Annotated in this window: 54 protein-coding genes (1 of these 54 only partly in view); 31 read left to right on the forward strand and 23 right to left on the reverse strand. The window is 66.6% G+C overall.

Translation table 11 applies throughout. From position 1 onward, the window contains the following. Positions 1-442: 442 nt before the first annotated feature. Positions 443-1219, reverse strand: coding sequence for an enoyl-CoA hydratase (locus HWX25_RS09610; RefSeq protein ID WP_059532675.1), 777 nt, complete (start codon positions 1217-1219; stop codon positions 443-445). 129 nt (positions 1220-1348) lie between these two features. On the opposite strand from HWX25_RS09610, the gene paaN reads away from it, so the two are divergent. From paaN to paaK, 5 genes are all read left to right on the forward strand, one after another. Beyond that, the gene (gene paaN, locus HWX25_RS09615; protein ID WP_175908369.1) at positions 1349-3055 is read left to right on the forward strand and encodes a phenylacetic acid degradation protein PaaN; all 1707 of its coding nucleotides are present in this window, start codon (positions 1349-1351) and stop codon (positions 3053-3055) included. Positions 3056-3142: 87 nt separating this feature from the next. After that, positions 3143-4345 carry a 3-oxoadipyl-CoA thiolase gene (gene pcaF, locus HWX25_RS09620; protein ID WP_175908370.1) on the forward strand — a complete coding sequence of 401 codons (1203 nt, stop codon included), beginning with the start codon at positions 3143-3145 and terminating at the stop codon, positions 4343-4345. Between the two features lie 45 nt (positions 4346-4390). Next, a complete protein-coding gene (gene paaG, locus HWX25_RS09625; RefSeq protein ID WP_175908371.1) occupies positions 4391-5182 on the forward strand; it encodes a 2-(1,2-epoxy-1,2-dihydrophenyl)acetyl-CoA isomerase PaaG in 792 nt (263 codons plus the stop codon). 1 nt (position 5183) lies between these two features. Continuing rightward, positions 5184-5636 carry a hydroxyphenylacetyl-CoA thioesterase PaaI gene (gene paaI / locus HWX25_RS09630; protein ID WP_175908372.1) on the forward strand — a complete coding sequence of 151 codons (453 nt, stop codon included), beginning with the start codon at positions 5184-5186 and terminating at the stop codon, positions 5634-5636. Positions 5637-5674: 38 nt separating this feature from the next. Continuing rightward, positions 5675-6973, forward strand: a complete 1299-nt coding sequence (gene paaK, locus HWX25_RS09635) for a phenylacetate--CoA ligase PaaK (protein WP_175908373.1) — start codon at positions 5675-5677, stop codon at positions 6971-6973. Between the two features lie 138 nt (positions 6974-7111). On the opposite strand, the gene HWX25_RS09640 is transcribed toward paaK, so the two are convergent. Next, entirely contained in the window at positions 7112-8236 is a 1125-nt protein-coding gene (locus HWX25_RS09640; protein ID WP_244138757.1) for an MltA domain-containing protein, read from the reverse strand. Positions 8237-8264: 28 nt separating this feature from the next. On the opposite strand from HWX25_RS09640, the gene HWX25_RS33415 reads away from it, so the two are divergent. Continuing rightward, a complete protein-coding gene (locus tag HWX25_RS33415) occupies positions 8265-8408 on the forward strand; it encodes a hypothetical protein (protein ID WP_006758475.1) in 144 nt (47 codons plus the stop codon). Between the two features lie 14 nt (positions 8409-8422). On the opposite strand, the gene apaG is transcribed toward HWX25_RS33415, so the two are convergent. After that, positions 8423-8797 carry a Co2+/Mg2+ efflux protein ApaG gene (apaG, locus tag HWX25_RS09645; RefSeq protein WP_057924835.1) on the reverse strand — a complete coding sequence of 125 codons (375 nt, stop codon included), beginning with the start codon at positions 8795-8797 and terminating at the stop codon, positions 8423-8425. A gap of 177 nt (positions 8798-8974) precedes the next feature. Here apaG and rpe point away from each other — a divergent pair, with 177 nt between their 5' ends. The 8 genes from rpe (at position 8975) to HWX25_RS09685 (ending at position 16291) form a co-directional block, all read left to right on the forward strand. Next, positions 8975-9661, forward strand: coding sequence for a ribulose-phosphate 3-epimerase (rpe, locus tag HWX25_RS09650; RefSeq protein WP_006482066.1), 687 nt, complete (start codon positions 8975-8977; stop codon positions 9659-9661). A gap of 4 nt (positions 9662-9665) precedes the next feature. After that, the gene (locus HWX25_RS09655; RefSeq protein WP_175908375.1) at positions 9666-10421 is read left to right on the forward strand and encodes a phosphoglycolate phosphatase; all 756 of its coding nucleotides are present in this window, start codon (positions 9666-9668) and stop codon (positions 10419-10421) included. Between the two features lie 358 nt (positions 10422-10779). Continuing rightward, positions 10780-12273 carry an anthranilate synthase component I gene (gene trpE / locus HWX25_RS09660; protein WP_059532692.1) on the forward strand — a complete coding sequence of 498 codons (1494 nt, stop codon included), beginning with the start codon at positions 10780-10782 and terminating at the stop codon, positions 12271-12273. Between the two features lie 13 nt (positions 12274-12286). After that, the gene (locus HWX25_RS09665; protein ID WP_059532695.1) at positions 12287-12886 is read left to right on the forward strand and encodes an aminodeoxychorismate/anthranilate synthase component II; all 600 of its coding nucleotides are present in this window, start codon (positions 12287-12289) and stop codon (positions 12884-12886) included. 13 nt (positions 12887-12899) lie between these two features. Next, positions 12900-13931: an anthranilate phosphoribosyltransferase gene (gene trpD / locus HWX25_RS09670; protein WP_059702638.1), complete on the forward strand. Its 1032-nt coding sequence runs from the start codon at positions 12900-12902 to the stop codon at positions 13929-13931. 29 nt (positions 13932-13960) lie between these two features. Further along, on the forward strand, positions 13961-14746 hold the full coding sequence (gene trpC / locus HWX25_RS09675; protein ID WP_059532701.1) for an indole-3-glycerol phosphate synthase TrpC: 786 nt from the start codon (positions 13961-13963) through the stop codon (positions 14744-14746). Beyond that, the gene (locus tag HWX25_RS09680) at positions 14746-15372 is read left to right on the forward strand and encodes a CYTH domain-containing protein (RefSeq protein ID WP_175908376.1); all 627 of its coding nucleotides are present in this window, start codon (positions 14746-14748) and stop codon (positions 15370-15372) included. Before trpC ends, HWX25_RS09680 begins: the two co-directional genes overlap by 1 nt. 13 nt (positions 15373-15385) lie before the next feature. Then, positions 15386-16291: a uracil-DNA glycosylase gene (locus HWX25_RS09685; protein ID WP_175908377.1), complete on the forward strand. Its 906-nt coding sequence runs from the start codon at positions 15386-15388 to the stop codon at positions 16289-16291. Positions 16292-16410: 119 nt separating this feature from the next. Here the strand turns inward: HWX25_RS09685 and HWX25_RS09690 are convergent, their stop codons facing one another. From HWX25_RS09690 to HWX25_RS09705, 4 genes are all read right to left on the reverse strand, one after another. Further along, positions 16411-17007: an NAD(P)H-dependent oxidoreductase gene (locus HWX25_RS09690; protein ID WP_175908378.1), complete on the reverse strand. Its 597-nt coding sequence runs from the start codon at positions 17005-17007 to the stop codon at positions 16411-16413. A gap of 147 nt (positions 17008-17154) precedes the next feature. Further along, the gene (locus HWX25_RS09695; protein ID WP_175908379.1) at positions 17155-18954 is read right to left on the reverse strand and encodes a PDZ domain-containing protein; all 1800 of its coding nucleotides are present in this window, start codon (positions 18952-18954) and stop codon (positions 17155-17157) included. Positions 18955-19069: 115 nt separating this feature from the next. After that, positions 19070-19798, reverse strand: coding sequence for a DsbC family protein (locus tag HWX25_RS09700; RefSeq protein ID WP_059532711.1), 729 nt, complete (start codon positions 19796-19798; stop codon positions 19070-19072). A gap of 90 nt (positions 19799-19888) precedes the next feature. Then, entirely contained in the window at positions 19889-21067 is a 1179-nt protein-coding gene (locus tag HWX25_RS09705; protein WP_059702630.1) for a UbiH/UbiF family hydroxylase, read from the reverse strand. Positions 21068-21314: 247 nt separating this feature from the next. On the opposite strand from HWX25_RS09705, the gene ychF reads away from it, so the two are divergent. Continuing rightward, on the forward strand, positions 21315-22409 hold the full coding sequence (gene ychF / locus HWX25_RS09710) for a redox-regulated ATPase YchF (RefSeq protein ID WP_059820563.1): 1095 nt from the start codon (positions 21315-21317) through the stop codon (positions 22407-22409). 161 nt (positions 22410-22570) lie between these two features. On the opposite strand, the gene gabP is transcribed toward ychF, so the two are convergent. The 3 genes from gabP to HWX25_RS09725 form a co-directional block, all read right to left on the reverse strand. Beyond that, on the reverse strand, positions 22571-23962 hold the full coding sequence (gene gabP / locus HWX25_RS09715) for a GABA permease (RefSeq protein WP_059820564.1): 1392 nt from the start codon (positions 23960-23962) through the stop codon (positions 22571-22573). Positions 23963-24430: 468 nt separating this feature from the next. Next, positions 24431-24775 (reverse strand): MmcQ/YjbR family DNA-binding protein, encoded by a 345-nt coding sequence (locus tag HWX25_RS09720; protein WP_059692325.1) that lies wholly within the window; start codon positions 24773-24775, stop codon positions 24431-24433. A 104-nt stretch (positions 24776-24879) separates the two neighbouring features. Then, positions 24880-26142 (reverse strand): MFS transporter, encoded by a 1263-nt coding sequence (locus HWX25_RS09725; protein WP_175908380.1) that lies wholly within the window; start codon positions 26140-26142, stop codon positions 24880-24882. Positions 26143-26335: 193 nt separating this feature from the next. Here HWX25_RS09725 and gcvA point away from each other — a divergent pair, with 193 nt between their 5' ends. The 3 genes from gcvA (at position 26336) to ettA (ending at position 29508) form a co-directional block, all read left to right on the forward strand. Then, positions 26336-27253: a transcriptional regulator GcvA gene (gene gcvA / locus HWX25_RS09730; protein ID WP_175908381.1), complete on the forward strand. Its 918-nt coding sequence runs from the start codon at positions 26336-26338 to the stop codon at positions 27251-27253. An 89-nt stretch (positions 27254-27342) separates the two neighbouring features. Beyond that, positions 27343-27651, forward strand: a complete 309-nt coding sequence (locus HWX25_RS09735) for a DUF3761 domain-containing protein (protein WP_059532727.1) — start codon at positions 27343-27345, stop codon at positions 27649-27651. 189 nt (positions 27652-27840) lie between these two features. Beyond that, on the forward strand, positions 27841-29508 hold the full coding sequence (gene ettA / locus HWX25_RS09740) for an energy-dependent translational throttle protein EttA (RefSeq protein WP_059532730.1): 1668 nt from the start codon (positions 27841-27843) through the stop codon (positions 29506-29508). 137 nt (positions 29509-29645) lie between these two features. Here the strand turns inward: ettA and HWX25_RS09745 are convergent, their stop codons facing one another. The 4 genes from HWX25_RS09745 to HWX25_RS09760 form a co-directional block, all read right to left on the reverse strand. Continuing rightward, a complete protein-coding gene (locus HWX25_RS09745) occupies positions 29646-30269 on the reverse strand; it encodes an HAD-IA family hydrolase (protein ID WP_059532732.1) in 624 nt (207 codons plus the stop codon). Beyond that, a complete protein-coding gene (locus HWX25_RS09750; RefSeq protein WP_059820569.1) occupies positions 30266-30817 on the reverse strand; it encodes a cysteine hydrolase family protein in 552 nt (183 codons plus the stop codon). The genes HWX25_RS09745 and HWX25_RS09750 overlap by 4 nt, the downstream gene beginning before the upstream one ends. Positions 30818-30879: 62 nt before the next feature. Beyond that, positions 30880-32694, reverse strand: coding sequence for an aminopeptidase P family protein (locus HWX25_RS09755; RefSeq protein ID WP_059532737.1), 1815 nt, complete (start codon positions 32692-32694; stop codon positions 30880-30882). Positions 32695-32712: 18 nt separating this feature from the next. After that, positions 32713-32967: a hypothetical protein gene (locus tag HWX25_RS09760; RefSeq protein WP_059449757.1), complete on the reverse strand. Its 255-nt coding sequence runs from the start codon at positions 32965-32967 to the stop codon at positions 32713-32715. Positions 32968-33138: 171 nt separating this feature from the next. On the opposite strand from HWX25_RS09760, the gene HWX25_RS09765 reads away from it, so the two are divergent. The 7 genes from HWX25_RS09765 to HWX25_RS09795 all read left to right on the forward strand — a co-directional run bounded on the left by HWX25_RS09765 (position 33139) and on the right by HWX25_RS09795 (position 39240). After that, positions 33139-33900 carry a response regulator transcription factor gene (locus HWX25_RS09765; RefSeq protein WP_059820571.1) on the forward strand — a complete coding sequence of 254 codons (762 nt, stop codon included), beginning with the start codon at positions 33139-33141 and terminating at the stop codon, positions 33898-33900. 26 nt (positions 33901-33926) lie between these two features. Continuing rightward, a complete protein-coding gene (gene hemA, locus HWX25_RS09770; protein ID WP_059465273.1) occupies positions 33927-35225 on the forward strand; it encodes a glutamyl-tRNA reductase in 1299 nt (432 codons plus the stop codon). A gap of 81 nt (positions 35226-35306) precedes the next feature. Beyond that, positions 35307-36389, forward strand: a complete 1083-nt coding sequence (gene prfA / locus HWX25_RS09775; RefSeq protein WP_059532743.1) for a peptide chain release factor 1 — start codon at positions 35307-35309, stop codon at positions 36387-36389. A gap of 7 nt (positions 36390-36396) precedes the next feature. Next, the gene (gene prmC / locus HWX25_RS09780; protein ID WP_175908382.1) at positions 36397-37239 is read left to right on the forward strand and encodes a peptide chain release factor N(5)-glutamine methyltransferase; all 843 of its coding nucleotides are present in this window, start codon (positions 36397-36399) and stop codon (positions 37237-37239) included. A 67-nt stretch (positions 37240-37306) separates the two neighbouring features. Continuing rightward, positions 37307-37618 (forward strand): Grx4 family monothiol glutaredoxin, encoded by a 312-nt coding sequence (gene grxD, locus HWX25_RS09785; RefSeq protein ID WP_011883132.1) that lies wholly within the window; start codon positions 37307-37309, stop codon positions 37616-37618. 13 nt (positions 37619-37631) lie between these two features. Beyond that, positions 37632-38228: a UbiX family flavin prenyltransferase gene (locus HWX25_RS09790; protein ID WP_059692331.1), complete on the forward strand. Its 597-nt coding sequence runs from the start codon at positions 37632-37634 to the stop codon at positions 38226-38228. A gap of 220 nt (positions 38229-38448) precedes the next feature. Next, on the forward strand, positions 38449-39240 hold the full coding sequence (locus tag HWX25_RS09795) for a class III extradiol ring-cleavage dioxygenase (RefSeq protein ID WP_175908383.1): 792 nt from the start codon (positions 38449-38451) through the stop codon (positions 39238-39240). A gap of 108 nt (positions 39241-39348) precedes the next feature. Here HWX25_RS09795 and HWX25_RS09800 read toward each other — a convergent pair whose 3' ends face one another. After that, positions 39349-40947 carry an APC family permease gene (locus HWX25_RS09800; protein ID WP_175908384.1) on the reverse strand — a complete coding sequence of 533 codons (1599 nt, stop codon included), beginning with the start codon at positions 40945-40947 and terminating at the stop codon, positions 39349-39351. A gap of 420 nt (positions 40948-41367) precedes the next feature. Here HWX25_RS09800 and HWX25_RS09805 point away from each other — a divergent pair, with 420 nt between their 5' ends. Continuing rightward, the gene (locus tag HWX25_RS09805) at positions 41368-41571 is read left to right on the forward strand and encodes a cold-shock protein (RefSeq protein ID WP_006477070.1); all 204 of its coding nucleotides are present in this window, start codon (positions 41368-41370) and stop codon (positions 41569-41571) included. 102 nt (positions 41572-41673) lie between these two features. Here the strand turns inward: HWX25_RS09805 and HWX25_RS09810 are convergent, their stop codons facing one another. From HWX25_RS09810 to HWX25_RS09820, 3 genes are all read right to left on the reverse strand, one after another. Continuing rightward, on the reverse strand, positions 41674-42924 hold the full coding sequence (locus HWX25_RS09810; protein ID WP_059820576.1) for an Hsp70 family protein: 1251 nt from the start codon (positions 42922-42924) through the stop codon (positions 41674-41676). A 252-nt stretch (positions 42925-43176) separates the two neighbouring features. After that, entirely contained in the window at positions 43177-43782 is a 606-nt protein-coding gene (locus HWX25_RS09815) for a nitroreductase family protein (protein ID WP_059692334.1), read from the reverse strand. Positions 43783-43940: 158 nt separating this feature from the next. Further along, the gene (locus HWX25_RS09820) at positions 43941-45224 is read right to left on the reverse strand and encodes an MFS transporter (protein ID WP_059532761.1); all 1284 of its coding nucleotides are present in this window, start codon (positions 45222-45224) and stop codon (positions 43941-43943) included. 217 nt (positions 45225-45441) lie between these two features. Between HWX25_RS09820 and HWX25_RS09825 the strand changes: the two genes are divergently transcribed. Both HWX25_RS09825 and HWX25_RS09830 read left to right on the forward strand, forming a co-directional pair. Next, positions 45442-46065 carry a TetR/AcrR family transcriptional regulator gene (locus HWX25_RS09825; RefSeq protein WP_059820578.1) on the forward strand — a complete coding sequence of 208 codons (624 nt, stop codon included), beginning with the start codon at positions 45442-45444 and terminating at the stop codon, positions 46063-46065. An 82-nt stretch (positions 46066-46147) separates the two neighbouring features. Continuing rightward, on the forward strand, positions 46148-46720 hold the full coding sequence (locus HWX25_RS09830) for a DUF1415 domain-containing protein (RefSeq protein WP_059692336.1): 573 nt from the start codon (positions 46148-46150) through the stop codon (positions 46718-46720). Between the two features lie 55 nt (positions 46721-46775). On the opposite strand, the gene HWX25_RS09835 is transcribed toward HWX25_RS09830, so the two are convergent. The 3 genes from HWX25_RS09835 to HWX25_RS09845 all read right to left on the reverse strand — a co-directional run bounded on the left by HWX25_RS09835 (position 46776) and on the right by HWX25_RS09845 (position 49509). After that, positions 46776-47666, reverse strand: a complete 891-nt coding sequence (locus HWX25_RS09835) for an SAM-dependent methyltransferase (protein WP_175908385.1) — start codon at positions 47664-47666, stop codon at positions 46776-46778. Between the two features lie 89 nt (positions 47667-47755). Further along, positions 47756-48889: a class I SAM-dependent methyltransferase gene (locus tag HWX25_RS09840; protein ID WP_175908386.1), complete on the reverse strand. Its 1134-nt coding sequence runs from the start codon at positions 48887-48889 to the stop codon at positions 47756-47758. A gap of 125 nt (positions 48890-49014) precedes the next feature. Further along, the gene (locus tag HWX25_RS09845) at positions 49015-49509 is read right to left on the reverse strand and encodes an LEA type 2 family protein (RefSeq protein ID WP_175908387.1); all 495 of its coding nucleotides are present in this window, start codon (positions 49507-49509) and stop codon (positions 49015-49017) included. A gap of 644 nt (positions 49510-50153) precedes the next feature. Between HWX25_RS09845 and HWX25_RS09850 the strand changes: the two genes are divergently transcribed. Then, on the forward strand, positions 50154-52322 hold the full coding sequence (locus HWX25_RS09850) for a M1 family metallopeptidase (RefSeq protein ID WP_175908388.1): 2169 nt from the start codon (positions 50154-50156) through the stop codon (positions 52320-52322). A 108-nt stretch (positions 52323-52430) separates the two neighbouring features. Here the strand turns inward: HWX25_RS09850 and HWX25_RS09855 are convergent, their stop codons facing one another. Beyond that, complete coding sequence (locus tag HWX25_RS09855) at positions 52431-53459, reverse strand: transporter (RefSeq protein ID WP_175908470.1); 1029 nt, start codon at positions 53457-53459, stop codon at positions 52431-52433. A gap of 247 nt (positions 53460-53706) precedes the next feature. Continuing rightward, on the reverse strand, positions 53707-54678 hold the full coding sequence (locus tag HWX25_RS09860) for a phage tail protein (protein ID WP_175908389.1): 972 nt from the start codon (positions 54676-54678) through the stop codon (positions 53707-53709). A 121-nt stretch (positions 54679-54799) separates the two neighbouring features. Here HWX25_RS09860 and HWX25_RS09865 point away from each other — a divergent pair, with 121 nt between their 5' ends. Both HWX25_RS09865 and tssM read left to right on the forward strand, forming a co-directional pair. Continuing rightward, entirely contained in the window at positions 54800-55645 is an 846-nt protein-coding gene (locus HWX25_RS09865) for a M15 family metallopeptidase (protein ID WP_175908390.1), read from the forward strand. Positions 55646-55946: 301 nt separating this feature from the next. After that, positions 55947-56754, forward strand: partial view of a type VI secretion system membrane subunit TssM gene (tssM, locus tag HWX25_RS09870; protein WP_175908391.1) — the beginning only. It continues 3152 nt past the right edge of the window; the window shows 808 of its 3960 coding nt (coding positions 1-808); its start codon is at positions 55947-55949; the stop codon falls past the right edge of the window.

The following is a 56754-nucleotide window of genomic DNA, read 5'->3' on the forward strand; positions in this document are numbered from 1 at the left end:
GAGGATCAGCTCGCGGCCATCAAGCGCCCACACTTATCGGCTGTTAATTTTTAAAGAGCATTTCTGCGAGAAACCTGAAGTTTCCCAGCAGCGCTGCGTTTTCAGCAGCAGAGAAGCGAGATTATGAACCGTCTTTTTCAGCTCGTCAACAACTTTCTGAACTACTTCGTTGCGACGACTGGGGTTCAACTTCGTGTGCGCTGAGGTTCTACAACCTGCCCTCGTCCGCACCGCTTCCCTTCTCCTCCCGCGCCGCGTTTCCGTTAGCGCGAAAGAGGCGTGATTCTAAGCACCCGCCCCGGTCTCCGCAACCCCTTTGCGAAAATATTTTGAAAAAGCCCCCGTGCGCTACCGCGCACGGGGGCTTCGGGTTCACCGCACCGGACGATCACGCTGGCGACCGACACCCGTCGCTCACCAGCACCACCTAGCCACCGCCAAATCAGCGGTTCTTGAATACCGGCTTCCGCTTCTCGACGAATGCCGCCATCCCTTCCTTCTGATCTTCGGTCGCGAACAGCGAATGGAACAGTCGACGCTCGAAGTGGACACCTTCGGCCAGCGTCGTCTCGTACGCGCGATTCACCGACTCCTTGACCATCATGACAGCCGGCAGTGAAAACTCGGCAATCGTCGTCGCTGCGGCAATTGCTTCGTCGAGCAGTTTGTCGGCCGGCAGCACGCGCGATACGAGCCCTGCCCGTTCCGCCTCGGCCGCGTCCATGAAGCGCGCCGTCAGGCACATGTCCATCGCCTTCGCCTTGGACACCGCGCGCGGCAGACGCTGCGTGCCGCCTGCGCCCGGCATCACGCCCAGCTTGATCTCGGGCTGGCCGAACTTGGCCGTATCCGCTGCGAAGATGATGTCGCACATCATCGCGAGCTCGCAACCGCCGCCAAGCGCAAAGCCCGCCACGGCAGCAATGATCGGCTTGCGGATCTCGCGGACGGTCTCCCAGTTACGGGTGATGTAGTCGCCGCGATAAACATCCATATAGGAATAGGTCGCCATCATGCCGATGTCGGCCCCGGCCGCGAACGCCTTTTCACTCCCCGTCACGACGATCGCGCCGATCGCGTCGTCGGCGTCGAACGCTTTCAGCGCAGCGCCCAATTCATCCATCAGCGCATCGTTCAGCGCATTCAGCGCCTTCGGACGGTTCAGCGTGATCAGCCCGACTCGCCCCCGGGTCTCCACCAGGATGTTCTCGTAAGACATCTATTTCTCCTCGATCAATGAAATGAGAAACGCCTCGCACATGCGAATAGTTTGATGCTACCATTCTCAGACCAACCGGTCGGTTAATTAATCGATCCAACCCTTCCCTACGTCCATCAGGCCGCCGTCATGACCCATGCACTGTTCACGAAGCACGAAGACACGCTGAAACACGCCCTCGCCGCCATCGAGAGCCGCGGGTACTGGAGCCCGTTCGCGGAAATGCCGAGTCCCAAAGTGTACGGGGAAAGCGCCAACGCCGATGGCGAAGCGGCGTTCAAGGCACACCTCGGCAACACGTTCGTGCTCGACCAGCCGGCGTCCGCTGGAACCATCGGCGCGGAGCAGTCGCCGTACGGGATCGCGCTGGGCATCCGCTATCCGAAATCAACACCCGACGAGCTGATTGCCGCGGCCGCTAATGCCCAGCGTGCATGGCGCGAAGCCGGCCCGAGCGCCTGGATCGGCGTCAGTCTCGAAATCCTCGCACGGCTGAATCGCGCAAGCTTCGAGATTGCCTACAGCGTGATGCACACGACGGGCCAGGCGTTCATGATGGCGTTCCAGGCCGGTGGCCCGCACGCGCAGGATCGTGCGCTCGAAGCGGTCGCCTACGCTTGGGACGAGTTGCGCCGCATCCCCGCAGATGCACACTGGGAGAAGCCGCAAGGCAAGAACCCGCCGCTCGCGATGCACAAGCGCTATACGATCGTCCCGCGCGGCACCGGCCTCGTCCTCGGCTGCTGCACGTTCCCGACCTGGAACGGCTACCCCGGTCTGTTCGCCGACCTGGCGACCGGCAACACGGTGATCGTCAAACCTCATCCGGGCGCGATCCTGCCGCTCGCGATCACGGTCCGCGTCGCCCGCGACGTGCTGCGCGAAGCCGGCTTCGATCCGAACGTCGTTACGCTCCTCGCGACCGAGCCGAACGACGGCGCCCTCGTGCAAGACCTCGCATTGCGTCCTGAAATCAAGCTGATCGACTTCACGGGCAGCACGCAAAACGGCACGTGGCTCGAACGCCATGCCCATCAGGCACAGGTGTATACCGAGAAGGCCGGTGTCAACCAGATCGTGATCGACTCGACCGACGACCTGAAAGCCGCGGCCAAAAACATCGCGTTCTCGCTGGCGCTGTACTCCGGCCAGATGTGCACGGCACCGCAGAATATCTACGTGTCGCGCGACGGCATCCGGACGGCGGACGGCCATGCAAGCTTCGATGAAGTCGCCCAGGCGATCGCCGTCTCCGTGCAGAAACTGACCGGCGACCCGGCTCGCTCGGTCGAACTGATCGGCGCGATCCAGAACGACGGCGTGGCCGCGCGCATCGACGACGCCCGCAAGCTCGGCCGTGTGCTCGCCGACAGCCAGACGCTCCAGCATCCGACGTTCGCCGATGCTCGCGTGCGTACGCCGCTCGTGCTGCAGCTCGACGTGGCCGACCGCACAAAATTCACGCAGGAGTGGTTCGGCCCGATCTCGTTCGTGATCGCGACCGACTCGACCGCGCAGTCGCTCGATCTCGCCGGCGAAATCGCCGCGGAACATGGTGCGCTGACGCTCTCCGTCTACAGCACCGACGACAAGGTCCTCGACGCTGCGCACGATGCAGCGGTGCGTGGCGGTGTCGCGCTGTCGATCAACCTGACGGGCGGCGTGTTCGTCAACCAGTCGGCCGCATTCTCCGACTTCCACGGCACCGGCGCGAACCCGGCCGCCAACGCGGCGCTCGCCGATCCGGCGTTCGTCGCCAACCGGTTCCGTGTGGTGCAAAGCCGCGTCCATGTTGCGCCGAAGGCAGTACCTGCGGAAGCCGGCCAGACGGCATAACCCGAATGGCCGACGTGCAAACGCCGTCACGTTCTCTACCATGAACGAATCCGCCAACCGGCGGGTTCGTTGCACATCGACATCCCCATGACCGACGCCTACATCTGCGACGCGATTCGCACCCCCATCGGCCGCTACGGCGGCGCCCTGAAAGACGTTCGTGCCGACGATCTCGGCGCGGTGCCGCTCAAGGCGCTCATCGAACGCAACCGCAACGTCGACTGGTCGGCGATCGACGACGTCATCTACGGCTGCGCAAACCAGGCCGGCGAGGACAACCGCAACGTCGCGCGCATGTCCGCGCTGCTCGCGGGCCTGCCGACCGCCGTGCCGGGTACGACGCTGAACCGGCTGTGCGGCTCGGGCATGGACGCCGTCGGCACCGCCGCGCGCGCGATCAAGGCGGGCGAGGCGCGCTTGATGATCGCGGGCGGTGTCGAAAGCATGACGCGCGCGCCCTTCGTGATGGGCAAAGCCGCCAGCGCGTTCGCGCGCCAGGCCGACATCTACGACACGACGATCGGCTGGCGTTTCGTCAATCCGCTGATGAAACAGCAATACGGCGTCGATTCGATGCCGGAGACGGCCGAGAACGTCGCGATCGACTACGACATCAGCCGTGCCGACCAGGACCTGTTCGCGCTGCGCAGCCAGCAAAAGGCCGCACGTGCGCAGCAAGACGGCACGCTCGCCGATGAAATCGTCCCGGTGACGATTCCGCAGAAGAAAGGCGACGCGCTCGTCGTATCGCGCGACGAACATCCGCGCGAAACGTCTCTCGAAGCGCTCGCGAAGCTGAAGGGCGTCGTGCGGCCGGACGGCTCGGTGACGGCCGGCAACGCGTCGGGTGTCAACGACGGCGCATGCGCACTGCTGCTCGCCAACGCGGAAGCTGCCGATCAATATGGGCTGCGCCGCCGCGCACGCGTCGTCGGCATGGCAACCGCCGGCGTCGAACCGCGCGTGATGGGGATCGGCCCGGCGCCGGCCACGCAGAAACTGTTGCGCCAGCTCGGCATGACGATCGACCAGTTCGACGTGATCGAGCTGAACGAAGCGTTCGCCTCGCAAGGTCTCGCGGTGTTGCGCATGCTCGGCGTCGCCGACGACGATCCGCGCGTGAACCCGAACGGCGGTGCGATCGCGCTCGGCCACCCGCTCGGCGCATCGGGCGCTCGGCTCGTGACCACGGCGCTTCACCAACTCGAGCGTACGGGCGGCCGGTTTGCGCTCTGTACGATGTGCATCGGCGTCGGCCAGGGCATCGCGATCGCCATCGAGCGCGTGTAACCGGCGCGCCGCGCGCCTATAACGAAGTCATGAAGGAGACACTGCATGTCATATGAGGCAATCCAGCTCGATATCGATCAGACTGCCCGCGTGGCCACGATCACCCTCAACCGCCCGGACAAGCTGAACAGCTTCACGCGTGCGATGCACCGCGAACTGCAGTCTGCGCTCGATGAAGTCGAAACGGCCGGCGCACGAGCGCTGATCCTGACGGGTGCGGGGCGCGGCTTTTGCGCAGGCCAGGACCTGGCCGACCTCGATTTCACGCCTGGCGCGTCCACCGACCTCGGCACGCTGATCGACGAGCATTTCAATCCGCTGATTCGTCGCCTGCAACGCATGCCGGTTCCGGTGATCGCCGCCGTCAACGGCACGGCGGCCGGCGCCGGTGCGAATCTCGCGCTCGCCTGCGACATCGTCTTCGCAGCACGCTCGAGCAGCTTCATCCAGGCCTTCGTCAAGATCGGGCTCGTGCCCGATTCAGGCGGAACATGGTTCCTGCCGCAACGCGTCGGCATGGCACGCGCGCTGGGGCTCGCCTTGACCGGCGACAAGCTCGGCGCCGAACAGGCCGAACAATGGGGCTTGATCTGGCGTGCGGTCGACGACGATGCGCTCGCCGCGTCGGTCCGTCAGCTCGCCAATCAGCTCGCGCAGCAACCGGCGCTCGCGATCGCGTCGATCAAGCAATCGATGCGCGACAGCGTCACGAATACGCTCGACCAGCAGCTCGACCTCGAACGCGACCTGCAGCGCAAGCTCGGCCAGTCATACGACTACGCGGAAGGCGTGAAGGCGTTCATCGAGAAGCGTGCCCCGCGCTTCGAGGGGCGTTGACATGACCACCGCCAACGACACGCTCGCCCCCGACGCGCTCGCCCGCGCGACGGCGCGGGCCATGTACGACGCAGACGCCTGCAGCCGCGCGTTCGGCATGGAAATCGCCGAAGTGCGGGCCGGCTACGCACGCCTGCAGATGCGCGTACGGCCGGAATTCCTGAACGGACATCAGACCTGCCACGGCGGCATCATCTTCACGCTCGCCGATTCGACGTTCGCGTTCGCGTGCAACTCGTACAACCTGAATACCGTTGCGGCTGGCTGCTCGATCGAATACCTGCGTCCCGTACACGGCCACGACCTGCTGACGGCCGAAGCGATCGAGCAGACGCGCAGCGGCCGGCACGGCATCTACGACGTCCGCGTCACGAACCAGACAGGCGAAACGGTCGCGATGTTTCGGGGCAAATCGGCCCAGATCAAGGGCACGGTGCTGCCGGAAGAGCATTGACGTCCACGGCTCGCTCATAACAATCACTGGAGACAGGTATGACTACCCCGCTACCGCTCGAGCCGATCGAGACGGCCTCACGCGACGAGCTGACCGCACTGCAGCTCGAACGCCTGAAATGGTCGCTCCGGCATGCGTATGACCACTCTCCCGTCTATCGTCGCAAATTCGACGAAGCGGGCGTGCATCCCGACGACCTGAAGACGCTCGCGGATCTGTCGCGCTTCCCGTTCACGACCAAGAGCGACCTGCGCGACAGCTACCCGTTCGGCATGTTCGCGGTGCCACAGGACCAGATCTCGCGCATTCACGCGTCGTCGGGCACGACCGGCAAGCCGACCGTCGTTGGCTATACGGCGCGCGACATCGACACGTGGGCCAATCTCGTCGCGCGCTCGATCCGCGCGGCCGGTGCGCGGCGTGGCGACAAGGTTCACGTCAGTTATGGATACGGCCTGTTCACCGGCGGGCTCGGCGCACACTACGGCGCCGAACGCGCAGGGCTGACCGTGATCCCGTTCGGCGGCGGCCAGACCGAAAAGCAGGTGCAGCTGATCCATGATTTCCGGCCCGACATCATCATGGTGACGCCGAGCTACATGCTGTCGATCGCCGACGAGATCGAGCGCCAGGGCCTCGATCCCGCACAAAGCTCGCTGCGCATCGGCATCTTCGGCGCTGAGCCGTGGACCAACGACATGCGCGTGGCCATCGAGCAGCGGATGGGCATCGACGCGGTCGACATCTATGGGCTGTCCGAAGTGATGGGCCCCGGCGTCGCATCGGAATGCGTCGAGACGAAGGACGGCCCGACCATCTGGGAAGACTACTTCTATCCGGAAATCATCGACCCCGACACCGGCGAAGTGTTGCCGGACGGCGAACTCGGCGAGCTGGTCTTCACGTCGCTGACGAAGGAAGCCCTGCCGATCATCCGCTACCGGACGCGCGACCTCACGCGTCTGCTGCCCGGCACCGCACGCACGATGCGCCGGATGGAAAAGATCACCGGGCGCTCGGACGACATGATGATCGTGCGGGGCGTCAACGTCTTCCCGACGCAAATCGAAGAGCAACTGCTGAAACAGCGTGCGCTCGCGCCGCACTATCAGATCGTGCTGACGAAGGAAGGTCCGCTCGACGTGCTGACGCTCAACGTCGAGCCGTGCCCCGACACTGCCCCCGACACGGCGGCAATCCATGCGGCGAGACAAGCGCTCGCGCACGACATCAAGTCGCTGATCGGCGTGACCGCCGTGATCAACGTGCTGCCCGTGAACGGGATCGAGCGTTCGGTCGGCAAGGCACGCCGCGTGATCGACAAGCGCAAGGGCTGATACGCGCCCATCCCCCCGCTACCCGACCGCCGCCCGCAACAGCAATCGCGAAGCAAAAAAACAGCCCGACCGGCCAACGCCGATCGGGCTGTTTCACTTCGATGCCCGGCTACACGCATACGCCGGCGCCACCGCCCATCACGAATTCGGGAACAGCAGCCACATCCGGCCGATCTGCTTCATCCGTCCGGCCTGGTCGCCGGCGTCGTCGCCCAGCCCCCAGAAATAGTCGGCCCGCACGCCGCCCTTGATCGCGGAACCCGTGTCCTGTGCGAACACGAGCCGGTTCATCGGCGTATTCGTCAGCGGACGCGTGGTCTGCAGGAATACCGGCGTGCCGAGCGGGATCGACGACGGATCGACCGCGATCGAACGCTCCGCCGTGAGCGGCACGCCAAGTGCGCCGATCGGGCCGTCCGCGCCGCCGTGCGGTGCATCTTCCTTGGTCGGCATGTCGCGGAAGAACACGAATCGCGGATTCGTGTCGAGCAACGCGTCCACGCGAGTCGGGTTCGCCTTCGCCCACGCCTTGATGCCCTGCATCGTCGCCTGTGCGGGCGTCAGCTCGCCGCGATCGAGCAGCCACTTGCCGATCGAGCGATACGGCTGGTTATTGGTGCCGCCGAAGCCGACCCGCATCACCGAACCATCGTCGAGCAGCACGCGCCCTGAACCCTGCACCTGCAGGAAGAACGCCTCGATCGGATCGTCGACCCACACGAGTTCGTTGCCGTTCAGGATGCCTGCCCGCTCGAGCTGCGCGCGAGCGGGCAGCGCGGCACCGGCGCGATAGCCGGCCGGCCAGCGGTAGAGCGCGTACTGGTAAGGGCCACGACGCACGCGGGAGCCGTGCAGCAGCGGCTCGTAATAGCCGGTCACGAGCCCGTCGAGCGTGCCGTCGGTGTTCGCCAGCTGAAACGGCGTGAAATACGTTTCGAAGAATGCACGCGCGCTGCCGACGTCGAGCTCGTCGAGGCGATCGGCAGCCGCGCAGGCGCGCTGCCATGCCGGCTGGCGCGCGAGCCGCGCGCAGTTCTGCCGCAGCGCGGCCGTCGCGCCGATCAGCGAATCGTCCTGCCACCCCGGCACCTGCTGCCACTCCACCGGCGTGAGCCGCTTCGCGGCAACCTGTCCCGGCACGATCGCCGCGCCGGTCGGCGGCTTGAGCGCCGACGTCCGCGTCGGCGCGCCGCCGCATGCGGCAAGCAGCGCTGCCGTCGCGACCGCCGCAACCCAGCCGGCCGCCCGGGGCCCAAACCACATACAATGTTCGTTCTTGATGGAAACCGCCATGTCAGATTTTCTCGACCAATATCCGATGCTCATCTTCGCGCTCGAGGCTTTCGTAGCGCTTGCCCTGCTGATCTTCATCGTCGTGTGGACGTCGTCGGGCAGGAAGAAGCACGCCCGCGGCAACGACCGCCAGCCGCGCTGACCGGCCGCGCACGCTCAATGCAGCGTGCGCGGCATGTGCAGCGCGAACTCGTCGACCGGCGCGTCGAACCGCTCGCCGTCCTCCGCCACGCAGAAGTACGCGCCACGCATCGTGCCGACCGGCGTCGCGATCACGGCCCAGCTCGTGTATTCGAACTGTTCACCCGGCTGCAGCAGCGGCTGGTGCCCGACGACGCCGAGCCCCTTCACTTCCTGCACGTGGTTTTCGCTGTCCGTAATGATCCAGTGACGCGCGATCAGCTGCGCCGCGACCTGCCCGGTATTGCGGATGGTCAGCGTGTACGCGAATGCATATTGACGTCGATCGGGGTCGGATTGTTCCGGCAAGTAGCTGGTTTTCACCGAAACGGTGAACTGATACTGACTCATGGTGTTTCCGCTGTAGGTAACCGCCCGCGCCAACTCGAGCGGCGGGGCCGCGGGCGCGCCGCACTGGTTCGGCATTCTATGCGGAATCGGGCCGCAACCGCACGGCCCGTCGCCGCGCACCGGGTCGCCGGACGGTAGAATGGCGGTTTTGCGCCGCAGCGTCCCCGCTCCCCTGTCATGACTCAATTCCGCATCGCTCCCAGCATCCTGTCGGCCGACTTTGCACGGCTCGGCGAAGAAGTCCGCAACGTGGTCGCCGCCGGCGCCGACTGGATTCACTTCGACGTGATGGACAACCATTATGTGCCGAACCTCACGATCGGCCCGCTCGTCTGCGAGGCGATCCGCCCGCACGTGCAGGTGCCGATCGACGTGCATCTGATGGTGCGCCCGGTCGACCGGATCGTGCCCGATTTCGCGAAAGCCGGCGCGAACCTGATCAGTTTCCACCCGGAAGGCTCCGACCACATCGACCGCACGCTGTCGCTGATCCGCGATCACGGCTGCAAGGCCGGCCTCGTGTTCAACCCGGCGACGCCGCTGAACTATCTCGATCACGTGATGGATCGCCTCGACTTCGTGTTGCTGATGTCGGTGAACCCGGGCTTCGGCGGCCAGTCCTTCATTCCGGAAACGCTGAACAAGCTGCGCGAAGCGCGCGCCCGCATCGACGCATACACCGAGCGCACCGGCCGCGAGATCCTGCTCGAGGTGGACGGCGGCGTGAAGGCCGACAACATCGCGGAAATCGCGGCGGCCGGCGCGGACACCTTCGTCGCGGGTTCCGCGATCTTCGGCAAGCCCGACTACCGCAAGGTGATCGACGAGATGCGCGCCGCGCTCGCCACCGTCGAGCGGAGCTGACGCCGTGGCCGATTCCTCGCTGGCCGGCCAGGCACCGGCCGCAGCCGACGGCACGATCCGTTTCGCGAGGCCGCGCATCGACGCGGCGCTGATCGACCTCGACGGCACGATGGTCGACACGGCCGACGATTTCACGGCCGGGCTGAACGGGATGCTCGCGCAGCTCGGTGCGCCGGCCACGTCGCGCGACGAGGTGATCGGCTACGTCGGCAAGGGCTCCGAGCACCTGATTCAGAGCGTGCTGAAGCCGCGCTTCGCGCCCGACGAGGCGCACGCGCGCTTCGACGACGCGCTCGCGATCTACCAAACCGAATACGCGAAGATCAACGGCCGCCACACGCGCCTCTATCCGGACGTCGCAACTGGCCTCGACGCGCTGCGCGCAGCCGGCATCCGGCTCGCGTGCGTGACGAACAAGCCGCACCGCTTCGCGGTCGAGCTGCTCGAGCAATACGGGCTGATCGATCGCTTCGGCGTCGTGCTCGGCGGTGACAGCGTCGCGCGCAAGAAACCCGATCCGCTGCCGATGCTGACGGCATGCGACGCGCTCGGCGTCTCGCCGGACGCGGCCGTCGCGATCGGCGACTCGGAAAACGACGCGCTGGCGGGCCGCGCGGCGGGGATGGCGACGCTGACGGTGCCGTACGGCTACAACCACGGCAAAGCTATACAAACGATAAATTCGGATGGTATAGTCGATTCGTTGCTGGTCGCGGCCCGCGCGATTACCGCGCACAACGCCGGCCGGCCAACCATCTGATTATTTCTTCCATCCGCATGTTTCTGAATAAAAAACGGAGTCTGAGCAGCATCGACCGGGGAGCCTGGCCCTGGCGTCGCTGGTCGCGCTAACCTCTTCGATGAGGTACGCTGAGGCACGTCTTCAGCGCCGTTTTTTATCTCGCTGCGCATCCGCGCGCCGATCGTCGCACCACCTCGAGTTCTACCGCGTCCGAACGCTTGCGTTCAGGATCGGCCGCAGGCTCGCGACGTTCACGCCCGGAGTGCCGGCCGGCAACAGGCACTTCTCGATCGACCGCCCTTTCGCCGACGGCAGCCCGCGCAGCGTCAAGTGATCCCTGGCGCACTCCGCCGCTCGTCCCGAACAGGACCGGAACATGACCGAACTCGAATTCCAATCGCTGGCGAACGAAGGCTACAACCGCATCCCGCTGATCGCGGAAGCGCTCGCCGACCTCGAAACGCCGCTGTCCCTCTACCTGAAGCTGGCCCAGCCTGAACGCGCGGGCGCCAACTCGTTCCTGCTCGAGTCGGTGGTCGGCGGCGAACGCTTCGGCCGCTATTCGTTCATCGGCCTGCCCGCTCGCACGCTGGTGCGCACCCGCAACGGCGTGTCCGAAGTGGTGCGCGACGGCCAGGTCGTCGAGACGCACGACGGCGACCCGTTCGAATTCATCGAGTCGTTCCAGGCGCGCTTCAAGGTCGCGCAGCGCCCGGGCCTGCCGCGCTTCTGCGGCGGCCTCGCCGGCTATTTCGGCTACGACGCGGTGCGCTACATCGAGAAGAAGCTCGCGAACACCGCGCCGCGCGACGATCTCGGCCTGCCCGACATCCAGCTGCTGCTCACCGAGGAAGTCGCGGTGATCGACAACCTCGCCGGCAAGCTCTACCTGATCATCTACGCGGATCCGGCCCAGCCCGAGGCTTATACGAAAGCAAAGCAGCGCCTGCGCGAACTGAAGCAGCGCCTGCGCACGACCGTGCAGCCGCCGGTGACGTCGGCGAGCGTGCGCACCGAGACGTTCCGCGAGTTCAAGAAGGAAGACTATCTGGCCGCCGTGCGCCAGGCGAAGGAATACATCGCGGCCGGCGAACTGATGCAGATCCAGGTCGGCCAGCGGCTGACGAAGCCGTACCGCGACAATCCGCTGTCGCTGTATCGCGCGCTGCGTTCGCTGAATCCGTCGCCGTACATGTATTACTACAACTTCGGCGATTTCCACGTGGTCGGCGCGTCGCCGGAAATCCTGGTGCGCCAGGAGAAGCGCGGCGACGACCAGATCGTCACGATCCGTCCGCTGGCCGGCACGCGTCCGCGCGGCAACACGCCCGAGCGCGACGCGGAACTCGCGACCGAACTGCTGAACGATCCGAAGGAAATCGCCGAGCACGTGATGCTGATCGACCTCGCGCGCAACGACGTCGGCCGCATCGCGGAGATCGGCTCGGTGCAGGTGACCGACAAGATGGTGATCGAGAAGTACTCGCACGTGCAGCACATCGTCAGCTCGGTCGAAGGCAAGCTGAAGCCCGGCATGACGAACTACGACGTGCTGCGCGCGACGTTCCCGGCCGGCACGCTGTCCGGCGCGCCAAAGGTGCGCGCGATGGAACTGATCGACGAGCTCGAGCCGATCAAGCGCGGGCTGTACGGCGGCGCCGTCGGCTACCTGTCGTTCTCGGGCGAGATGGATCTCGCGATCGCGATCCGCACGGGCCTGATCCACAACGGCAACCTGTACGTGCAAGCGGCGGCCGGCGTCGTCGCGGACTCGGTGCCCGAATCCGAATGGCAAGAGACCGAAAACAAGGCGCGCGCGGTGCTGCGTGCGGCCGAACAGGTCCAGGACGGCCTCGATAGCGACTTCTGACCGGAGACTGACCATGCTGCTCATGATCGACAACTACGACTCGTTCACCTACAACCTGGTCCAGTACTTCGGCGAACTGGGCGAGGACGTGCGCACGTATCGCAACGACGAAATCACGCTCGACGAGATCGCGCGCCTGAACCCCGACACCATCTGCCTGTCGCCCGGCCCGAGCAACCCGCAGCACGCGGGCATCACGCTCGACGTGCTGCGCGAATTCGCGGGCAAGAAACCGATCCTCGGCGTCTGCCTCGGCCATCAGGCGATCGGCGAAGCCTTCGGCGGCCGCGTCGTGCGCGCGAAGACCATCATGCACGGCAAGGTGAGCCGGATCGAAACCGACTGCCGCGGCGTGTTCGCCGATCTGCCGAAGCATTTCGACGTCACCCGCTACCATTCGCTCGCGATCGAACGCGAATCGCTGCCCGACTGCCTCGAGGTGTCCGCGTGGACCGACGACGGCGAGATCATGGGCGTGCGTCACAAGACGCTGCCGATCGAAGGCGTGCAGTTCCACCCGGAATCGATCCTCTCCGAGCACGGCCACGCGCTGCTCGAGAATTTCCTGAAGCAGAATCGCGCAACGGCCCGCGCGACCGCGCCGGCAGCCTGACGGGAGACACACGATGACGATTACCCCGCAGGAAGCGCTGCAACGTACGATCGAACACCGCGAGATCTTCCACGACGAGATGTTGCACCTGATGCGGCTCATCATGCGCGGCGACATGTCGCCCGTGATGGCGGCCGCGATCATCACCGGGCTGCGCGTGAAGAAGGAGACGATCGGCGAGATCGCCGCCGCCGCGACCGTGATGCGCGAATTCGCGAACCACGTCGAAGTGCAGGACAACTCGAACTTCGTCGACATCGTCGGCACGGGCGGCGACGGCGCACACACGTTCAACATCTCGACCGCGTCGATGTTCATCACGGCCGCGGCCGGCGCGAAGGTTGCGAAGCACGGCAACCGCGGCGTGTCGAGCAAGTCCGGCAGCGCCGACGTGCTCGAGGCGCTCGGCGTGAACATCGACCTGCAGCCCGACCAGGTTGCCGCGTCGATCGCCGAAACCGGCATGGGCTTCATGTTCGCGCCGAACCATCATCCGGCGATGAAGAACATCGCGGCCGTGCGCCGCGAGCTTGGCGTGCGGACGATCTTCAACATTCTCGGCCCGCTGACCAACCCGGCCGGCGCGCCGAACCAGCTGATGGGCGTGTTCCACCCCGACCTGGTCGGCATCCAGGTGCGCGTGATGCAGCGCCTCGGTGCGCAGCACGTGCTGGTCGTGTACGGCAAGGACGGGATGGATGAAGTGTCGCTCGGCGCCGCGACGCTCGTCGGCGAATTGCGCGACGGCGAGGTGCACGAATACGAGATCCATCCGGAAGACTTCGGCCTGCAGATGGTGTCGAACCGCACGCTGAAGGTGGAAAATGCCGAGGAATCGCGCACGATGCTGCTCGGCGCACTGGACAACCAGCCGGGCGTCGCACGCGAGATCGTCACGCTGAACGCGGGCACCGCGCTCTATGCGGCCAATATCGCCGAATCGATCGCGGACGGCATCCAGCTCGCCCGCGAAGCGATCGCGAGCGGCAAGGCGCGCGCGAAAGTCGACGAACTCGTGCGTTTCACGCAGCAGTTCAAGCGCTGACTCCCTTTACGAATCAAGCAGGAACCCACATGAGCGACATTCTCGACCGAATCATCGCCGTCAAGCGCGACGAAGTCGCGGCGGCCATGCGCAGCACGCCGCTCGAGGCACTGAAACTGGACGCATCGACGCGCGACCTGCGCGACTTCGTCGGCGCACTGCGCGCGAAGCAGGCGGCCGGCAACGCGGCAGTGATCGCCGAAGTGAAGAAGGCGAGCCCGTCGAAGGGCGTGCTGCGCGAGCATTTCGTGCCGGCCGACATCGCGCGCTCGTATGCGGCTCACGGCGCCGCGTGCCTGTCGGTGCTGACCGACGAGCAATTCTTCCAGGGCAGCGTCCGCTATCTCGAGGAAGCGCGCGCGGCCTGCACGCTGCCGGTGCTGCGCAAGGACTTCATCGTCGATGCGTACCAGATCCTCGAAGCGCGCGCGATGGGCGCCGACGCGATCCTGCTGATCGCCGCCGCACTCGACACGCCGCTGATGCAGGACCTCGAGGCGTATGCGCACTCGCTCGGCCTCGCGGTGCTGGTCGAAGTTCACGACCGCGACGAGATGGAACAGGCGCTGACGCTGAAGACACCGCTGCTCGGCATCAACAACCGTAACCTGCGCACGTTCGAGACGACGATCCAGACCACGCTCGACATGCTCGACATGATTCCGGCGGACCGCATGGTCGTGACCGAGTCGGGCATCCTGTCGCGCACCGACGTCGACACGATGCGCGCGGCGAACGTGAATGCGTTCCTCGTCGGCGAGGCGTTCATGCGCGCCGATCAGCCGGGCGAGGAACTCGCGCGGATGTTCTTCTGATGGCGATCGAAAAGGAAATCAAGCTCGCGCTGCCGGCCGGCGAGGCCGATGCGGCGCGGCGCTTTTTCGAGACGCTGACCGGCGAAGCCGGCGATGTCATCGCGCTCGCGAACGTCTACTACGACACGCCCGATCTCGCGCTGGCCCGTTCGAAGAGCGCGGTGCGCGTGCGCCGCACGCCGCATGGCTGGCTGCAGACGTTCAAGACGGTCGGCAGCGCGGAAGCCGGCCTGCATCGCCGCCATGAATGGGAGTTGCCCGTCGCCGGCGATGCGCTCGAAATCGACGCGCTCGTCGCTGCGTGCGACGTGCCGAACGCTGCCACCGCGCTGCGCGACGCTGCGCCGGCGCTGCACGCGCTGTTCCGGACGGATTTTTCGCGTACGCTGTGGCGCATCGCAATCGGCGGCGCAACCGTCGAAGCCGCGGTGGACGTCGGCGAGATCGTCGTCCAGGCGGAAAGCGATACGCGCCGCGAACCGATCAGCGAAATCGAACTCGAATTGATCGACGGCCCGGAAGCGGCGCTCGCGACACTCGCCGCCGAACTGCAGCAAGCGCTGCCGGGCCTCGCCCCCGAAAACATCAGCAAGGCGCAGCGCGGCTACCGGCTGCGCGCGCAATAAACCCGCATCACGCATGGCAACCCGCAAGACTCTCCGCACGCCGCAACAGGCGTCGCTGTTCGACGATCCCGTGCCGGAAACGGCGCAGGACGATGTTTCCGCCCCGGCGCCCGCGCCGGCCGCGGCCGGGCGCAAGCCCGCAAGGAAGGTCGCGGCAACCGCCCCGGTTTCCGCGGCGCCGCAGCCCGCTGCCGCGCACGTCCCACACCTCGCCGCGCAGTTCGACGCGCTGCCGGCCGTCTGGCGCGACGTGCTGAAACCCTTCACCGACAGCGACGCGTATGCACCGCTGTGCCGCTTCGTCGACGACGAACGCGCGGCCGGCAAGACCGTCTACCCGACCGACGTGTTCCGCGCGCTGCGCCTGACGAGCCCGGACGACGTGAAGATCGTGATCCTCGGCCAGGATCCGTACCACGGCGACGACCGCGGCACGCCGCAGGCGCATGGCCTGGCGTTCTCGGTGCCGCCGGCCGTGCGCACGCCGCCGTCGCTGCGCAACATCTTCAAGGAAATCGCCGCGAATTTCGGCCACGACACACCGCGTCACGGCTGCCTCGATACCTGGGCACGCCAGGGTGTGCTGCTGCTCAACACCGTGCTGACGGTCGAGCGCGGCGCGGCCGCGAGCCACGCGAGGCGCGGCTGGGAGCAATGCACGGACACGCTGATCCGCGAACTCGCCAGCCGCCATCGCGGCCTCGTGTTCATGCTGTGGGGCGCGCATGCGCAGGCGAAGCGCGCGCTATTCGATGCGAGCGCGCATTGTGTGCTCGAGGCGCCGCATCCGTCGCCGCTGTCCGCACACCGCGGCTTCCTCGGTTGCCGCCACTTCGCGCTCGCGAACGACTATCTGGTCAAAGCGGGTCGCGAGCCGATCGACTGGCGCCTGCCGGAGGTGGCCGAAACGCTCGCGTAGCCGTTCCGCGTCGAGTTTCCCGCTTTCGCCTGCATCATGTGAAAACGCCGCGCCCCCTTTCGGGACGCGGCGTTTTTTTCATCTGGCGACGCAGCGGGTGCAACGCACCCGCATCGGCCTTACGCGGCAGCGATCGCTTCACGGGCGCCCGCAAGCGCGGCGCTTTGCGCATCCGGCCCGAGATTCAGGCCTTCCGCGTGGATGAAGCTCACGTCGGTCAAGCCGATGAAGCCGAGGAACGTGCGCAGGAACGGCGTCTGGCTGTCGTTCGGCGTACCCAGGTACTTGCCGCCGCGCGCCGTCACCACGTGAACCTTCTTGCCCTTGATCAGGCCTTCCGGGCCGTTCTCGGTGTAGCGGAACGTGACGCCTGCGCGGGCGATCCAGTCGAAATACGTCTTCAGTTGCGACGAGACACCGAAGTTGTACATCGGTGCGCCGATCACGATGATGTCGGCAGCCTGCAGTTCGGCGATCAGTGCATCGCTCTTCGCGACGATCGCATTCTGTTCCGCGCTGCGCTGGTCGGCCGGCGTGAAGAATGCGCCGAGCACCGATTCGTCGAGGTGCGGCAGCGCGTCGGCCAGCAGGTCGCGAACCACGACGGTCGCGCCGGGGTTCGATTGTTGCAGCTTTGCCGTCAGTTCGTTGGCCAGCAGCGTGGATTGCGCACCTTGCGAGCGCGCCGCGGAATTGATTTGCAGAATGGTCGTCATGTCAGGCTCCGGTTTGGTTGCGCTTCGGTAGCGCGAGTGACGCCATTGTGCGTGGCCGCATGATCGCGAAAAAGCGGGCTCAAGGCGACGGATTGTTGCAACAGCAGAACAATCACTGATCGCGCCCCGAAACCCGCTCGCGCATGCTCAGCCCTTCAGCCAGGCTTCCCGGGCCTTGTGCGCGGCAGCCGGCTTGGCGGCCGCCGTCAGCCGGTAGCGCGCGACTTCCGGGCCGTCGAGCTTCAGCTTCGCGGTCCGCAGCTCGTCGCGGCGGAATGCGTGCACCTCGACCTTGTCGCCCGGGCGGTAGCGTGCGAGCAGCGTGTCGAGGTTCGTGCCGGTGACGCGCAATCCGTCGAGCGCGATCAGCGTGTCGCCGGCCGACAGCCCCGCGCGATGCGCACCGCCGCCTTCGTAAACCGCCGCCAGCGTGCAGTCCGCGCCGCCGCGCGGGCGCGCGCCGATCGTCGGCTTCGCAGCCGCGCCAGGCGCGACCTCGGGCGCGAGCGTCACGCCGAACGGCGCGAGCAGGTCGGCGAGCGGCAGGTCGCGCGTGCCGTGCACGGCGTCGGCGAACAGCCGGCCGAGCGCGACGCCCGTCGCTTCCTCGATCAGCGTCTCGACCTCGTTTTCCTCGACGCCCGCCTGCTTGCCGCGATAGAACTCGCGTCCGTAGCGTTGCCACAGCAAGCGCATCACGTCGTCGAGCGACTTGCGGTTGCGCGTCTGCGCGCGGATCGCGAGATCGAACGCGAGCGCAACGAGCGAACCCTTCGTGTAGTAGCTGACGATCGCGTTGGTCGCGTTCTCGTCCTGGCGGTAGTACTTGATCCACGCGTCGAACGAGCTTTCCGCGATGCTCTGCTTCAGCCGCCCTGTGCCGCGCAGCACACCGCCGACGGTACGGCCGAGCGCCGCGAAATATTCGTCCTGCGACATCAGCCCGCTGCGCACGAGCATCAGATCGTCGTAATACGACGTGAAGCCCTCGAACAGCCACAACAGCGACGTGTAGTTTTCGCGCGCGAGGTCGTACGGCACGAACGCGGCCGGCTTGATGCGCTTCACGTTCCACGTATGGAAATACTCGTGGCTGCACAGGCCGAGGTACGTGCGATAGCCTTCCGTCGTTTCCGGCCTGCCCTTCACCGGCAGATCGGTGCGGTTGCAGATCAGCGCGGTCGACGCACGGTGCTCGAGGCCGCCGTAACCGTCGCTGACCGCGAGCGTCATGAACACGTAGCGGTCCATCGGCGCCTTTTTCGATTTCGGCTCGAACAGCGCGATCTGCGCCTCGCACACGCGCTTCAGGTCGGCGCGCAGCCGCTCCATGTCGAGCTGCGTCACGCGCCCGGCGACCACGATGTCGTGCGGCACGCCGTGCGCGTCGAACGTCGCCAGCGCGAATTCGCCGATCGTCACCGGATGGTCGGCGAGTTCGTCGTAGTTCGACGCGCGGTACGCGCCGAACCCGTAGCGCCGGGTGCCGCGCGCCTCGGGCAGCGACGTACCGACGCGCCACGCGCGGAACGCCGGGCCCGCCGGTTTCGCGATGTCGACCTCGCACGGCGCATCCTCGCGGCCGGCAACGCTCAGGAACACGGCCGTGGCATTGAAGAAGCCGCCCGATTCGTCGAGATACGCGGAGCGGACCGACAGGTCCCACGCGTACACGTCGTAGCGCAGCGTGAGCGCGCCGTTCACCGGCGCGGCCTGCCACGTGTTCTTGTCGGTTTTCGCGATCCGCACCTTGCGGCCCGCGTCGTTGAACGCGGCGAGCGTCACGATGTTGCGCGCGAACTCGCGCACGAGGTAGCTGCCCGGAATCCACACCGGCAGCGAGAAGCGCTGGCCTTCGGGATCGGGATCGGCGACCGTCACCGACACTTCGAACAGGTGCGCGGCAAGATCTTTCGGGGCAATCGAATAACGGATCGGCTGGGTCATCGTGGGAATCGGACGAAAATCGGACGGAATACGGCGGCGGAAACGAAGAGAGGCGCCGGCGGATGTCGCGGGCGCCCCTCGCTGGCCGGGCCATGCGGCCCGGCGTGTCGGTCGGTTACTTGCTCGACGCGAGCGCCTGGTTCAGCTGATCGGCCGACACCGCGCCCGGCAGGCGGCGGCCGTCGGGCAGGAAGATCGTCGGCGTGCCGGTGACGTTCATCCCGCGGCCGAGCGCGAGGTTCTTGTCGAGCGCGGTCGTATCGCAGGTGCCGGCGCCGGTCGGCACGCGATGGTCGAGCATCCAGCCTTCCCAGGATTTCGCGCGGTCGGTCGCGCACCAGATCGCCTTCGACTTCGCGGTCGAATCGGGCGACAGAACCGGGTACAGGAACGTGTAGACGGTCACGTTGTCGATCGACTGCAGCGTCGTCTCGAGGCGCTTGCAGTACGGGCAGTTCGGATCGGAGAACACCGCGATCTTGCGTGCGCCGTTGCCCTTGACGACCTTGATCGCGTTCGCGAACGGCAGGCTCGCGAAGTCGATCTTGTTGAGGTCGGACAGGCGCGCGTCGGTCAGGTTCTTGTGCGTCTTGGTGTCGACGAGATCGCCGAGCAGCACGTAGTCGCCGGCGGCATCGCTATAGATGATCTGCGTGCCGAGGTTCACTTCGTACAGGCCCGCGACCGGCGATTTCGACACGCTCTTGATCGGTGCGTCGTTGCCGAGTCGCGCTTGCAGCGTGGCTTTCAGCTTGTCGGTGGTCTGGTCGGCCTGCGCGGTGCAGCCGAGCGTCGCCATCGTGACGGCCAGCGCCAGCGATGCGATGCGGATCGTTTTTTTCATCCTGTAGTTCCTTCAGCTCAATCGGGGTGCACGTCACAGTGTACGCCGTAACGGAACCCTGTCCGACAGGCCGAAGGCGCGAAGGTTCGATCAGCCGAGCGCGGCCGACACGAGCCAGCGCTTCACGAGCGGTTGCGCACCGACGAACGCCATACCGGCATTGCGCACCGCCTTCGCAAGGGAGCCGGGCACAGCGAACAGCCGCTGCAGCCCGTCGGTCGCGACCATCAGCGCGCGGATGTCCTCGCGGCGCGAACGCTCGTAGCGGCGCAGCAGCACCGTATCGCCGAGGTTGCGGAAGCTCTCCTTGTTCGCGATCGCGTCGGCGAGCGCCGCGACGTCGCGCAGCCCGAGGTTCATCCCCTGCCCCGCGAGCGGGTGGATCAGGTGTGCGGCATCGCCGACCAGCGCGACACGCGGGGCGATCAGCTTGTCGACGGTCTGCAGCGCGAGCGGGAAGCCGGCCGCCGGCGTCACGCATTCGAGCGCGCCGAGCTGGCCATGCGACACGCGCTCGACTTCGGCCGCGAGCTGCGCGGGATCGAGCGTAAGCAGTTCGTCCGCGTGCGCGGTGTGCGCGGACCACACGAGCGATACGTGACCGTCCGGCAGCGGCAGCAACGCGATGATCTCGCCTTCGTGAAACCACTGGCAGGCCGTCTCGCGGTGCGGCAGCGACGCCTTGAAGTTCGCGACGACGCCCGTCTGCCGGTAATCGCGCCGCTCGACCTTGGCCCCCATTTGCGAGCGCACCCACGAATGCGCGCCGTCCGCACCGACCACGAGGTCCGCTTCGAGCACCTGGCCCGACGACAGCGTGAGCACGGCCGCGTCGTCGCGCACGTCGAAGCCCTGCGCGCGCGCATCGAACCACGTGAGGTTCGGCTGGAACCGCAGCGCTGCGTCGAGCGACGTCTCGATCAGCGACGATTCGGCGATCCAGGCCAGTTGCGGCACGGAAGCCTGGTACGCGGAGAAATGCAGTTCCGCGTGCGCATCGCCGTATACGCGCATGTCGTAGACCGGCGCGAGCCGGCCATGGTCAAGCGCCTGCCAGACCCGCAGCCGCTCCAGCAATGCCTGCGAGCTGGACGACAGCGCGTAGATGCGCGTGTCGAACGCGAGATCGGCGGGGCGCGGCGTGGCCGGCTGGGCGAGCAAGGCGGTCTTGTAGCCGGACTGGGTCAGCGCGAGCGCGGCTGTCTTGCCGACGAGCCCGCCGCCGACCACGGCGACGTCGAAGGTGTGGTGGGCAGTCATGGCGGGCATTATAGCCGTGGGGCCAATCCCTTACGCGGCCGGACTTTGCGGGAAATCAGCATAATCGCGAGCCGGCCCGGCAGCGCGGCGGCCCGTCGCATCGGGCATTCGGGGGAAGGCCGGAAACCGGGGCGTCGGCACGGTACAATAGCGCCTTTGAACGTCGGCCCGCCGCGCCCCACGCGCCGGCCGTCCCTATTTTCCCGCGCCGCCGTGCCCTGTCCGGCCGCGCCGCCTTACCCGTCCGAAGGATTCCATGAGTCTCAAATGCGGCATCGTCGGCTTGCCCAACGTCGGCAAGTCCACCCTGTTCAATGCGCTGACCAAGGCCGGCATCGCCGCCGAGAACTACCCGTTCTGCACGATCGAACCGAACGTTGGCATCGTCGAGGTGCCGGACGCGCGCCTGAAGGCGCTCGCCGAAATCATCAACCCCGAGCGCATCGTGCCGGCCGTCGTCGAATTCGTCGACATCGCGGGCCTCGTCGCGGGCGCCAGCAAGGGTGAAGGCCTCGGCAACCAGTTTCTCGCGAACATCCGCGAAACCGATGCGATCACGCACGTCGTGCGTTGCTTCGAGGACGACAACGTCATCCACGTCGCCGGCAAGGTCAGCCCGATCGACGACATCGAAGTGATCAACACCGAACTCGCGCTCGCCGACCTCGGCACCGTCGAGAAGGCGCTCACGCGCTACTCGAAGGCCGCGAAGTCGGGCAACGACAAGGAAGCGGTGAAGCTCGCCGCGGTGCTCGAAAAGGTTCGCGCGCATCTCGACCAGGGCAAGGCCGTGCGCGGCCTCGACCTGTCGGACGACGAGCAGGCGCTGCTCAAGCCGTTCTGCCTGATCACCGCGAAGCCGGCCATGTACGTCGCGAACGTGAAGGACGACGGCTTCGAGAACAACCCGCACCTCGAAGCGGTGCGCAAGTACGCTGAAAGCGAGAATTCGCCGGTGGTCGCGGTGTGCGCGGCGATCGAAGCGGAAATCGCCGATCTCGACGATGCGGACAAGGAAGCGTTCCTCGCCGACATGGGCATGGAAGAGCCGGGCCTCGACCGCGTGATCCGCGCGGGCTTCAAGCTGCTCGGCCTGCAGACCTACTTCACCGCGGGCGTGAAGGAAGTGCGCGCGTGGACGATCCACATCGGCGATACCGCGCCGCAAGCGGCCGGCGTGATCCACACCGATTTCGAGCGCGGCTTCATTCGCGCGCAGACGATTGCATTCGACGATTTCGTCGCGTACAAGGGCGAACAGGGTGCGAAGGAAGCCGGCAAGATGCGCGCGGAAGGGAAGGAATACGTCGTGCACGACGGCGATGTGATGAACTTCCTGTTCAACGTCTGATACGTGCAATGCGGATGCCGTGCGATACGCACGGCATCGCGCGATGCGCATCCGGCACGAAAAGCAAATGGGCCGATTGGCAAATGCCAATCGGCCCATTTTTCATTCACGGACTTGCCCGTCGACCCAAGGCGAGCACCCTGCCCGCCTTCGGATCGTCATCACGTCGCCGACACCCGCCGCCCCGCACCTGCGCGCGCATCGCGACCGCGCTTGTTCAACCACGAAGCAAACAGCACGAGCAGCGCGAGCACGGCCGTCGCACCGACTTCCATCCGGTGTTCCTCGCTGACGAACATCACGGTCAGCGTGCCGCAGATGAACAGGATCACCGCCCACGTGAGCCACGGGAACAGCCACATCCGCAGCGTCAGGTCGGCGCCGCCCGATTCGAGCGTCTTGCGCATCCGCAGCTGCGAGATCGCGATCACGAGATACACGAGCAGCGCGATCGCGCCCGACGTCGCCAGCAGGAAGCCGAACACTTGCTCCGGCATCAAATAGTTCGCGATCACGGTCACGAAACCGAATGCGGTCGATGCGAGCACGGCCGCGCGCGGCGTGCCGGTCGAATCGGTGCTGTGCAGGAACGCGGGCGCGTCCTTGCGCTTGGACAGCGAGAACAGCATCCGCGACGCGGTGTACAGCGCGGAATTCAGGCAGCTCGCGACCGACACGAGCACGATCACGTCGATGATCGCCTTCGCGTTCGGAACGCCGATCAGCTCCATCGCGCGCTGATACGAGCCGTGCTTCGGCAGCAGCGGATCGTTCCACGGCACGATGGCCGCGACGACGAGGATCGAGCCGAGATAGAACAGCGTGATACGCCAGATGACGGAGTTCGTCGCACGCACGATCTGGCGTTGCGGGTTGTCCGATTCGGCGGCCGCGATCGTCACGATCTCGGTGCCGAGGAACGAGAACATCGTCGTCAGCATCGCCGCGAGCACCGCGCCGGCGCCGTTCGGCATGAAGCCCTGGTGCGCGAAGAGGTTCGACACGCCCGATACGGCCGGCGCGGGCACGATACCGACGATTGCCGCGCCGCCGATGCACAGGAACACGACGATCGCGACGACCTTGATCAGCGCGAACCAGAATTCGAATTCGCCGTAGTTCTTGACCGAGAAGAGGTTGGTGATCGTCAGCAGCAACGTGATGCCGAGCGCGAAGATCCAGGTCGCGACGCCGGGGAACCACGCATTGAGAATGGTCGCGGCGGCCGTCGCCTCGATCGGGATCACGAGCACCCAGAACCACCAGTACAGCCAGCCGATGGTGAAGCCGGCCCAGTGACCGATCGCGCGATCGGCATAGGTCGAGAACGAACCGCTGTCCGGATGCGCGACGGCCATCTCGCCGAGCATGCGCATCACCAGCACGACCAGGACGCCTGCGATCGCATACGCGAGGATCGAAGCCGGGCCGGCTTCCGCGATCGCGTGGCCGGAGCCGACGAACAAACCGGCGCCGATGACGCCGGCAATCGACATCATCGTCACGTGACGCTGCTTCAGACCGGTGCCGAGGCCTGTGTTGCTTCCACTCATGTGTCTCTCTCCAAAAAACGGTTCCGATATGACCGGGTGTCGCGTGAAGGCGGCGCGGGATTTGTCGTTGTTGAATCCGGCAGCCCGCCGCGCATGCGCGGCACGCGGGCAGGGAGCCGGATCGAGCCTGTTCCGGTCGGTGCGCGACGCAGTCTGCGAAGCTGCGGGTGCGATGCGGCACACGGGGCGCCGGCGCATCGCGTGCGCCCTTTCCGTCGGCTGTCGGTCAGCCGCCTTCGAAGCGAAGGAGTGTAAGCATCAAACGGTTCTTGACTAAGAACCAATTGAAGAATTTCGATGGAACCACTTGTTGCATCGACACGAACCGATGCAACGCTTGGTCCGGTTCGGCGTTCGCTTGTGCGGCGCCGGATCGGGAAATGTGCGGTGAGACACGCCCGCGCGACACCGCAACGAACGCATTCCGTCGACAAGGCTTGCGTGCCGCGCAGGCGCTGCGCCGGATGCTCAGGTCGCGCCGCCCGGCCCTGCGTCCCGCCATTTGGCCGGCACGATCGCGTGCCATTCTCGCAGGAGCAGGTTTTTCACGGCGTCAGGATGCGCGGCCGACAGGCGCACCAGCACGATCGGCCAGCCCGCATAGTGGTCGGTCACGTAATACACGTCGGGCTCCGATTCGATCAGCCACGCGCGCTCGTCGGGGCCGACGCCCTTCACGACGAGCGTGTCGCCGTCCTCGCGCAGGCGCGCGAGCATCTTGCCCTTCACCCTGAGTGCGGGCGTGCCGTACGACGTGCCTTCCTCGACACCCCGCCATGCCAGCGCGATCCGCCGAACTTCATCGAATGTCACGATGCGCCTCCGCCCGTTGGTAATCGACGTCCCGGACAACGTAGCGGAAATTGTGGCAGACGCCTAGCCAAGCGGCGTCCCGCCGAGCGCCCGGCGACGCGCGTCTAGCGGCCGGCCGCGTGCGCCGCCAGCGGCGCGCGACCGGTGGCCGCAACGATCGCGAACGCGATCGCATTCGCGGCCGCGCTGGCCAGGATCTGCACGAGATAGCCGCCGCCCGCGTCGTAGATGAAACCGGCGGCAGCAGGCCCGATCAGCGTGCCGAACGCGACGCTCGTGTACAGCATGCCGATGATCGCGCTCACGTTGCGGCCGCCGAAGTAGTCCATCACGACGGCCGGCAGCACGGCGACCCAGCCACCGTAGAACACGCCGAACACGAGTGCGAACGCGGCCAGCGTCGCGACGCTCCCGGCGCCGGCCCACGCGACGAGCGCGACGGCCATGCCTGCGAACATCGCGAGCAGCGACGCGCGACGGCCGAAGCGGTCGGCGACGCCGCCGAGGAAGAAGCGCCCTGCCGTGCTGCCGACACCGATCGCGCCGAGCAGCAGCACGGCCGTCGACGGCGCGACGCCATGATCGAGCGCGTACGGCACGAGATGCACGAACGGCACGAACACGCCGAACGAGCAAACGAGGCATGCCGCATACAGGCTCGCGAACGGCCGCGACGTGACGGCTTCGCGCACGGTCGCGCCGGCGGGCGCGGATGAAGCGGCACCAGCCAGCCCGTCGCCCGATTGCGCACGCGCCGCATCGCCGTCGGGCAGCAATCCGCGCCCGCGCGGATCGTTCTCGATCAGCAGCGACATGCCCGCACCCACCACCACCGCGATCGCCGCGAGGGTGACGTACGCGCCGCGCCAGCCGACGTGCGCGATCAGCGCGGATGCGAGCGGCGGCATCACGAGCGTGCCGACGCCAATCCCCGCGACCGCGAGCCCCGACGCGAAGCCGCGCCGCCGCACGAACCACCGTTGCACGGCGCCGACGGCCGGCACGTACGCGCAGCCGACGCCGAGGCCGACACCGAGCCCGTACGCGACATAGACCTGCAGCAGCGTATGCGCGGCACCGGCCGCCGCGAGACCGGCGGCCGTCAGCAACATGCCGGCGACGGCGAGCCGCCGGGAGCCGAAGCGATCGGCAAGCGGGCCGCTGACGATGCCGAAGCCGAAATACAGGAAGCCGGCCAGCGAGAACACGAGCGAGATCTGCCCGCGCGATGCGGCGAAATCGCGCTGCAGCGATTCGACGAACGCGCTGAACGTGTATGCACTGCCGAAGCCGACGAACGTGACGGCGAACGCCGCCGCCACCACATACCAGCCGTAGAAGACGCGCGATGCGCGCAGGCCGTTCATGACGATCCTCCTCTCAGGTTCCGCCGGACGCAGCACGGCGCCCGGATTGCCTCATGGATATAGTTGAACTATGTTGATCGCATCGACAGCGCAAAACCCGCTCACGACGATACGATCCAATGCAACAACGGTACTCGTGCATGCTCGTCGCCTCAAACGATATTTCGTCGGTCTTTCGATTTAGAAAAACTCAATGATCCGTTCCCGCCTGCCACCGCTCAACGCGTTGCGTGCGTTCGAGGCTGCCGCCCGCCACCTGTCGGTGAAATCGGCGGCCGAGGAGTTGTCGGTCACGCCGGGTGCGGTGAGCCAGATGATCCGCACGCTCGAGGCGCACCTCGGCGTACAGCTGTTCGAGCGCGTGAATCGCGGCATCCTGCTGACCGCCGCGGGCCGCGACTACTTGCCGCCCGTGCGCAACGCGTTCCGGCAAATCGCCGACGCGTCGCAGCGCGTGTCGGGTGCCGCCGACAGCAGCGTGCTGACGGTGAGCGTCACACCCTTTTTTGCGTCCGCGTGGCTCGTGCCGCGCCTCGCGCAGTTTCGCGACGCGTGCCCGGGCGTCGACCTGCAGATCGTCACGAGCCACGCGCTCGCCGATTTCTCGCGCGACGGCGTCGACGTCGCGATCCGTCACGGTCTCGGCCGCTACATCGGCCTCTGCAGCGAACGGCTGCTGACCGTGGAGATCGTCGCGCTTGCGGCGCCGGCACTCGTCGCGCGGCTGGGCATGCCGGCCACACCCGCCGAGCTGGCCGGATGGCCGCATCTGCACGATGCCGAGCGCAAGGGCTGGCACATCTGGTTCGACGCGCAGCGAATCGCCGATTTCGGCCCGCCGCGCGGCCCCGCATTCGACGATTCCGGCCTATTGCTGCAAGCGATCCTCGCCGGCCAGGGCGCCGGCCTGCTGCCGGCGGCGATGGTGCGCAACGAGCTCGCGAGCGGCCGGCTCGTGCAGCTGGCCGACGTCGCGTGGCTCGACGATTTCGCGTACTACCTCGTCTATCCGCCGCATCATGCGGAACGCGCAAAAGTCGCCGCGTTCCGCCGATGGATTCTCGAGGCCGCACTGGCCGACGGAGCGGCGTCGATGACCGGCGCGGCGTAGCGTCGCTGATCCGCAGGGCGGCGACGACGATCGTCGGCCGATCGGCTAACATGCGGCCCGCAACCGACAACGACATCCGGAGAGCGACCATGCCAGCCCTGCTCCGCCGCATGACGCGCATCGCGACCCTGTCGGCCGCGCTGTTCGTCGCGTGCGCCGCCCTGCCGCCCGCGGCGCATGCGTATCGCGCGTCGCCCGGCTACGCCAACGAGGCCGACCTCGACCGGCACGACACATACCGCAATCGCGACGGCGACACCGTCCATGCGCCGGCCCACTCGAAATCGGGCCGCGTGCCCGAAGGCGCGAGCGCGCGCTGCCGCGACGGCACGTACAGCTTCAGCCGCCATCGGCGCGGCACCTGCTCGGGGCACGGCGGCGTCGCCGCGTGGCTGTGAACGCGGGTCGGCCGGATGGCCTGCGCGGCGCCAGCGGCAGCCGGCGGCGAAGTACAATACGCGCTCGCGCCGCCAACCCGCGGCGACACCGCCGCGCCCCGCGCGGCACGCTCCGTACCGAATCACCCGACGCCACGCACGCCCGCGCGCTGCGCGGCAGTCTCAACCCTTTCTGACTTTCACACCCAAATGGCCCAATACGTTTTCACGATGAACCGGGTCGGCAAGATCGTGCCGCCCAAGCGCCAGATCCTGAAGGACATCTCGCTGTCGTTCTTTCCCGGCGCGAAGATCGGCGTGCTCGGCCTGAACGGCTCGGGCAAGTCGACGCTGATTCGCATCATGGCGGGCGTCGACAACGAAATCGAAGGCGAAGCAACGCCGATGCCGAACCTGAACATCGGCTACCTGCCGCAGGAACCGCAGCTCGACCCGACGAAAACTGTGCGCGAAGCCGTCGAGGAAGGCCTCGGCGACCTGTTCCAGGCGAACAAGAAGCTCGAGGAAATCTACGCCGCATACGCGGAACCGGACGCCGACTTCGACGCACTCGCGGCCGAGCAGGCGAAGTACGAAGCGATCCTCGCGTCGAGCGACGGCGGCAGCCCCGAGCAGCAGCTCGAAGTGGCCGCCGACGCGCTGCGCCTGCCGGCGTGGGACGCGAAGATCGAACACCTGTCGGGCGGCGAAAAGCGCCGCGTCGCGCTGTGCAAGCTGCTGCTCGAGAAGCCCGACATGCTGCTGCTCGACGAACCGACCAACCACCTCGACGCCGAATCGGTCGACTGGCTCGAGCAGTTCCTGGTGCGTTTCCCGGGCACGGTCGTCGCCGTCACCCACGATCGCTACTTCCTCGACAACGCGGCCGAGTGGATTCTCGAACTCGATCGCGGCCACGGCATTCCGTGGAAGGGCAACTACAGCAGCTGGCTCGACCAGAAGGAAGAGCGCCTGAAGCAGGAAGAAGCGTCTGAATCGGCGCGCCAGAAGGCCATCAAGAAGGAGCTGGAGTGGGTGCGCCAGAACCCGAAGGGCCGCCAGGCGAAGTCGAAGGCGCGTATCGCGCGCTTCGAGGAGCTGAACAGCCAGGAATACCAGAAGCGCAACGAAACGCAGGAAATCTTCATTCCGGTCGGCGACCGCCTCGGCAATGAAGTGATCGAGTTCAAGAACGTCAGCAAGTCGTTCGGCGACCGCCTGTTGATCGACAACCTGAACTTCAAGATTCCGGCCGGCGCGATCGTCGGCATCATCGGCCCGAACGGCGCCGGCAAGTCGACGCTGTTCAAGATGCTGACCGGCAAGGAACAACCGGATTCGGGCGAAGTCGTGATGGGTCCGACCGTGAAGCTCGCGTACGTCGACCAGAGCCGCGACGCGCTCGACGGCTCGAAGACGGTGTTCGAGGAAATCTCGGGCGGCGCCGACGTGCTGACGGTCGGCAAGTACGAAACGCCGTCGCGGGCATACATCGGCCGCTTCAACTTCAAGGGCGGCGATCAACAGAAGATCGTCGGCAACCTGTCCGGCGGCGAACGCGGCCGCCTGCACCTCGCGAAGACGCTGATCTCCGGCGGCAACGTGCTGCTGCTCGACGAACCGTCGAACGACCTCGACGTCGAAACGCTGCGCGCGCTGGAAGACGCGCTGCTCGAATTCGCGGGCTCGGTGATGGTGATCTCGCACGATCGCTGGTTCCTCGACCGGATCGCGACGCACATCCTCGCGTTCGAAGGCGATTCGCAGGTCACGTTCTTCGACGGCAACTACCAGGAATACGAAGCCGACAAGCGTGCGCGCCTCGGCGAAGAAGCCGCGAAGCCGAAGCGTCTGCGCTACAAGCCGATCAGCCGCTGAACGGCGCGGCCCGTGCACCCGGCAACGCGGCAACGCGGAGCCGGATGCGGAAAGCGGCCGCTGCCGGTTCGGCAAAACAAGAAAGCGGGCTCATGGCCCGCTTTTTTTTCATCCGTCTGACGTAGGCTGCCGGGAGACTACGCGAGCGCGCCCAGCTCGCGCAAACGCGCCTCGGTCGCGGCCGCGCTCGTGTGATGAATGCCGTGCCAGCCGAGCGCCGTCGCGGCCGCCGCATTCTTAGCGTTGTCGTCGATGAACACGAGTTCGTGCGGCGCGATGCCCGGCAGGAACGGATCGATCCGCGCATGCATTTCGCGGTAGATCGCCGGATCGGGTTTCACGAGCTTCACGCGGCCGGACACGACGATGTCCTTGAAGCGCCGCAGCACCGGGAAGTTGTCCCACGCATACGGAAACGTCTGCGCGGACCAGTTGGTCAGCCCGAAGAGCGGCATTCCCTGCGCATCGAGCCGGTCGACGAGCGCGGCGCCTTCGTCGAGCACGCCGCCGATCATCTCGTGCCAGCGCGCGTAGAACGCGCGGATCAGCGCCTCGTGCGCCGGAAACTTCGCGACGAGCTCGCTCGTTCCTTCGTCGATCGTCTGCCCGCCGTCCTGACGGATCACCCAGTCCATCGCGCACACGTGCGTGAGGAACCAGCGGCGCTCGGCTTCGTCCGGAATCAGTTGCCGGTACAGATACTCGGGGCTCCAGTCGATCAGCACGCCGCCGAAATCGAACACCACCGCCTTGATCGTCATGCGAACTCCGTGGCGAGCACGTCGGCAAGCGGACGCGGCGTCACCGAATTGCCCGACAGCGTATTGTTTTCCCACACGAAATGGTGATGCGCGACGATCTGCGCGGCCGACAGGTGCGTGCGCTCGTTCGTCGTGTGCAGGTCGGACACGACAGTCGTCCGGTAGCCGAGCAGTGCCGCGCGGCGCGCGGCCGAATCGACGCAGAACTCGGTCGCATAACCGCAGATCAGCACCGAACGGATGCCGTGGCCATCGAGCTGCGCGGCGAGCGGCGTGTCGTGGAACGAATCGCTCATCCGCTTGCGGATGCGCCAGTCGGCACGCCCGACGATCAGTTCCTCATGCAGCGCCCAGCCTGGCGTGCCGGGCACGATATCGTCGTCCGCGTCGCCGTCGTGCTGCACGAAGCACACGGGCGCGTTCGCCGCGCGCGCCGCCGCCGTCAGCCGGTTGATGCCCGACACGACGTCGTCGAGCCGGTACGCGGGCCGCGCCCGCTGCACCAATCCGCGCTGCATGTCGATCACGATCACTGCGGTGTCTGCCATCGTTTGCCCTCTCGATCATGGTCCGGCCGTCGCGCGGCCGTTGTCGCTCGTTGCACGTCGCGTCAGATCGGCTGCGTGCGCGCGTCGAGCCACGCCTTCGCGTCGCCGCTCACGTGCCGGCCGACGCGCTCGCGCACGGTCGCGTGATACGTGTTCAGCCACGCGCGCTCTTCTTCATGCAGCATCTCGACCAGCACGCAGCGCGTGTCGATCGGACACAGCGTCAGCGTCTCGAACGCGAGGAAGTCGCCGAACTCGGTCTGCCCGCCCGCGCGGTTCACGACCAGGTTCTCGATCCGGATGCCCCATTTGCCGGGCCGGTACACGCCCGGCTCGATCGACGTGATCATCCCCTCTTCCATCGCGGTGTACGGCTCGGCCGGCGCGTAGTGCGAGATGACCTGCGGGCCCTCGTGCACGTTCAGGAAGTAGCCGACGCCGTGGCCGGTGCCGTGGCCGTAGTCGAGCCCGGCCGCCCACATCGGCGCGCGCGCGATCGCGTCGAGCATCGGCGAGCGAATGCCGCGCGGGAAACGTGCACGCGACAGCGCCATCATCGACTTCAGCACGATCGTGAAATCGCGGCGCTGCAGGTCGCTGACCGTGCCGACCGGCACGACGCGCGTGATGTCGGTCGTGCCGGTCGTGTACTGGCCGCCCGAATCGACGAGCAGCAGGCCGTCGCCGGCGATCGTCGCGTGCGACTCGGGCGTCGCGCGATAGTGCGGCATCGCACCGTTCGCGTTGAAGCCGGCGATCGTCGCGAAGCTCGGCGACACGTAGCCGGGGCGCCGCGCGCGCGCGGCCGTGAGCTGCTCGTCGATCGTCAGCTCGGTGATCTTCTCGCGGTTCACCGCCTGCTCGAACCACGCGAAGAATTCGGCGAGCGCGGCGCCGTCGTGCTCCATCGTCACGCGCACGTGCTCGATCTCGGCGGACGTCTTGCGCGACTTCGCGAACGTCGACGGGTTCACGGCCTCGACCAGCTTCACGCCGGCCGGCACGGCCTCGAGCGTGCCGAACGTCACGCGGCGCGGGTCGATCAGCAGCGTCGCGCCGTCGGGCAGCGCAGCAAGCGCCGCGCGCGCGGCGTCATACGCGCGGACCTCGACGCCGTCCCGCGCGAGCGACGCGGCCAGCGCCGGCGACACCTTGCCGTCGGCGACGAACAGCGTCGCGCGGTCGGCGCCGATCATCGCGTGCGCGACGAACACGGGGTTGAAGTTGACGTCGGCGCCGCGCAGGTTGAACAGCCACGCGAGATCGTCGAGCGTCGACACGAAATGCCATTGCGCGCCCTGCGCGTGCATCGCGCGGCGCACTTCGGCGAGCTTGCTTGCACGCGTCGTGTCGGCCTGCGGCGCCACGTGCTCGAACACCGCGTCGCCCGGCAGCCCCGGGCGCTCCGGCCAGATCGCATCGAGCAGGTCGAGATCGGTGCGCAGCGCGATGCCGCGCGCGCTCAGCGCGGCCGTCAGCGCGCGTGCCGCCGCGACGCCGAGCACGGCACCGTCGACGCCGACCGTCGCACCGGCCGGCACGTTCTGCGCGAGCCAGTCGACATGCGGCGCGCTTTGCTGCCCGCCCGTCATCTTCATCAGCTGGACGCCCGTGCCGGCGAGTTCCGCCTCGGCCTGCACCCAGTAACGGCTGTCGACCCACAAGCCCGCGAAATCCGCGGTCACGACCAGCGTGCCGACCGAGCCCGTGAAACCGGACAGCCAGCGGCGCGCCTGCCAGCGTTCAGGCAGGTACTCGGACAGGTGAGGATCGGCGGACGGCACGAGATAGGCGGCCAGGTCCTCGCGGACCATCGCGCCGCGCAACAGCGCGAGGCGAGCCGGCACCGACGAGACTTCGGGGAGACGGGCATTCATGATTTCACCTGAGAGCTTTCAGCGACGGGCAGACACCGCGACCGTCACGGCTACGGCGAGGAACGCGACACCGGTGCAGACCGGCCATTCGAGCGTTTCGCCATCGTAAAACAGTCCAGAGAGATTGCCGGCCATGCGCGCGGCGGCGGCGCCTGCGATGCCGACGAGCACCGCGATCCACCATGCCGGCCGGCCCGTGCGCCGCATCGGATGCAGCCACCGGCCGAACAGCCCGACGGCCGCTCCCAGGACAAGGATTCCAAACCAGTTCATTCGACGCCTTCTATAAATTCAGATTCGTCCCATAGGCGTGAACGTTGCCAGCGACTAGCATCGATTCATCCATCGAACCCGAGACCAGCCGGGCGCCGCGAACATTCGAGTGTAGGGGCCGACCCGACGTTATGGCAAGCGCGCACCGGCAGCCGTATTGAAGAAATCCTCATGCGAATCGCCCTGATCGATCCGGAGGCACGTCATGCTGCGCTCCTGAACCGCCTGCTCTTCGCCGGCGGTCACGTGTGCCACGCGTTTCCGTCCAGCACCGCGTTCTTCGAGTGGCTCGCCACCGATACCTGCGACATGCTGATCACCGGCAACTGGGCCGGCGATCAGCCGGCCGAGGAAGTCATTCCGCGTGCGCAAGCGATCCTGCCCGGCCTGCCGGCCATCGCCGTGATGCAACTGCCGCGCGAAAGCGAAGTCGTGTCATGCCTGCACGCGGGCGCCGACGACTGCCTCGTGCGCCCGGTGAGCGGGCCCGAGCTGCTCGCACGGGTGAATGCACTGAGCCGGCGCGCCGGCGTCCGGCGGCCGCCGAATCGGTCGCGCGAAATGTATGGCGAATACGCCTTCGATGCGACCCACGGCCTCGTGCGCTTCGGCGACGTGGTCGTCGCGCTCACGCCGAAGGAGTTCCGCTTCGCGCAACTGCTGTTCGCGAACCTGTCCCGGCCCGTGTCGCGCGCTCATATCCTCGAAACCGTGTGGGCCCGCCGCCGCGACATGAAGTCGCGCACGCTCGACACGCACGCGTCCCGGCTGCGCAGCAAGCTGCAGCTACTTCCCGAGCATGGCTACCGGCTTCTGCCGCTCTACGGCTTCGGCTATCAGCTCGACCGCGTGCCGATCGAGCCCCCAAATTCGAGGCCACGCCATGCTGATGCCCGGTATGCCGCGAGTGAGGAAATCACCGAAACGCTATAATATGCCGCTAAACGATAGCCCTCGATATGCAACTCCTCACGATCGGAATCAACCACCACACTGCGCCTGTCGCCCTGCGCGAACGCGTGGCGTTTCCGCTCGAGCAAATCAAGCCGGCTCTCGTCACGTTCAAGAACGTGTTCCTCGGCCCCCAAGCGCCCAATGCGCCCGAAGCGGCGATCCTCTCCACCTGCAACCGCACCGAACTCTATTGCGCCACCGATGATCGTGCCGCACGCGAGGGGGCGATTCGCTGGCTGTCGGAGTACCACCGGATTCCGGTCGACGAGCTCGCGCCGCACGTCTACGCGCTGCCGCAGTCGGAAGCGGTCCGGCACGCATTCCGCGTCGCGTCTGGCCTCGACTCGATGGTGCTCGGTGAAACGCAGATTCTAGGCCAGATGAAGGACGCGGTGCGCACCGCGACGGAAGCCGGCGCGCTCGGCACCTACCTGAACCAGCTGTTCCAGCGCACGTTCGCTGTCGCGAAGGAAGTGCGCGGCACGACCGAGATCGGCGCGCAGTCGGTGTCGATGGCCGCCGCCGCCGTCCGCCTCGCGCAGCGCATCTTCGAAAAGGTTTCGGATCAGCGCGTGCTGTTCATCGGCGCCGGCGAGATGATCGAGCTGTGCGCGACGCACTTCGCCGCGCAGAGCCCGCGCGAGCTTGTCGTCGCGAACCGCACGGCCGAACGCGGCCAGCGGCTCGCCGAACGCTTCAACGGGCGCGCGATGCCGCTGTCGGATCTGCCCGCCCGCATGCACGAATTCGACATCATCGTGTCGTGCACCGCGTCGACGCTGCCGATCATCGGCCTCGGCGCGGTCGAACGCGCGGTGAAGGCACGCCGCCATCGGCCGATCTTCATGGTCGACCTCGCGGTACCGCGCGACATCGAGCCGGAAGTCGGCAAGCTGAAGGACGTGTTCCTCTACACCGTCGACGATCTCGGCGCGATCGTGCGCGAAGGCAACGCATCGCGCCAGGCCGCGGTTGCGCAAGCCGAGACGATCATCGAGACGCGTGTGCAGAATTTCATGCAGTGGCTCGACACGCGTAGCGTCGTGCCGGTGATTCGTCACATGCATACGCAGGCCGACGCGCTGCGCCGCGCGGAAGTCGAGAAGGCGCAAAAGCTGCTCGCGCGCGGCGACGATCCGGCGGCAGTCCTCGAAGCGCTGTCGCAGGCGCTCACCAACAAGCTGATCCACGGCCCGACGAGCGCGCTCAACCGCGTGAACGGCGCCGACCGCGATTCGCTGATCGACCTGATGCGCGGCTTCTACCAGCACGCGCCTCGCTCGAACGACCAGTCCGGCCACTAGCGCCGGCCGGTTGCCCTGCCGCCGGCCGCGAGCCGGCCTATCCTTTCCGAATACCCTTGCCCGGGAGCGCCGCTCCACACCATGAAGACGAGCATGCAACGCAAGCTCGACCAGCTGTCTATCCGGCTGGCCGAACTGAACGACCTGCTGAGCCGCGAAAACGTCACGGCCGACCTCGACCAGTACCGCAAGCTGACGCGTGAACACGCGGAACTCGGCCCGGTCGTCGAGCAATACGCGCTGTGGCGCCAGTCGCGCAGCGACGAGACGGCCGCGCAGGAACTGCTCGCCGATGCGTCGATGCGCGATTTCGCCGAAGAGGAAATTCGCAGCGCGCGCGAACGCATGGTTCGCCTCGAAGGCGAATTGCAGAAGATGCTGCTGCCCAAGGACCCGAACGACGACCGCAACATCTTCCTCGAAATCCGCGCCGGCACCGGCGGCGACGAATCGGCGCTGTTCGCGGGCGACCTGCTGCGCATGTACCTGCGCTTCGCGGAACGCCAGCGCTGGCAGGTCGAGATGATGTCGGAGAGCCCGTCGGACCTCGGCGGCTACAAGGAAGTGATCGTGCGGATCGCGGGCCAGGGCGCCTACTCGCGCCTGAAGTTCGAATCGGGCGGCCATCGTGTGCAACGCGTGCCGGCGACCGAGACGCAGGGGCGCATCCACACGTCCGCCTGCACGGTCGCGGTGATGCCGGAAGCCGACGAGATCGGCGAGGTCGAGATCAATCCGGCCGACCTGCGGATCGACACGTTCCGCGCGTCGGGCGCGGGCGGCCAGCACATCAACAAGACCGATTCGGCGGTGCGCGTCACGCACATCCCGACCGGGATCGTCGTCGAGTGCCAGGACGACCGTTCCCAGCACAAGAACAAGGATCGCGCGCTGAAAGTGCTCGCCGCGCGCATCAAGGACAAGCAGTATCACGAGCAGCACGCGAAGGAAGCGGCGACGCGCAAGAGCCTGATCGGCTCCGGCGACCGCTCGGAACGGATCCGCACGTACAACTTCCCGCAGGGCCGGATGACCGATCACCGGATCAACCTGACGCTGTACCGACTCGAGGCGCTGATGGACGGCGATCTCGACGAACTGATCGGCGCGCTCGTCACCGAACACCAGGCCGAACTGCTCGCGTCGCTCGGCGACACCGACTGAGGTCGCGATGCCCGACACCACCGCCGACGAACTGCTGCGCGCGTCGCCGCTCGACCCGGTCGATGCGCGCGTGCTGCTCGCGCACGCGCTCGGCTGGACCCGCACGCAGTTGATCACGCGCGGCGACGCCCCGCTCGAACCGGCCGCGATCGCGCGCTACCGCGCGCTCGAAGCGCGCCGCGCGGCCGGCGAGCCGGTCGCGCAGCTCGTCGGGATGCGCGAATTCTTCGGCCGTCCGTTCGACGTCACGCCCGACGTGCTGATCCCGCGCCCGGAAACCGAGCTGCTCGTCGAAGCCGCGCTCGACGCGATCGACGGACGGCCGCATCCGGCGGTGCTCGATCTGGGCACCGGCAGCGGTGCGATCGCCGTGTCGATCGCCGCCGAACGGCCCGATGCGCGCGTGTGGGCGCTCGACCGTTCGCCGGCCGCGCTCGAAGTCGCGCAACGCAACGCGAACAAGCTGCTCGACGCGCGCCGCCCCGGTGGCCCGTTGCACTGGCTGCAGAGCGACTGGTACGCCGCGCTCGATCCGCTGCTCGCGTTCGACGCGATCGTCAGCAACCCGCCGTACATCGCGCAGCACGATCCGCACCTCGTGCAGGGCGACCTGCGGTTCGAGCCGCGCGGCGCGCTCACCGACGATGCCGACGGTCTCAGCGCGATCCGCACGATCGTCGCCGGCGCCGGCGCGTATCTGAAACCCGGCGGCACGCTATGGATCGAGCACGGCTACGACCAGGCCGAAGCCGTGCGCGCATTGCTCCTGTCACGCGGCTTCATCGCGGTCGAATCGCTCGCCGATCTGGCCGCGATCGAACGCACGACGGGCGGCCGCCGGCCCGGCTGATGGCCGGCCCGCCCGGTTGAAATCCGCTATCATTTCGTTCTAACGCCCCGCAAACGCAAGGTCAGACATGGACACCCAACAACGTATCAAGCAAATCGTCGACGAAAACCAGGTCGTGCTCTTCATGAAGGGCAACGCGCAATTCCCGATGTGCGGCTTCTCGGGCCGCGCCGTGCAGGTGCTGAAGGCCTGCGGCGTCGACCAGTTCAAGACGGTCAACGTGCTGGAAGACGACGAAATCCGCCAGGGCATCAAGGAATTCTCGAACTGGCCGACCATTCCCCAGCTGTACGTGAAGGGCGAATTCATCGGTGGCTCGGACATCATGATGGAGATGTACCAGTCCGGCGAACTGCAGCAACTGTTCGCCGCCGCGTAACGTCCCCTTCCCGATGGCATCTCCCAGCGCGCCGCCACGCCGGCTGATCGTCGCGATCACCGGTGCCACCGGCGCGGTCTATGGCGTGCGGCTGCTCGAACTGCTGCGCGCCGCCGGCGGCGTCGAAACGCATCTGCTGGTTTCGAACGCCGGCTGGCTCAATATCCAGCATGAACTGAAGCTGTCGAAGGCCGAGGTCGAAAGCCGGGCGGATGTCGTGCATTCGGTGCGCGATGTCGGCGCGACGATCGCATCCGGTTCGTTCGCGACCGACGGGATGGTGATCGCGCCCTGCTCGATGAAGACGCTCGCGAGCGTCGCGCACGGCCTGTCGGACAACCTGATCACGCGCGCGGCCGACGTCACGCTGAAGGAACGCCGCCGCCTCGTGCTGATGGTGCGCGAAACGCCGTTCAACCTCGCGCATTTGCGCAACATGACCGCCGTGACGGAAATGGGCGGCATCGTGTTTCCCCCGCTGCCCGCGTTCTACGCGATGCCGAAGACGATCGAGGAACTCGTCGACCAGACCGTCACCCGCGTCCTGGATCTGTTCGCACTCAGTGCACCGATGACGACGCCGTGGGCTGGCATCCGGCCGGCGGAGTAAGCCGCTCGACACGGCGCTTCGGCGCCGTTCTTCATGCATCTTCGCTGATTCAGCCGCCTTCCCGCTCGATCCGGCAATCTCAAGCCTCGACCTGCCATCGAAGGCCCGAAGCCGCCCAATTACCAACAAGCAAGATTCAATCAAATTCCATTTAGCCGGTTTATCAATGTTTGGTGTGCATCTATAGTCACAGGCAAATCCCTTTTGCAGGCTCCCCACCATGAACCGCTTGCCCTCGCTTTACCTGTCCCACGGCGCCCCGACGCTGCCGATCGACCCGACACTCCCCTCCGGTGCGTTCACGCACCTCGGCGCCGAATTGCCGCGTCCGCGCGCGGTGCTGATGCTGTCCGCGCACTGGGGCACGCAACAGCCGGTCGCGAGCGTGGCCGCGCATCCTGAAACGATCCACGACTTCTACGGCTTCCCGCGCGCGCTGTACGAAATCCAGTACCCGGCGCCAGGTGCGCCCGAGGTCGCCGAACGGGCGGCCGTGCTGCTGAATGCAGCCGGCATCGCGACCGCGACGACCGAGCACGGCCTCGATCACGGCGCGTGGGTGCCGATGCTACTGATGTTCCCGAAAGCCGACGTGCCCGTCGCGCAGTTGTCGATCCAGCCGCGCGCGGACGCCGCCCATCACTTCGCGCTCGGCCGCGCGCTGCGGCCGCTGCGCGACGAAGGCGTGATGGTGATCGGCTCGGGCCAGATCACGCACAACCTGCGCGCGGCCGATTTCAGCGCGGCACCCGAGGATGCGGACCCGCGCGTCGCGGAATTCACCGACTGGTTCGAGGCGAAGCTCGCCGCGCGCGATGTCGACGCGCTGCTCGACTATCGCCGGCAGGCGCCGCATGCGGCGCTGATGCATCCGACCGACGAACACCTGCTGCCGGTGTTCACCGCGCTCGGCGCGGCCGACGACGACTACCAGCTCGGCATCCAGTCGCTCGGCACGTATCAACGCGTGCTCGCGATGACGAACTACGTGTTCGCGAGCGCGGCCGCCTGAATCCGGCGACACCGCCGGTGGCCGCAAACAAAAAGCCCGCCCGAGCAGCGCTCGGACGGGCTTTTTTAACGCTTTCCGCCACCGCCGATTCCGGTGGCGGGTCAGGCGTCAGGCACCGACCCCTTCGAGGATCTCGTCGTGCGACTCACGCTCGTCGAGATACTGGGTTCGGTAGCCCGTGTTCACGCCCCAGAAGTAGAACACCAGCGAGATGGCCGCGACGATCAGCATGTCCCAGCCGTACGGCAGCACGCCGTAACCGCCGAACTCCTTGCTGCCGATCAGCGACAGCACGGCCATCGTCGGCAGGTACGCGACCAGCCACCAGGCGGCCTTCAGGTCGGCGCCCCAGCCAGTCCAGCCCGACTTCGCCTGGAAGTAGAAATACACCGGCAGCGCGACGATCATCAGCAGGATGATTTCGCCCGTCAGCGGCCACTTCGCCCAGTACAGGATCAGCGACGCGCAGACGAACGCGAACGGTGCGATCAGCTTCATCAGCGGGATCGACAGCGGACGCTCGATGTCGGTCGCCGCGCGGCGCAGCGCCATCAGGCTGATCGGGCCGGTCAGGTACGAGATCACCGTCGCAACCGAAATCACCGCCGCGAGCGAGCTCCAGCCGCGGAAGAAGAACAGGAAGATGAACGACACGAGCAGGTTGAACCACATCGCCTGGCGCGGCACGCCGTAGATCGGGTGCACGTTGCCGAACATCTTCGGCATCGTGTTGTTACGCTCCATCGCGTAGATCATGCGGGTGGTCGTCGCCATGTAGGTCGTGCCGGTGCCGCTCGGGCTGATGAACGCATCGACATACAGCAGGATCGCGAGCCAGTTCAGGTTCAGCGCGATCGCGAGTTCCGCGAACGGCGACGAGAAGTTGAAGTGCGACCAGCCCTTCGCGACGTCGGCCGGATTCACCGAGCCGATGTACGCCATCTGCAGCAGCACGTAGATCACGAGTGCGATCAGGATCGACGTGATCACGGCGAACGGCACGCTGCGCGACGGATTGCGCGCTTCACCGGCCAGGTTCACCGGGCTCTGGAAGCCGTTGAACGCGAACACAATGCCGCTCGTCGCGACCGCGGTCAGCACGGCCGACCAGCCGTACGGCGCGAAGCTTGCATTCGACGCGGTGCCGAGGTTTTCCGAATGGAAGCTCGACATCATCAGGCCGAGGATCGTGAGGCCGGGGATCAGGAACTTGAAGATCGTGATCGCGGTGTTTGCACGCGCGAAGGCCTTGACGCCCCAGTAGTTCAGCATGAAATAGATGACGACCAGCACGGCCGACAGCAGCAGGCCGGGTGTCGTCAGCTCGCCGTTCACGAACAACGCGTGCGCCCACGGATACTGCCACGTGCTCATGTACTGGATCGATGCTTCCGCCTCGATCGGAATCACCGATACGATCGCGATCCAGTTCGCCCACGCGCTGATGAAGCCCACCAGCGACCCATGCGAGTAGCGCGCGTAGCGCACCATGCCGCCCGACTCGGGGAACATCGCGCCCAGTTCGGCATACGTCAGTGCAATCGCGAGAATCACGACCGCGCCGATGATCCATGCGCAAATCGCCGCCGGACCGGCAATCTTCGCAGCCTTCCAGGCGCCGAACAGCCAGCCCGAGCCGATAATCGAACCCAGTCCCGTCAGCATGAGTGCAAACGGGCCGATGTTCCGTTGAATAGAACTCTTCACATCCTCTCCTATGTCTCAAAAAGCATGGTCGGCCCGCTGTCCGGGATCGGCTCGGATAGCACCGCGCATGCAATTTTGGGGGGAAGGATCACCCGATCGGGGCAACCCTTCCACGCGGCGCGTAGTTTAACGGTTGCACCTGCAAGTTGGCGCCAAAATCGTTCGGCCCCTACAAAAAATTCGCGTCGTTTGCAAGGTTTGTAAACCTTAACTCCGCAATAACCCTGAGTGCATGGAAATACGGTTGACCGCGCGCCCGAATAGCCGTATAAACGACGTTGCAGGATTTCAAGCGGCGAGTGAATTGGTTCTTTCGTAGTTCGCCCATCAACGGTACTCCGGTTGGTCCCATTACCCCCTTCCTTGATTTTCCGCACCCATGGGCCTCGGCCCCGTTTTATCTTTTTAGGAACAAGTAACATGGCAACCGGTACCGTCAAGTGGTTCAATGACGCAAAGGGCTTCGGCTTCATCACCCCGGAAGGCGGCGGCGACGATCTGTTCGCGCACTTCTCGGAAATCCGCGTCGAAGGCTTCAAGACGCTGCAAGAAAACCAGAAGGTTGAATTCGAAGTGAAGACGGGCCCGAAGGGTCTGCAAGCTGCGAACATCCGTCCGGTCTAAGTTCGGCGCGATATTTCGTGTAAAAAAGCCCCGCTTCGGCGGGGCTTTTTGTTTTCCGGCGCGGGCAGCCTTGCGGCCGCCGCCGATCCGAATGGCGTTCGGTCAGCCGAACAGCCGCTGCGCGTGAATGCCGAGCCCGGTCGCGACGCTCGCGAGGCGATCGCCGAACACCGGCTGCGCATCCGGGAACGCACCCGCGAGCGCACCCGACAGGAACGCGAGCCCGGTCGAGCCGCCGGTGAAATACAGCGCGCCGACGTCGCGCGGCGCGATACCCGCAAGCCGCACCGTTTCGCGCGCGGCATCGACGATGCGCGCGGTGTCGTCCACGCTCGCATCGACGAGGCGTTCGGCGTCGAACGCGATCTGTAGATCCTCTTCCACGTCGTTCAGGTCGATCATCGTCTCCCCGCCCGCCGCCACGCCGATCTTCGCTTCTTCCGCGCGCGCCATCAGCGCATGCCCGAGCCGTTGCTCGACCACACGCGTGAGCCGGTCGTACTGCCGTACATCCTGGTACAGATGCTTCATCAGCTTCAGCTCGCCCAGCCGCTTCGGCGTATAGACCGTGTTGATCAGATGCCAGGTCGCGAGGTCGAAATAGATCCGGTTCGGCAGCTCGCGCCCCTCGGGATCGAGCGAGCGGTAGCCGAACGCCGGCAGGATCGCCGCCAGCTCGACGCGACGGTCGTAATCGGTACCCGCGACGTGCACGCCGTGGTGCGCGAGCACGTCATCCTTGCGCTCGAGGCGCGCCATGCGCTCCGGCCCGACGCGCACCAGCGAGAAATCCGACGTGCCGCCGCCGATGTCGGCGACCAGCACGAGCCGCTCGGCCTGCTGGCGCGACTCGTAGTCGAAAGCGGCCGCGATCGGTTCGTACTGGAAATGCACGTCCGTGAAACCAACCGACTGCGCAGCCGCTTCGAGCTGGTCCTGCGCGAGGCGGTCGGCGCGCGGATCGTCGTCGACGAAGAACACCGGCCGGCCGAGCACCGCGCGCCCGATCGGCGCGCCGGCGCGCGCTTCGGCCTTGCGCTTCAGGTGCGTCAGGAAGCGTGCGATGATCTCCGTGTACGCCATCGCGCTGCCGTCGCCGAGATCCGTCGTGGTTTCCGCGAGCGGCGAGCCGAGGATGCTCTTCATCGAGCGCATCAGGCGGCCGTCGAAACCGTCGATATAGGATGCGAGCGCCGCACGGCCATATTCGACCGTCTGCTCGTCGTTGTTGAAGAAGATCGCGGTGGGCAGCGTCAGGTGGTCGCCCTCGACGGGCGCGAGGCGCATGCCGTCGCCGTCGGGCAGTGCCACGGCGGAATTGGACGTGCCGAAATCGATCGCGCAGTAAGTCATGGGAAGGTGCCGCTGCATGGCCGGCGCGAAAACGGAAAGGACGGGCTTTTTAACATGAAGCCCGCCGGATCACAACCGGATCGCCCACCGATGCCGGTGCAACCGGCCCGGCGCCGCGATCGGGCGCACCCGCGGCGCGCCGGCGACGGGTGCGGACAGGGGATCCTACGCCACGCCTCTACGCCGCCCGCTTGCGGCGCGCCGGCAACTGACGCGGACCGTGTGCTCGACGAACGCCTGCCCGCTTGCGGATCAGGCTGCGGCGTCGAAACCCTTCTTCCATGCGCCCGCATAGACGACTTCGCCGATCGCGTGACGCGTGCGCGGCGCCTTTTCGCGATCGCGCAGCACCGGATCGAGCTTGTCGACGTTGCCGTAGTGGCCGAGCGAGATGATCGCCGGAATCGCGACGTCGGCCGGAATCTCGAATGCGTCGCGGAACGCCTTCGCGTCGAAGCCGCTCATCTGGTGTGCGGCGAGACCCAGCGCATGCGCCTGCAGCACCAGCGACATCGCAGCCGCGCCCGCGTCGTACAGCGCGGTCGGCGCCGGCTCGCCCTTCGGCGTGAGCGTGTGCGCGGTCACGGCGATCAGCACCGGCGCCGGTGCGTTCCAGCCCTGGTTGAACGGCACCAGCGTCGCGAATGCGCGCTTGAACGCCGCTTCGTCCTGCGTGCGGTCGAACACGATGAAGCGCCACGGTTGCGCGTTGTACGCGGACGGCGCCCAGCGCGCGGCTTCGAGCACCGCATGCAGATCGGCGCCGCTGATCGGCTCGTCCGAATACGCGCGCGGGCTCCAGCGGCCCGCGATCAGGTCGTGAATCGAAACAGTGGTGGGTGCAGGTTTGACGGACATGCGGTTCCTCGCTGACATCGATGAAGGGGCGCGAACGCCCGGCGAACCGCAAGCATAACCGCTTGAGGCGTCACGCGCCCGGTCATCCCGCGCAATGCAAATCACCGATTCCGCATTGACCGGCCGCGCCCGCGCACGGGCCGGCCGGAACACCGCGCTCAGGCGGCCTGCGCGGCCGCGCGGGACGGGCCGCGGTTGATCCGCAGCACGATCAGCGCGCCGACGATGCAGAGCCCGCCCGAGATCATCGACGCGATCGTATAGGTGCCGAGGCTGGCACGCAGCAGCCCCGCGCCGAGCGCCGCGAATGCCGCACCGAGCTGGTGGCCCGCGACGATCCAGCCGAACACGACCGGCGCCGCGGCCTTGCCGAACACGTCGGTGGCGAGCCGTACCGTCGGCGGCACGGTCGCGATCCAGTCGAGCCCGTAGAACATCGCGAACAGCGGCAGCCCGAAGAAATCGATGCCGAACGCATGCGGCAGGTAGATCAGCGACAACCCGCGCAACCCGTAATACCAGAACAGCAGCACGCGGTTGTCGTAGCGGTCGGACAGCCAGCCCGACAGCGTCGTGCCGAACAGATCGAACACGCCCATCGCGGCGAGCAGCGATGCGCCCTGCACTTCGGTCATCCCGTAATCGCTGCACATCGCGATCAGGTGCGTGCCGACATAGCCGTTGGTGCTCGCACCGCAAATGAAGAAGCTGAAGAACAGGAGCCAGAAGTCGCGCGAGCGGCTCGCCGTCAGCAGCGTGCGGAACGCGACCGCGAGCGGGTTCTCCTTCGTCGCGTCGGGCGCGGCCGGCGCATCGGCCGGCTCGCCGTACGGGCGCAGCTTCACGTCGGCCGGCCGCTCGGGCAGCAGGAACGCGACCAGCGGAATCACGATCGCGGCCGCCACCGCGACGACCAGCACGACCGGCCGCCAACCGTGTCGCTGCGCGATCGCCGCGAGCATCGGGAGGAACACGAGCTGGCCAGTGGCCGTGCTCGCCGTCAGGATGCCCATCACCAGGCCGCGCCGCGCATGGAACCAGCGCGTGACGAAGGTCGCCGACAGCGTCAGCGCGACGACACCCGTCGAGCAGCCGACCATCAGCCCCCAGATCACGACCATCTGCCAGCTCTGCGTCATCATCGACGACAACGCGACGCCCGCGCTCATGGTCACCAGCGCGGTCAGGATCGTCGGCCGCAGCCCGAAGCGCTGCATCGCCGCGGCCGCGAACGGGCCCGTCAGGCCGTACAGCGCGATGTTCACCGAAATCGCCAGCGAAATCGCCGCGCGGCTCCAGCCGAGTTCGCGCTCGAGCGGCACCATCAGCACGCTCGGTGTCGCGCGCGTGCCGGCCGCGGCCAGCAGGATCAGGAAAACCACCGCCGCCGCGAGCCATCCGTAATGGAAACGCCCGCCGATTCGTGTCACTGCCCAGTTCATGTCGTCGCTCTCCAGTTGGCGGCCCGGCGCCCGCGCGCCTGCCCCGCCTCACCACCGGGCCACCTCCGCCGCACGCTGCATCGGCTGACCCGGGCCGATACCTGGCATTCGTCTGTCGATCCGGTCGGCATTGTTACCGCTCGGTCACAAGTGTGTTGCGATCGTAGTTACCAGTCGGTAACATGTCAAGCAATTCACCACGCAGTCGAGGGTCATCATGTCGGGCATCGAGGCCGCCAACAAGCCGCCGGCACGCCGCACGCGCCAGCCGATCGCCGCGGCCGCCGCGCAGGAACACCTGCTGCGCGCCGCCGAGGAGCTGTTTTACAAGGAAGGGGTGCGCGCGGTCGGCGTCGAGGCGGTCGTGGAACGCGCGGGCGTCAACAAGATGAGCCTGTACCGCCAGTTCTCGTCGAAGGACGAGCTGATCCTCGCGTATCTCGAACGGATGGATGCGTGCTTCTTCGAGCGCCTCGATTCGAGCGTCGCGAAGCATCCGGGCCAGCCGAAAGCGCAGTTGATCCAGTATTTCGTCGATCTCGCGGAGCGCGCGACGCAGAAGGACTATCGCGGCTGCCCGTTCGTCAACGTCGCGGCCGAATTTCCCGATGCGTCGCATCCGGCGCGCGAGCGCGTCGCGCGGAACAAGGAGCAGTTGATGAAGCGGCTCGTCGAACTATGCGAAGGCGCAGGCGCCCGGCAGCCGAAAGCGCTCGCCGACGCGCTCGCGCTCGTGGTCGAGGGCATCTACGCGGCCAGCCAGACCTACCGGCACGGCGAAACGCCAATCGGCACCGCGCCCGCGCTGGTCACGCAACTGATCGAAGCCGCCTGCGCATGACGGGCGGCGCACGAGCGAACCTTGCGTGCCCGCCCCCGCTACAATGCGGCCCTCGCTGCCGCCTGACCCGACTGCCCTCGCCATGACCGATACCCGCCCCGACTCGCACGACGACATCCTCGCAGCCACGCGGCACTGGCTCGCGCGCGCGGTGATCGGGCTCAATCTGTGCCCGTTCGCGAAGAGCGTCTACGTGAAGGAGCAGGTGCGCTATGCGATCAGCGAAGCGACGACGCTCGAGGACGCGCTCGCCGACCTCGAAACCGAGTTGCGCGCGCTCGAAGCGGCGGATCCGCAGCAGGTCGACACGACGCTCGTGATCTATCCGCGCGCATTCGCGGATTTCGTCGACTACAACGATGCGCTGTTCTTCGCCGACCGGCTCGTGCGGCAACTGCGGCTCGACGGTGTGCTGCAGATCGCGAGCTTCCATCCCGAGTACCGGTTCGAAGGCAGCGAAGCCGACGACATCGAGAACTACACGAACCGCGCGCCGTATCCGATCCTGCACCTGCTGCGCGAGGACAGCATCGCGCGCGCAGTCGACGCGTTCCCGGACGCGTCCGCGATCTACGAGAAAAACCAGGAAACGCTGCGCCGCCTCGGCCACGACGGCTGGCGCGAATGGATGCGTCGGCCGGGCGACGACGTCTGACGCGTCGCGCGACGGCCGGCTACCGCGCGGCAAACCGGCCGCGCGTCCGCCTGCGTCAGTCCGAGGCCGGCTCGACGGCCTCGCCCGCCGCCGCCGCCGGCGCCGGCGCGAAGAAGCGCTCGTTCAGTTCGGCGAGCCCGAACATGCCGAGGATCTCGTTCAGCCGCTCGGCGGGCTTGCGGCGCGGCAGGTTCTTGTACTGCGCGATGATCAGCTCGTTCTTCATCGAATGTTCCCAGCCGACCAGCTCGGTCACGCTGACCTGGTAGCCGTGCGCCTCGAGCTGCAGGCAGCGCAGCACGTTGGTGATCTGGCTGCCGAATTCGCGCGTATGCAGCGGATGCCGCCACACTTCCGTCAGCGCGTTCGCGAGCGACTTGCCCTTGTTCTTGCGCAGCACGCCCGCGACTTCCGCCTGGCAGCACGGCACCAGCACGATGTGCTGCGCGCGTTTGGCGAGCGCGAAACGGATCGCGTCGTCGGTCGCCGTGTCGCATGCATGCAGCGCGGTGACGACATCGACCGTTTCCGGCAGCTTCGGCGACGTGATCGAATCGGCGACCGACAGGTTCAGGAACGACATGCCGCCGAACCCGAGTCGCGCGGCGAGTTCGGTGGAGCGCGTGACGAGCTCCTCGCGCGTCTCGATCCCGTACACGTGCGACGCGAACGCCGGCGTGCCGTGCCCCGGCTGCTGCTTGAAGAACAGGTCGTACAGGATGAAGCCGAGATACGACTTGCCGGCGCCGTGATCGACGAGCGTCACGCTGCCCTTGTCGGCCTGCACGCTCGCAAGCAGCGGCTCGATGAACTGGAACAGGTGATAGACCTGCTTCAGCTTGCGGCGGCTGTCCTGGTTCAGCTTGCCGTCGCGGGTGAGGATGTGCAGTTCCTTCAGCAGCTCGACGGACTGCTCCGGACGGATTTCGTAGGTCTTGTTCGACATCGTGAAGCGGCGCCGGGCCACGGTCGGTCGACCACGGCCCGGCGGCGGGAATTCGTGAGGAATGGCGACAGTTTACCGAAAATACGCGATCAGGCCCGCGCGCCGAGCCGCCAGAGCGACGTAACCTCTGCGCGGCGTGCCGCGTGCAGCGGGTCGTCCGCGTCGGCGGACTTCGGGTGCGCGGGGCGAATGTCTTCGCGGCCGAGCACGACGAGACCGGCTTCGTCGATCCATTGCAGCAGCGTGTCGCGCGGCCGCAGGCCGAGATGCTCGGCAAAATCGGACAGGATCAGCCAGCCTTCGCCGCCCGGTTCGAGATGGTCGGCAAGCCCCGCGAGGAAACCGCGCAGCATGCGGCTGTCGGGATCGTAAACCGCATATTCGATCGGTGCGCTCGGACGGGCCGGCACCCACGGCGGATTGCAGACGACGAGCGGCGCGCGGCCGGCCGGAAACAGGTCGGCTTCGACGACCTCGACGCGCTCGGCATGACCGAGCCGCGCGACGTTCTCGCGGGCGCACGCGAGCGCGCGCGGATCCTGATCCGTCGCGACGATGCGCTCGACGCCGCGCGACGCGAGCACGGCCGCGAGCACGCCGGTGCCCGTGCCGATGTCGAACGCGAGCGACGTCGCGGGCAGCGGCGTGCGCGCGACGAGTTCGACGTATTCGCCGCGCACCGGCGAAAACACACCGTAATGCGGATGGATCGGCGCGCCGCCGAGCGCCGGAATCGGCACGCCCTTCTTGCGCCATTCGTGCGCGCCGACGAGGCCGAGCAGCTCGCGCAGCGACACGACCGACGGCGCGCCGCCGGGGCCGTATGCTTCCTCGCACGCGGCACGCACGTCGGGCGCGCGGCGCAGCGGGATCGTGTAGTCGGCGTCGAGCGGGATCAGCAGCATCCCGAGCGTGCGGGCGCGCTGCGATTGCGCGAGGCGGTGCAGGTTGAATGCTTCGACGCCCACCGCGGCCTTCGCCTTCTTCGGCTTGCGTTCGACGCGGCGCGCCATCGCCTGCACGAGCTGGCGCGCGTTCTGGAAGTCGCCCTGCCAGACGAGCGCCGTGCCCTCGCACGCGAGGCGGTACGCGGCGTCGGCGGTGAGGCGGTCGTCGGCGGGTACGGCGCGCCTGGGCGGCTGCACGCCGGCTTCGGAGCGCCAGCGCACGGCATGTTCGGCGCCGTCGGCGTCGGTCCAGTGGAAAACGGGGAAATCGGTCACGCGAGCTCGGCTACGGTTGGCTTCAGACAGGCGGCGCTACAGGAGCGCGCCGCGCGGACCACACCATACCGCGCTTTGCCCGCGCGGCAAAGCGCGCGCGACCGCCCTGGCATCGCGCCGGCAGCCTACCCGCCCCACCCCGGCATCGCCGGCATGCGCAACGTGCCCGCATCGCTGAAGCGCACGGTGCCGAGCACGCCGCCCGCGAGCCGGCCGCGCAGCGCGTACGGCAACTCGCCGTTGGCCGCCGCGCCGGGCAGGTTCCACGCCTGGCGCGCGGCGGCGAACGCCGACACCGAAACCGGCACATCGATCACGGCCTCGCCGAAGCGCGGCACGACGCCCGAGCGATCGCTGACGCCGCTCGCGAACGGCGTGCCGTTCAGTTCGAGCGCGACCGAAATGCCGTCGTATTCGATCGGCGTGTCATTCGGGTTCTGCACGCGCAGTTTCAGGCTGAAGCGCATCTCGAGGCCATGTCCGACCAGCGGATCGAGCCCGGCGACGGTCACGCTCACCGGCTCGCGCGTCAAACCCGCGCAACCGCCGAGCACGAAGACGGCGGCGAACAGCAGCAGCATGGCGCGCAGCGGCGCGATACGGAACACGGCTCGTGGCATGGGCAGGCCTCCTTGCGGCAATCGATTGACGGATCGTCGCTGCATTGTACCGAGCGTGCCACGCTCCACCCGGATTCGTAGTTTCTGCGCACCGCCGAGATCGTTAATAGATTAAAACTACGGAAACAAGCAGTCGAACGGCGGGCGAATTAATGCCTCCCAGCATTCAATGACGCGCAAAAAATTCAATCGAAGCACTTTCTAATTTTTTCGTTTCCTTTACCCAAAACCATCAAGTATATTTACGCATCCTTCGAGCAGGCCGACAAACCTTCAAGCCGCATGACGGCGATTTTACGGAACGGCGACACGCCGTCCTTCCGTCCTGCGGCCTGGTACGGCCAGCCCCGTGGGCTGTCGGTTCAAAGGGAATGCACGCCCCGCGCAGGGCGGGCGGCCCCGTGTCGAGCGCGCGAAATCAATTCAGTACAACACGCGCCCGGCCATTTTGAACCGGCAAGTTAACCGACATCCGGAAACACAGAGGGGGCAGTAAACCATGATTACCTTCACGTAGTCGGCCGCCGTCTTTTCGAATAATCCGTCATTGGAATTTCTCGTCGCCGTTGATTAACGGCGAGGGATTTCTTTTGCCGGCGTTTTCGCAGCACTGAACGATTCTTTCAACAATCGAGGTTTCAGTCATGTCGATCAACATTCACAAGATGCGTTACCTGCCGCTGGTCGCCGCGCTCGCGCTCGCCGGGTGCGGCGGCGACGACAGCGGCGTCGGCTCGGCTTCCGCGCTCAGCTCCGCCGGCGCGCCGCACTCGAGCTCGTCGCCCGCGGCCAACACGCCGCCGAGCGCGTCCAACGTCGACAAGAGCGTGTCGCCTGTCGAGCTGCCGGACACCGTGGTACCCGTCAACTACCGGCTGTGGTTCCGCCCGAACGAAGCGCTGAACGCGTTCGACGGGCGCGCCGATGTCGAGATCAAGGTGCTGAAGCCGGTCAACAACATCGTGATCGCCGGTCACCGGATCAAGTTCACGAACGGCCGCATCACGCTGCAGCCGGGCAACATCCAGCTGATCGCGACGCCGCAGGACAAGGGCGACTTCTACCAGCTGCGCCCCGTCGCGGGCACGATCTCGCCGGGCAACTATTCGCTGCACATGGAGTGGTCGGGCATCATCAACTTCAAGTCATACGACGATCCGGCCACGCAGACGGGCGGCAGCTGCGGCGACGATCCGTATCCGGGCTGCTCGGCCGCGGAAGGCGTGTTCCGTGTCGACCTGAAGAGCACCGACGGCACGACGAGCGGCGCGATCCTCACGCAGGGCGAAACCAACCTGTCGCGCCAGTGGTTCCCGGGCTGGGACGAGCCGGCATTCCGGCCGACTTATGAAGTGACGGCCGAAGTGCCGCAGAACTGGCGCGTCGTGTCGAACGCGGCCGAGAAGCCGTCGACCAACGTCGGCGGCGGCTACAAGCTCGTGCAGTTCGAGAAGACGCCGCCGATGCCGTCGTACCTGCTGTTCTTCGGCGGCGGCATGTTCGACACCTACGAGGACGATTTCTCGAGCCCGCTGCCGGGCGGCAAGGGCGGCCTGCACCTGCGCGTGTTCACGCCGCCGGGCATGAGCGACTGGGCGAAGCCGGCGATGGACCGCACCAAGCAGGCGCTCGACTTCTACTACCGCTACACGGGCATCCCGCTGCCGCTGACGAAGTTCGACACGGTCGCCGCGAACGACGCGTTCAAGGAGCAGAAGGACCTGAACTTCGGCGGGATGGAGAACTGGGGGTCGATCCTCGAGTTCGCCGACGACATCCTGCCGCAACCGGGCCAGCCGATGTCGCACTACGGTAACGAGGTGCTGACGCACGAAGTCGCGCACCAGTGGTTCGGCGACCTCGTCACGACCGACTGGTGGGACAACGTCTGGCTCAATGAATCGTTCGCGACGTTCTTCGAGACGAAGACGACGATCCAGTTCTTCCCCGACGAGTTCAGCTGGCTCGACCAGGTGAAGAACAAGTATCGCGTGATCAATCGCGACATCGGCCCGAACGCGTTCCCGGTCGCGCCGAACTTCAACGGCTGGGCGTCGAACGACTTCGTGCTGAGCGCGAGCGCGTTCACGTACGACAAGGGCGGCCACGTGCTGAAGACGCTCGAGAACTATCTCGGCGAACAGACGCTGCGCAAGGGTCTGCAACAGTACCTGGTCGACTACTCGTTCGGCAACGGCACGCCGAAGCGCCTGTGGGATGCACTCTCGAAAGAGAGCGGCCAGTCGGTCGGCCCGATCGGCGACAGCTACGTGCGCCAGACGGGCGTGCCGCTGATCTCGCTCGATACGCAGTGCGACATGACGAAGAACCAGACGATCGTCACGCTGAAACAGCAGCCGTTCCCGAACAAGAACGCGTATCCGGGCCTGCAGTGGACGGTACCGATCACGCTCGCGTACGGCCAGGGTCTCGCGAAACACACGACGCTCGCGCTGAAGGATACGCAGACGCAAACGCGGATCGACGGCTGCACGGGCGTGGTCGCGGATCCGAGCGGTCTCGACTACTACGTCGTGAACTACAGCGACGCCGCATGGAGCGGCCTGCTCACGCAGGTCAACACCTCGACCGATCCGGTGCTGCTCGCGAACCTGAAGAGCGAGGCCGCGCTGCTCGTCGCGAACAACCTCGCGCCGGCTTCGCGTTCGACGTCGATCGGCTCGGTCGCTTCGCCGGCCGCGATGAAGCTGCGCCAGACGCCGAGCTTCGACGGCATCGCGCCGACGGTGAAGGAACGTCCGTCGCTGCGCTACCAGGGCATGTTCAAGCCGCGCAAGACGCTGGTTCAGTAACGTTGTCCGGCCGACCGGTGCCGCGCCGTTCGCGGCGCCGGCCGGCGTTCGATCTTTCACGTCCTTTGGCAGGCCCCGGATGCGGGGCCTGTTTTTTCGTGACCGCCGCTAGCGATCGTCGCGCCGGCGAAACGCCCACCACGCGGCGAGCCCGGTAAAGCCCGCGACCAGCAGCACCATCAGCCAGAATCCGTGCTTGTTCTCCGAGAACGGCACGCCGCCGACGTTCATCCCGAAGAAGCCCGCGACGATGTTGATCGGCAGCGCGATCACCGTCACCAGCGTCAGCGTGAACAGCGTCCGGTTGTTCTGCTCGTCGAGCCGCGAACCGATCTCTTCCTGCAACAGCTTGATCCGCTCGTTGAGCCCCGACAGATCGGCGAGCACCAGCGAGAACTCCTCGGTCGACTCGCGCAGCTCCTGCACGTCTTCGGCATGCAGCCACGCGGGCGGCTTCGCGAGCAGCCGGAAGATCGACCCCGGCTCGGGCGCGAGCATGCGCTGCAGCCGCGTGAGCGTCCGGCGCATCGCGCCGAGTTCGACGCGATTCGACGTGAGCCGTTGCGACAGGAAGCGATCCTCGATGCGGTCGACGTCGATGCTCGTGCGCCGCATGATCTGGATCAGCAGGTCGGCCTGGTCGCGCAGCAGGTGCACGAGCAGTTCGGCCGGCGAGCGGAACCGCTCGCCGTCGCGCACGCAGGCGCGCAGCGTGTCGACCGAGCGCAGCGGCTTGAGCCGCGCGGTGACCATGATGCGCCGCTCGACGTGGACGAACAGCGTCGCGATTTCCGACGGCGTCAGCTCGAGGTTGAACATCACGTCGTTGACGATCGCGCGCAGCGCGCCGTCCTCCTGCTCGATGCGCGTCGAGCGCGATCCTTCGTGAAGGAATTCGAAGAAGCTGTCGGGCAATCCGAGGTGCGTGCGCATCCAGCGCTCGCTCGCGCCGTGCGCGAGATTGAAGTGCAGCCAGACGAAATCGTCCGAGGCGGCCGCATCGCGCTCGCGGCACGTGCGCAGCCATTCAGCGGCTGCGTCGGCGTCGAGCATCGCACCCGACCCGCCCGGGACGAAGCGGAATCCGCACACCATGCCGGACGTATCGGCGCCGTAAGTCTGTACGATCAGGTCCATCGTGTCGAAGGTGGTGCGGCGCGCACCGCGCCGCGCATCGCGCATCGCGCATCGCGCATTGCGCCGCGCATCGCGCATTGCGGCGCCACGCCGGGAAATTGAAAGGAAACGTATGCCCGACGCATGCGACATTTTCGTGACGGCGTCACATACGGACGTCCGGTGTCGGGTTTCCGGCGGCCCCAAAAACAACGCGCCGCCCATTGGGCGGCGCATGTGCGGGTGAGCAGTCCGGCGTGACGCGTGGTTACTGCCGCGTCTCCGACTGCGCGGCGGTCGGGCAGGCCGGATCCTTGCCCCAGTGGCCGTCGCAGACGCGCCAGCGGCACAGCTGATCCTCGAAGAAGCCCCGCTCCGAGCACTCCTTCACGCGCGCCGCGAGCGAACCGCCCGTCGTGGCGGCCGTCTTGGTCGGCACGGCCTGCCCCTTCTGCGCGGCGACCTTCTTGTCGGCCGGCTTCGTGCGTGCGACGAGCGCGGCGAGCAGATCCGCATCCGGGTCGTCCTTCCCGGCTGCCTTCGCGCTCGCGGTACGGGTCGTCGCGTCATGACGCTTCTTCGCCTGCGCGAGCTCCGCCTGCTGTTCCTTGTGGTGCTTGCGGGCCTCCGCCTTCGCGTCGGCCTTCGCATCGGCCTTGCCGCGTGCGGCGACCTTGCCGCTCTGCGCGGCGTCGGCCTTCGCCGATTTCGTCGTCGCAGCCGCGGCGGCGGCCGTCGCGGCGACGGCGCCTGCCGTGGCCGCGCCCGAGGCATCGTCGGCGCCGTTCGCGAGCGCGCGCGACAAGCGGCTGTTGTCCGCGCCCGACGCACCCGATGCGGACGCAACGGTCTGGGACGCCGCATCGTCATTGACGATCGTGGCCGGTTGCGCGGCGGGAACGGCCGACGCGGCATTCTGCGCGACCTGCACGGCGCCGCCGCTGGTTGCCTCGGCCTTCGCCGCTGCCTGCGCGGGCGCGGGCGCGGCAGCCACGACAGCCTGCTCGCCGGATTGCTGCTGCCAGCGCCATGCCCCCCAGCCGCCGACGGCGACCACGAGCGCGACGACGGCCGCGATCGGCCCTTTCAGCGAACGGCGCGGCGCTTCGGCCGGCGGCGTGACACGTCCTTCCAGATTCGCGAGAATGCGCGACTGCTGCGGTCCGCCCTCGCCTGCCGGTTTGGTATCGGACAGCAGGCTCGGCGGGGTTTTCGAATTTGAATTTTCCGGCGCACTCATTCAGCGTCTCATTGAATCCTGGTTTAATTCACCGCGATAATATAGCCCGGCCTCTCAAAGCAGCCTGATTCTAAGAGCAAGCATTGCAAAACACAATCAATTCCAATTTCCGGGGATTTCGTTGATTGCCGTCGCACTCGTCGCCTATTTCGCCCTTGCCGTCGCGGTCGCGGCACTGTTGCTTTTACCGGGTATCCGCGCGGCGGTTTTCGAATCCGTCGCCCAGTTTCACGGTCGCCTGACACGCCGTGCGAACGCTCGCGCCGCACGCACGCGAAGTCAAATTGTTAAATCGGCAACCGTTACGCGCGGCGCATTAAGCGACGTGCAAAATTTACTGATTCGGCGGCGCTTGATGATTATGGTGTCGGCAGGTATTCTTGCGACGCCGCCATTGGTGGCCATTGCGTTACGCGGTCGGCAATTGTTTCAGTACGACGACACGGCGCGCGTGCCCGACGAAAAGATCGCCGCGCTGCTGCAGGGCGAACAACTCGTGCCGCCCCCGCCGTTGCCGCCGGAAGTCTTTGCCACGAAGGAAGTCGAACAGGTGCGGCCGGCACTGAAGGATGCGAGCCGCGACTGGAACCTGCTGGATCCCGATTTCCGTACGCGTTTGTTGCTGGTCTACAAGATCATGCACGAACAATATGGTTACGAGATGGCGCTGCTGGAAGGTTATCGGAGCCCGGAACGACAGAATCGGCTCGCGCAGATGGGCACCAACGTGACCAATGCGGCGGCCTTCCAGAGTTATCACCAATTCGGGCTCGCGGCCGACAACGCGTTTCTGCGCGACGGCAAGCTGGTCATTTCCGAGAAAGATCCCTGGGCGATGCGCGGCTACCAGTTGTACGGACAGGTTGCCGAGCAGGTCGGCCTGACCTGGGGGGGCCGATGGAAAATGATGGATCTCGGGCACGTGGAATACCATAAACCCGGTTTTAAACTGGGACGCGGCAGCTAGTCAGGGCTGCCGGACAAGAAATAATGAGGGCGGCATGGGGCTTTTTAATCATCCGGCAGGAAACGATTTGAGCGGCGCAATCGATCGGGCATTCCGTTGCACGATTTTTTCCGATCGCCGCTTCCGTTTTAATTCTCACAGCGTCCTTTCATTATTGCGCGCGCCTTCTCCGATGCCGCGGGCGCATTGATGCCAGCCCCTTTCATCCCGTTTGACAGCATGGCGACACACCGCGGCGCCACGCTTGCCGCTCGGCGCGCCTGCGTCGCCTCACCGAATCGCACCGGAACCTGAACGTCCTATGCAACGCATCCTCAACGTGCTGACTCATCCGCGTACGCTCTCGATTGTCGGGATCATCGCGCTAGCGGCGATTCTCTTCATCGTCGCCGACATGCTGCAGCTGCCGCTCCTGTGGGCGGCGATCGCCTTCGCGGCGATCCTCGTGCTGTGGCTCGGCGTCGCGCTGGTGCGCCGCTGGCGCGTGAAGCGCGCGAACCAGCAGCTCGGCCAGGTGCTGGAAGAGCAGGCGGAAAGCGGCAAGATCGCCGCGCCGGCCGCGGCCGCGCTCGCACCCGACACGAAGACGGCCGACCTCGACGTGCTGCGCACGCGCCTCTCCGACGCGGTCAAGACGATCAAGACGTCGAAGATCGGCCAGGTGTCGGGCGGCTCCGCGCTGTACGAGCTGCCGTGGTACATCGTCATCGGCAACCCGGCCGCCGGCAAGAGCAGCGCGGTGCTGAACTCCGGCCTGCAGTTTCCGTTCGCGGACAAGAACAGCGCCGTGATCCACGGCATCGGCGGCACGCGCAACTGCGACTGGTTCTTCACGACCGAAGGGATCCTGCTCGACACGGCAGGCCGCTACTCGGTGCACGAGGAAGACCGCAGCGAATGGCTCGGCTTCCTTGGCCTGCTGAAGCGCTATCGCCCGAAAGCACCGATCAACGGCATCATCGTTACCGCGAGCATCGCCGAACTGACCGGCAACCGCCCCGAATTCGCGATCAACCTCGCGAAAAACCTCCGCCAGCGCGTTCAGGAGCTGACGGAAAAGCTCGAGGTGTTCGCGCCGGTCTATGTGATGTTCACGAAGGCCGACCTGA

The sequence above is a fragment of the Burkholderia sp. BCC1640 genome (genome assembly GCF_902833125.1).
GTDB classification, from domain to species: Bacteria; Pseudomonadota; Gammaproteobacteria; order Burkholderiales; family Burkholderiaceae; genus Burkholderia; species Burkholderia diffusa.

Bases quoted from the DNA above. Each gene is read 5' to 3' on its own strand.
- HWX25_RS09795 (WP_175908383.1), top strand. From the start codon at position 38,449: ATGAACCGCTTGCCCTCGCTTTACCTGTCCCACGGCGCCCCGACGCTG.
- paaG (WP_175908371.1), top strand. From the start codon at position 4,391: ATGTCATATGAGGCAATCCAGCTCGATATCGATCAGACTGCCCGCGTG.
- HWX25_RS09735 (WP_059532727.1), top strand. From the start codon at position 27,343: ATGCCAGCCCTGCTCCGCCGCATGACGCGCATCGCGACCCTGTCGGCC.
- HWX25_RS09610 (WP_059532675.1), bottom strand. From the start codon at position 1,219: ATGTCTTACGAGAACATCCTGGTGGAGACCCGGGGGCGAGTCGGGCTG.
- HWX25_RS09700 (WP_059532711.1), bottom strand. From the start codon at position 19,798: ATGAAAAAAACGATCCGCATCGCATCGCTGGCGCTGGCCGTCACGATG.
- ychF (WP_059820563.1), top strand. From the start codon at position 21,315: ATGAGTCTCAAATGCGGCATCGTCGGCTTGCCCAACGTCGGCAAGTCC.
- HWX25_RS09835 (WP_175908385.1), bottom strand. From the start codon at position 47,666: ATGTCGAACAAGACCTACGAAATCCGTCCGGAGCAGTCCGTCGAGCTG.
- grxD (WP_011883132.1), top strand. From the start codon at position 37,307: ATGGACACCCAACAACGTATCAAGCAAATCGTCGACGAAAACCAGGTC.
- HWX25_RS09765 (WP_059820571.1), top strand. From the start codon at position 33,139: ATGCGAATCGCCCTGATCGATCCGGAGGCACGTCATGCTGCGCTCCTG.
- trpE (WP_059532692.1), top strand. From the start codon at position 10,780: ATGACCGAACTCGAATTCCAATCGCTGGCGAACGAAGGCTACAACCGC.
- HWX25_RS09810 (WP_059820576.1), bottom strand. From the start codon at position 42,924: ATGACTTACTGCGCGATCGATTTCGGCACGTCCAATTCCGCCGTGGCA.
- HWX25_RS09820 (WP_059532761.1), bottom strand. From the start codon at position 45,224: ATGAACTGGGCAGTGACACGAATCGGCGGGCGTTTCCATTACGGATGG.
- HWX25_RS09825 (WP_059820578.1), top strand. From the start codon at position 45,442: ATGTCGGGCATCGAGGCCGCCAACAAGCCGCCGGCACGCCGCACGCGC.
- HWX25_RS09790 (WP_059692331.1), top strand. From the start codon at position 37,632: ATGGCATCTCCCAGCGCGCCGCCACGCCGGCTGATCGTCGCGATCACC.
- HWX25_RS09830 (WP_059692336.1), top strand. From the start codon at position 46,148: ATGACCGATACCCGCCCCGACTCGCACGACGACATCCTCGCAGCCACG.
- ettA (WP_059532730.1), top strand. From the start codon at position 27,841: ATGGCCCAATACGTTTTCACGATGAACCGGGTCGGCAAGATCGTGCCG.
- HWX25_RS09760 (WP_059449757.1), bottom strand. From the start codon at position 32,967: ATGAACTGGTTTGGAATCCTTGTCCTGGGAGCGGCCGTCGGGCTGTTC.
- HWX25_RS09725 (WP_175908380.1), bottom strand. From the start codon at position 26,142: ATGAACGGCCTGCGCGCATCGCGCGTCTTCTACGGCTGGTATGTGGTG.
- gabP (WP_059820564.1), bottom strand. From the start codon at position 23,962: ATGAGTGGAAGCAACACAGGCCTCGGCACCGGTCTGAAGCAGCGTCAC.
- HWX25_RS33415 (WP_006758475.1), top strand. From the start codon at position 8,265: ATGTCAGATTTTCTCGACCAATATCCGATGCTCATCTTCGCGCTCGAG.
- HWX25_RS09860 (WP_175908389.1), bottom strand. From the start codon at position 54,678: ATGAGTGCGCCGGAAAATTCAAATTCGAAAACCCCGCCGAGCCTGCTG.
- HWX25_RS09750 (WP_059820569.1), bottom strand. From the start codon at position 30,817: ATGGCAGACACCGCAGTGATCGTGATCGACATGCAGCGCGGATTGGTG.
- HWX25_RS09850 (WP_175908388.1), top strand. From the start codon at position 50,154: ATGTCGATCAACATTCACAAGATGCGTTACCTGCCGCTGGTCGCCGCG.
- gcvA (WP_175908381.1), top strand. From the start codon at position 26,336: ATGATCCGTTCCCGCCTGCCACCGCTCAACGCGTTGCGTGCGTTCGAG.
- HWX25_RS09665 (WP_059532695.1), top strand. From the start codon at position 12,287: ATGCTGCTCATGATCGACAACTACGACTCGTTCACCTACAACCTGGTC.
- trpD (WP_059702638.1), top strand. From the start codon at position 12,900: ATGACGATTACCCCGCAGGAAGCGCTGCAACGTACGATCGAACACCGC.
- HWX25_RS09680 (WP_175908376.1), top strand. From the start codon at position 14,746: ATGGCGATCGAAAAGGAAATCAAGCTCGCGCTGCCGGCCGGCGAGGCC.
- paaK (WP_175908373.1), top strand. From the start codon at position 5,675: ATGACTACCCCGCTACCGCTCGAGCCGATCGAGACGGCCTCACGCGAC.
- apaG (WP_057924835.1), bottom strand. From the start codon at position 8,797: ATGAGTCAGTATCAGTTCACCGTTTCGGTGAAAACCAGCTACTTGCCG.
- HWX25_RS09845 (WP_175908387.1), bottom strand. From the start codon at position 49,509: ATGCCACGAGCCGTGTTCCGTATCGCGCCGCTGCGCGCCATGCTGCTG.
- HWX25_RS09695 (WP_175908379.1), bottom strand. From the start codon at position 18,954: ATGACCCAGCCGATCCGTTATTCGATTGCCCCGAAAGATCTTGCCGCG.
- HWX25_RS09805 (WP_006477070.1), top strand. From the start codon at position 41,368: ATGGCAACCGGTACCGTCAAGTGGTTCAATGACGCAAAGGGCTTCGGC.
- HWX25_RS09855 (WP_175908470.1), bottom strand. From the start codon at position 53,459: ATGGACCTGATCGTACAGACTTACGGCGCCGATACGTCCGGCATGGTG.
- rpe (WP_006482066.1), top strand. From the start codon at position 8,975: ATGACTCAATTCCGCATCGCTCCCAGCATCCTGTCGGCCGACTTTGCA.
- HWX25_RS09815 (WP_059692334.1), bottom strand. From the start codon at position 43,782: ATGTCCGTCAAACCTGCACCCACCACTGTTTCGATTCACGACCTGATC.
- HWX25_RS09745 (WP_059532732.1), bottom strand. From the start codon at position 30,269: ATGACGATCAAGGCGGTGGTGTTCGATTTCGGCGGCGTGCTGATCGAC.
- HWX25_RS09685 (WP_175908377.1), top strand. From the start codon at position 15,386: ATGGCAACCCGCAAGACTCTCCGCACGCCGCAACAGGCGTCGCTGTTC.
- paaN (WP_175908369.1), top strand. From the start codon at position 1,349: ATGACCCATGCACTGTTCACGAAGCACGAAGACACGCTGAAACACGCC.
- paaI (WP_175908372.1), top strand. From the start codon at position 5,184: ATGACCACCGCCAACGACACGCTCGCCCCCGACGCGCTCGCCCGCGCG.
- trpC (WP_059532701.1), top strand. From the start codon at position 13,961: ATGAGCGACATTCTCGACCGAATCATCGCCGTCAAGCGCGACGAAGTC.
- HWX25_RS09640 (WP_244138757.1), bottom strand. From the start codon at position 8,236: ATGTGGTTTGGGCCCCGGGCGGCCGGCTGGGTTGCGGCGGTCGCGACG.
- prmC (WP_175908382.1), top strand. From the start codon at position 36,397: ATGCCCGACACCACCGCCGACGAACTGCTGCGCGCGTCGCCGCTCGAC.
- HWX25_RS09755 (WP_059532737.1), bottom strand. From the start codon at position 32,694: ATGAATGCCCGTCTCCCCGAAGTCTCGTCGGTGCCGGCTCGCCTCGCG.
- HWX25_RS09705 (WP_059702630.1), bottom strand. From the start codon at position 21,067: ATGCCCGCCATGACTGCCCACCACACCTTCGACGTCGCCGTGGTCGGC.
- hemA (WP_059465273.1), top strand. From the start codon at position 33,927: ATGCAACTCCTCACGATCGGAATCAACCACCACACTGCGCCTGTCGCC.
- pcaF (WP_175908370.1), top strand. From the start codon at position 3,143: ATGACCGACGCCTACATCTGCGACGCGATTCGCACCCCCATCGGCCGC.
- HWX25_RS09690 (WP_175908378.1), bottom strand. From the start codon at position 17,007: ATGACGACCATTCTGCAAATCAATTCCGCGGCGCGCTCGCAAGGTGCG.
- prfA (WP_059532743.1), top strand. From the start codon at position 35,307: ATGAAGACGAGCATGCAACGCAAGCTCGACCAGCTGTCTATCCGGCTG.